Annotated in this window: 46 protein-coding genes; 30 read left to right on the forward strand and 16 right to left on the reverse strand. The window is 70.9% G+C overall.

The features are described 5' to 3' along the window. Window positions 1-135 precede the first annotated feature (135 nt). From ACIRQ7_RS35275 to ACIRQ7_RS35310, 8 genes are all read left to right on the forward strand, one after another. A complete protein-coding gene (locus ACIRQ7_RS35275; RefSeq protein ID WP_404266664.1) occupies window positions 136-804 on the forward strand; it encodes an HAD family hydrolase in 669 nt (222 codons plus the stop codon). 76 nt (window positions 805-880) lie between these two features. Beyond that, the gene (locus ACIRQ7_RS35280; protein ID WP_404266607.1) at window positions 881-2143 is read left to right on the forward strand and encodes an MFS transporter; all 1263 of its coding nucleotides are present in this window, start codon (window positions 881-883) and stop codon (window positions 2141-2143) included. After that, window positions 2094-3269 carry an acetoin utilization protein AcuC gene (locus tag ACIRQ7_RS35285; RefSeq protein WP_404266608.1) on the forward strand — a complete coding sequence of 392 codons (1176 nt, stop codon included), beginning with the start codon at window positions 2094-2096 and terminating at the stop codon, window positions 3267-3269. The genes ACIRQ7_RS35280 and ACIRQ7_RS35285 overlap by 50 nt, the downstream gene beginning before the upstream one ends. 157 nt (window positions 3270-3426) lie before the next feature. After that, entirely contained in the window at window positions 3427-4242 is an 816-nt protein-coding gene (locus ACIRQ7_RS35290) for a phosphatase (protein ID WP_404266609.1), read from the forward strand. A gap of 128 nt (window positions 4243-4370) precedes the next feature. Further along, window positions 4371-4580 carry a helix-turn-helix domain-containing protein gene (locus ACIRQ7_RS35295; RefSeq protein WP_014144137.1) on the forward strand — a complete coding sequence of 70 codons (210 nt, stop codon included), beginning with the start codon at window positions 4371-4373 and terminating at the stop codon, window positions 4578-4580. 119 nt (window positions 4581-4699) lie between these two features. Further along, on the forward strand, window positions 4700-4798 hold the full coding sequence (locus ACIRQ7_RS35300; RefSeq protein WP_003948845.1) for a 30S ribosomal protein bS22: 99 nt from the start codon (window positions 4700-4702) through the stop codon (window positions 4796-4798). A gap of 202 nt (window positions 4799-5000) precedes the next feature. Next, window positions 5001-6050: an NAD-dependent epimerase/dehydratase family protein gene (locus ACIRQ7_RS35305; protein WP_404266665.1), complete on the forward strand. Its 1050-nt coding sequence runs from the start codon at window positions 5001-5003 to the stop codon at window positions 6048-6050. A gap of 14 nt (window positions 6051-6064) precedes the next feature. Further along, window positions 6065-7063 carry a lysophospholipid acyltransferase family protein gene (locus tag ACIRQ7_RS35310; protein ID WP_404266610.1) on the forward strand — a complete coding sequence of 333 codons (999 nt, stop codon included), beginning with the start codon at window positions 6065-6067 and terminating at the stop codon, window positions 7061-7063. 81 nt (window positions 7064-7144) lie between these two features. Here ACIRQ7_RS35310 and ACIRQ7_RS35315 read toward each other — a convergent pair whose 3' ends face one another. The 4 genes from ACIRQ7_RS35315 to ACIRQ7_RS35330 form a co-directional block, all read right to left on the reverse strand. After that, complete coding sequence (locus ACIRQ7_RS35315) at window positions 7145-8341, reverse strand: DUF5667 domain-containing protein (RefSeq protein WP_404266611.1); 1197 nt, start codon at window positions 8339-8341, stop codon at window positions 7145-7147. A 280-nt stretch (window positions 8342-8621) separates the two neighbouring features. Next, window positions 8622-9404, reverse strand: a complete 783-nt coding sequence (locus tag ACIRQ7_RS35320) for an ECF subfamily RNA polymerase sigma factor, BldN family (RefSeq protein WP_401474088.1) — start codon at window positions 9402-9404, stop codon at window positions 8622-8624. Between the two features lie 340 nt (window positions 9405-9744). Further along, entirely contained in the window at window positions 9745-10623 is an 879-nt protein-coding gene (locus ACIRQ7_RS35325; RefSeq protein ID WP_404266666.1) for an HAD family hydrolase, read from the reverse strand. 257 nt (window positions 10624-10880) lie between these two features. Beyond that, window positions 10881-11159, reverse strand: a complete 279-nt coding sequence (locus ACIRQ7_RS35330; RefSeq protein WP_404266612.1) for a glutaredoxin family protein — start codon at window positions 11157-11159, stop codon at window positions 10881-10883. 335 nt (window positions 11160-11494) lie between these two features. On the opposite strand from ACIRQ7_RS35330, the gene ACIRQ7_RS35335 reads away from it, so the two are divergent. The 6 genes from ACIRQ7_RS35335 to ACIRQ7_RS35360 all read left to right on the forward strand — a co-directional run bounded on the left by ACIRQ7_RS35335 (window position 11495) and on the right by ACIRQ7_RS35360 (window position 17775). Then, window positions 11495-12265, forward strand: coding sequence for a redox-sensing transcriptional repressor Rex (locus tag ACIRQ7_RS35335; RefSeq protein WP_401474097.1), 771 nt, complete (start codon window positions 11495-11497; stop codon window positions 12263-12265). Continuing rightward, the gene (locus tag ACIRQ7_RS35340) at window positions 12262-13632 is read left to right on the forward strand and encodes a glutamyl-tRNA reductase (RefSeq protein WP_404266613.1); all 1371 of its coding nucleotides are present in this window, start codon (window positions 12262-12264) and stop codon (window positions 13630-13632) included. Before ACIRQ7_RS35335 ends, ACIRQ7_RS35340 begins: the two co-directional genes overlap by 4 nt. Then, a complete protein-coding gene (gene hemC, locus ACIRQ7_RS35345; RefSeq protein WP_404266614.1) occupies window positions 13629-14651 on the forward strand; it encodes a hydroxymethylbilane synthase in 1023 nt (340 codons plus the stop codon). Before ACIRQ7_RS35340 ends, hemC begins: the two co-directional genes overlap by 4 nt. Then, window positions 14648-16306, forward strand: a complete 1659-nt coding sequence (locus tag ACIRQ7_RS35350; RefSeq protein ID WP_403677332.1) for a uroporphyrinogen-III synthase — start codon at window positions 14648-14650, stop codon at window positions 16304-16306. Before hemC ends, ACIRQ7_RS35350 begins: the two co-directional genes overlap by 4 nt. Window positions 16307-16457: 151 nt before the next feature. After that, window positions 16458-17447, forward strand: a complete 990-nt coding sequence (hemB, locus tag ACIRQ7_RS35355; protein WP_404266615.1) for a porphobilinogen synthase — start codon at window positions 16458-16460, stop codon at window positions 17445-17447. A 151-nt stretch (window positions 17448-17598) separates the two neighbouring features. Then, complete coding sequence (locus ACIRQ7_RS35360; RefSeq protein WP_404266616.1) at window positions 17599-17775, forward strand: CsbD family protein; 177 nt, start codon at window positions 17599-17601, stop codon at window positions 17773-17775. A gap of 119 nt (window positions 17776-17894) precedes the next feature. On the opposite strand, the gene argS is transcribed toward ACIRQ7_RS35360, so the two are convergent. Then, the gene (gene argS, locus ACIRQ7_RS35365) at window positions 17895-19661 is read right to left on the reverse strand and encodes an arginine--tRNA ligase (RefSeq protein ID WP_401474115.1); all 1767 of its coding nucleotides are present in this window, start codon (window positions 19659-19661) and stop codon (window positions 17895-17897) included. Window positions 19662-19886: 225 nt separating this feature from the next. On the opposite strand from argS, the gene lysS reads away from it, so the two are divergent. Beyond that, window positions 19887-21656: a lysine--tRNA ligase gene (lysS, locus tag ACIRQ7_RS35370; protein ID WP_401474118.1), complete on the forward strand. Its 1770-nt coding sequence runs from the start codon at window positions 19887-19889 to the stop codon at window positions 21654-21656. A gap of 129 nt (window positions 21657-21785) precedes the next feature. Further along, window positions 21786-21998 carry a hypothetical protein gene (locus ACIRQ7_RS35375; RefSeq protein ID WP_404266617.1) on the forward strand — a complete coding sequence of 71 codons (213 nt, stop codon included), beginning with the start codon at window positions 21786-21788 and terminating at the stop codon, window positions 21996-21998. A 109-nt stretch (window positions 21999-22107) separates the two neighbouring features. Here ACIRQ7_RS35375 and ACIRQ7_RS35380 read toward each other — a convergent pair whose 3' ends face one another. The 3 genes from ACIRQ7_RS35380 to ACIRQ7_RS35390 form a co-directional block, all read right to left on the reverse strand. Then, complete coding sequence (locus ACIRQ7_RS35380) at window positions 22108-23481, reverse strand: DUF2637 domain-containing protein (protein ID WP_404266618.1); 1374 nt, start codon at window positions 23479-23481, stop codon at window positions 22108-22110. Between the two features lie 210 nt (window positions 23482-23691). Next, complete coding sequence (locus tag ACIRQ7_RS35385) at window positions 23692-24405, reverse strand: DUF3558 family protein (protein ID WP_401474126.1); 714 nt, start codon at window positions 24403-24405, stop codon at window positions 23692-23694. Window positions 24406-24605: 200 nt separating this feature from the next. After that, window positions 24606-25535, reverse strand: coding sequence for a hypothetical protein (locus ACIRQ7_RS35390; RefSeq protein WP_404266619.1), 930 nt, complete (start codon window positions 25533-25535; stop codon window positions 24606-24608). 161 nt (window positions 25536-25696) lie between these two features. On the opposite strand from ACIRQ7_RS35390, the gene ACIRQ7_RS35395 reads away from it, so the two are divergent. Continuing rightward, window positions 25697-26890 carry an RtcB family protein gene (locus tag ACIRQ7_RS35395; protein ID WP_404266620.1) on the forward strand — a complete coding sequence of 398 codons (1194 nt, stop codon included), beginning with the start codon at window positions 25697-25699 and terminating at the stop codon, window positions 26888-26890. A gap of 443 nt (window positions 26891-27333) precedes the next feature. Here ACIRQ7_RS35395 and ACIRQ7_RS35400 read toward each other — a convergent pair whose 3' ends face one another. Both ACIRQ7_RS35400 and ACIRQ7_RS35405 read right to left on the reverse strand, forming a co-directional pair. After that, complete coding sequence (locus ACIRQ7_RS35400) at window positions 27334-28086, reverse strand: SDR family NAD(P)-dependent oxidoreductase (protein ID WP_404266621.1); 753 nt, start codon at window positions 28084-28086, stop codon at window positions 27334-27336. An 84-nt stretch (window positions 28087-28170) separates the two neighbouring features. Beyond that, entirely contained in the window at window positions 28171-28506 is a 336-nt protein-coding gene (locus tag ACIRQ7_RS35405; RefSeq protein ID WP_401474138.1) for a YnfA family protein, read from the reverse strand. A gap of 420 nt (window positions 28507-28926) precedes the next feature. Here ACIRQ7_RS35405 and ACIRQ7_RS35410 point away from each other — a divergent pair, with 420 nt between their 5' ends. After that, on the forward strand, window positions 28927-29673 hold the full coding sequence (locus tag ACIRQ7_RS35410) for an AAA family ATPase (RefSeq protein WP_404266622.1): 747 nt from the start codon (window positions 28927-28929) through the stop codon (window positions 29671-29673). On the opposite strand, the gene ACIRQ7_RS35415 is transcribed toward ACIRQ7_RS35410, so the two are convergent. Then, a complete protein-coding gene (locus ACIRQ7_RS35415; RefSeq protein ID WP_404266623.1) occupies window positions 29663-31321 on the reverse strand; it encodes an FAD-dependent monooxygenase in 1659 nt (552 codons plus the stop codon). The two genes, ACIRQ7_RS35410 and ACIRQ7_RS35415, sit on opposite strands and share 11 nt — an antisense overlap. Window positions 31322-31420: 99 nt before the next feature. Between ACIRQ7_RS35415 and ACIRQ7_RS35420 the strand changes: the two genes are divergently transcribed. Both ACIRQ7_RS35420 and ACIRQ7_RS35425 read left to right on the forward strand, forming a co-directional pair. Then, complete coding sequence (locus ACIRQ7_RS35420) at window positions 31421-32056, forward strand: TetR family transcriptional regulator (protein WP_404266624.1); 636 nt, start codon at window positions 31421-31423, stop codon at window positions 32054-32056. A 131-nt stretch (window positions 32057-32187) separates the two neighbouring features. After that, window positions 32188-32802, forward strand: coding sequence for a TIGR03086 family metal-binding protein (locus tag ACIRQ7_RS35425; RefSeq protein ID WP_404266625.1), 615 nt, complete (start codon window positions 32188-32190; stop codon window positions 32800-32802). A gap of 45 nt (window positions 32803-32847) precedes the next feature. On the opposite strand, the gene ACIRQ7_RS35430 is transcribed toward ACIRQ7_RS35425, so the two are convergent. Continuing rightward, window positions 32848-33399, reverse strand: coding sequence for a hypothetical protein (locus tag ACIRQ7_RS35430; protein WP_401474153.1), 552 nt, complete (start codon window positions 33397-33399; stop codon window positions 32848-32850). A gap of 327 nt (window positions 33400-33726) precedes the next feature. On the opposite strand from ACIRQ7_RS35430, the gene hemL reads away from it, so the two are divergent. The 8 genes from hemL (at window position 33727) to ACIRQ7_RS35470 (ending at window position 42109) form a co-directional block, all read left to right on the forward strand. Then, entirely contained in the window at window positions 33727-35034 is a 1308-nt protein-coding gene (gene hemL / locus ACIRQ7_RS35435) for a glutamate-1-semialdehyde 2,1-aminomutase (RefSeq protein ID WP_404266626.1), read from the forward strand. 83 nt (window positions 35035-35117) lie between these two features. Continuing rightward, on the forward strand, window positions 35118-35798 hold the full coding sequence (locus ACIRQ7_RS35440; RefSeq protein WP_401474159.1) for a histidine phosphatase family protein: 681 nt from the start codon (window positions 35118-35120) through the stop codon (window positions 35796-35798). A 146-nt stretch (window positions 35799-35944) separates the two neighbouring features. Continuing rightward, entirely contained in the window at window positions 35945-37168 is a 1224-nt protein-coding gene (locus ACIRQ7_RS35445; protein ID WP_403677360.1) for a hypothetical protein, read from the forward strand. A gap of 87 nt (window positions 37169-37255) precedes the next feature. After that, window positions 37256-37870: a TlpA family protein disulfide reductase gene (locus ACIRQ7_RS35450; protein ID WP_404266627.1), complete on the forward strand. Its 615-nt coding sequence runs from the start codon at window positions 37256-37258 to the stop codon at window positions 37868-37870. A 4-nt stretch (window positions 37871-37874) separates the two neighbouring features. Beyond that, a complete protein-coding gene (locus ACIRQ7_RS35455) occupies window positions 37875-38639 on the forward strand; it encodes a cytochrome c biogenesis CcdA family protein (protein WP_401474168.1) in 765 nt (254 codons plus the stop codon). Window positions 38640-38642: 3 nt separating this feature from the next. Further along, on the forward strand, window positions 38643-40418 hold the full coding sequence (locus ACIRQ7_RS35460; RefSeq protein ID WP_404266628.1) for a cytochrome c biogenesis protein ResB: 1776 nt from the start codon (window positions 38643-38645) through the stop codon (window positions 40416-40418). Next, a complete protein-coding gene (gene ccsB, locus ACIRQ7_RS35465; RefSeq protein ID WP_404266629.1) occupies window positions 40415-41500 on the forward strand; it encodes a c-type cytochrome biogenesis protein CcsB in 1086 nt (361 codons plus the stop codon). The genes ACIRQ7_RS35460 and ccsB overlap by 4 nt, the downstream gene beginning before the upstream one ends. Before the next feature lie 90 nt (window positions 41501-41590). Further along, the gene (locus ACIRQ7_RS35470; RefSeq protein WP_404266630.1) at window positions 41591-42109 is read left to right on the forward strand and encodes a hypothetical protein; all 519 of its coding nucleotides are present in this window, start codon (window positions 41591-41593) and stop codon (window positions 42107-42109) included. Between the two features lie 34 nt (window positions 42110-42143). On the opposite strand, the gene ACIRQ7_RS35475 is transcribed toward ACIRQ7_RS35470, so the two are convergent. The 4 genes from ACIRQ7_RS35475 to ACIRQ7_RS35490 form a co-directional block, all read right to left on the reverse strand. Then, window positions 42144-43571, reverse strand: a complete 1428-nt coding sequence (locus ACIRQ7_RS35475) for an alkaline phosphatase family protein (RefSeq protein ID WP_404266631.1) — start codon at window positions 43569-43571, stop codon at window positions 42144-42146. Window positions 43572-43784: 213 nt separating this feature from the next. Then, the gene (locus ACIRQ7_RS35480) at window positions 43785-44423 is read right to left on the reverse strand and encodes a DUF4291 domain-containing protein (protein ID WP_404266632.1); all 639 of its coding nucleotides are present in this window, start codon (window positions 44421-44423) and stop codon (window positions 43785-43787) included. Window positions 44424-44489: 66 nt separating this feature from the next. Beyond that, complete coding sequence (locus ACIRQ7_RS35485) at window positions 44490-45053, reverse strand: nucleoside deaminase (RefSeq protein ID WP_404266633.1); 564 nt, start codon at window positions 45051-45053, stop codon at window positions 44490-44492. Between the two features lie 112 nt (window positions 45054-45165). Then, complete coding sequence (locus tag ACIRQ7_RS35490) at window positions 45166-45585, reverse strand: PLD nuclease N-terminal domain-containing protein (RefSeq protein ID WP_404266634.1); 420 nt, start codon at window positions 45583-45585, stop codon at window positions 45166-45168. An 88-nt stretch (window positions 45586-45673) separates the two neighbouring features. Between ACIRQ7_RS35490 and ACIRQ7_RS35495 the strand changes: the two genes are divergently transcribed. Continuing rightward, window positions 45674-47131 (forward strand): menaquinone biosynthesis decarboxylase, encoded by a 1458-nt coding sequence (locus ACIRQ7_RS35495; RefSeq protein ID WP_404266635.1) that lies wholly within the window; start codon window positions 45674-45676, stop codon window positions 47129-47131. Continuing rightward, a complete protein-coding gene (gene mqnP / locus ACIRQ7_RS35500) occupies window positions 47128-48030 on the forward strand; it encodes a menaquinone biosynthesis prenyltransferase MqnP (protein ID WP_404266636.1) in 903 nt (300 codons plus the stop codon). The genes ACIRQ7_RS35495 and mqnP overlap by 4 nt, the downstream gene beginning before the upstream one ends. Window positions 48031-48176: the final 146 nt, after the last annotated feature.

The following is a 48176-nucleotide window of genomic DNA, read 5'->3' on the forward strand; positions in this document are numbered from 1 at the left end:
CTGTGGGAGAGTAGGACGCCGCCGAACAATTATTGTGAGATTGCCCCGTTGGGAGCCTTAGGGTTCCCGACGGGGCTTTTTCGCGTTCCCCGACAATTTCGGAACGCCGAGGTGCGGGTCGGTACGCTCGACGGCATGCGCTACGACCTGGTGATTTTCGATAACGACGGCGTGCTGGTGGACAGTGAACCGATCTCCAATCGGATTCTTGCCGACTACCTCACCGAGCTCGGTCACCCCACCACGTACGAGGAATCGCTGCGGGACTACATGGGCGGCGCGGTGCACCGTATTCACGAAGTGGTGCGGGAACGGTCGGGTGAGCGGCTGCCGGCCGGGTTCGACGAGACTTTTCACGCCCGGGTGTTCGAGGCGTTCCGCCGTCAGCTGGAGCCGGTCCCGGGTGTGGCCGAGGTGCTGGAGGAACTGGGCGCGGACGGTGTGCCGTACTGCGTGGCGTCGTCCGGGAGCCATGAGCGGATCCGGGTGGCGCTCAAGAAGACCGGGCTGTTCGGGAAGTTCGGGGAGGGGCGGCTGGGCTGCGGCTCGGGGGAGCGGATCTTTTCTGCCGAGGATGTCGGGCGGGGGAAGCCGGAGCCGGATCTCTTTCTGCATGCGGCGAAGGAGATGGGGATCGCGCCGGAGCGGTGTGCGGTCGTCGAGGACAGTCCGCTGGGGGTGCGGGCCGCGCTGGCGGCCGGGATGGACGTCCACGGGTTCACGGCGATGACGCCGGCGGCGAAGCTCGCGGGGGCCACCGCGGTGTTCGGCGATATGACGGAGCTGCCGGGGCTGTTGCGGTAGCGGCTCGGCGCCCGGTCAGGATTGGCTGTGTGATCCATCTACCCAGCGGTAGCCGGGAGTTCTAGGCTGTGCGGCCATGACGGCCCCTCTGGTACCAGGAGCGCAGCTGCGGCACGGCCGGGTCTCGCTTGCGCTGAGCTTCTTCGTGCAGGGCGCGGTCTTCGCCCTTCTCGTGACCCGAATACCGGCGATCCAGGACCGCTACGGGATCTCGGACGGGCTGCTGCCCGCGTTCTTGGCGGCGGTGCCGGTGCTTGCCGGGCTCGGGAGCGTACTGACCGAGCATCTGGTGAAGCGTGTGCGGCCCAGCCGGGTGTTGCGGTGGGTGCAGCCCGTGGTGTGTCTGGCGCTGCTGGCGGTCGGGTCGGGGAACGGGCTGGCGCAGGCGGCGGTGGCGCTGGGGCTGTTCGGGCTGGCGGTGGGCGCGCTGGACGCCTCGATGAACATGCTCGGGGTGAGTCTGCAGCGCGCGTACGGGCGGAGCATCATGCTCGGGTTTCATGCCGCGTACAGCCTGGGCGGCATTGTGGGGGCCTCGCTGGCGTGGGTGGGGGCGCACTGGCAGCTGTCGCTGGAGGTGCTGTACGGGCCGGTGGTGGCCGTGTTGGTGCCGTTGGCGGTGGTGGCCGGGCGGTGGTTCGTGGACCGGGAGCCGGCGAGTGACGGCGCCGCGCTCAGCGGGGACGCGCCGGGGAAGGCTGCCTCGCCGGTGGCGATGCGGCTGCTGTTGCCGCTGTGCCTGGTGATGGCGTTTGCGTACATCGGTGATTCGACGGTCTCCAACTGGAGCGCGAAGTATTTGCAGGACGTACTGGGGAGCTCGGAGCAGCTCGCGACGGTGCCGTACAACGTCTACATGGTCACGACGTTGCTGGGGCGTGCGGTCGGTGACCTGGGGGTGCGGCGGTTCGGGGCGGTGGCCGTGGTGCGGACGGGGGCGGTGGTGGCCGCCGGTGGGTTCGCGGTGGTGGCGGCGGCTCCCGGGCCGTGGGCAGGGATGGCGGGTTTCACGCTGCTGGGGCTCGGGCTGTGTGTGATCGTGCCGCAGACGTTCGCGGCGGCCGGGCGGTACGCGTTCGAGAAGCACGGTGCGGGGGCTTCGGACACGGCGGTCGCGCGGCTGAATATTTTCAATTATGTGGGCTTCCTGGTCGGCTCTCCGCTGGTGGGCGCGCTGGGCGACGCCTGGAGCTACCGGGGCGCGATGCTGGTGCCGATGGTTCTGGTGCTGGTGACACTGGTGTACGCCCGCTCGTTCGGGCCATCGGACGCCCGATACGGTGACGTGCATGAGCGGCCGCGCACAGCTGATGTGGAACGAGGCAGTAACGGGCTATGACTTCGGCCCGGGACACCCGATGGATCCGGTCCGCCTCGCGCTGACCATGCGCCTGGTGGAGGCGTACGAGCTCGACCGGGGGCCGCTGGAGGTGATCGCGGCCAAGCCTGCCGGGGATTCCACGCTGCGGCTGGTGCACCGCGAGGACTACGTCCGGGCGGTCCGCAGCGCATCGGCCGACCCCGCCTCCGCGGACACCGCGTACGGGCTGGGCACGGAGGACGATCCGGCGTTCGCGGGCATGCACGAGGCGTCGGCGCTGATCGCCGGGCAGTCGGTCGGGGCCGCCGAGGCCGTCTGGCGCGGTGACGCGCTGCACGCGGTGAACTTCGCCGGCGGGCTGCACCACGCGATGCCGGGCGGCGCGTCCGGTTTCTGTATCTACAACGACGCGGCGCTGGCGATCGCCCGGCTGCTGGAGCTGGGCGCCGAGCGGGTCGCGTACGTGGATGTGGATGTGCACCACGGGGACGGCGTGCAGGCGGCGTTCTGGGAGGACCCGCGGGTCCTGACGATCTCGCTGCACGAGCATCCGCGCACCCTCTTCCCGCAGACCGGCTGGCCGGAGGAGACCGGCGGCGACGGCGCGGAGGGCAGCGCGGTGAATGTGGCGCTGCCGGCCGGTACGGGCGATGAGGGGTGGCTGCGGGCCTTTCACGCGGTCGTGCCGGAGCTGCTGGGCGCGTTCCGGCCGCAGGTGATCGTGACGCAGCACGGCGCGGACACCCACTTCGAGGACCCGCTCGCGCATCTGGCGGTGAGCCTCGACGCGCAGCGGGCGGTGGCCGAGGCCTGCCACGACCTGGCGCACGAGCACGCGGAGGGGCGGTGGGTCGCGCTGGGTGGCGGCGGTTATGCGGTGGTGGACGTGGTGCCGCGCAGCTGGACGCATCTGACGGCGATCGCGGCCGGCCGGCCGATCGACCCGACCTCGATGGTGCCGGAGTCGTGGAAGCACGAAGTGTTCCGCAGGACCCGGCAGTTGGCGCCGCTGCGGATGACGGACGGGCGTACGCCGCACTGGCGGGATTTCGTCCACGACGGCTACGACCCGGCGGACCGCCTGGATCAGGCGCTGCTGGCCACCCGGCGCGCGGTGTTCCCGGCGCACGGACTGCTGCCTTAGGGCCGCTCGCCCGGATCGTGTCGGGCGCCGCCGCGGGCAGGGCTTCCTACCGTGTCGGGCGTTCTTGTACGGCCGTACGGCCCGCCGCGCCCCTCGGATGTGTGACTACCCGCCGGTTAGGGCATCCGTTTCCCGACCAACGGCCAGCATGAGGCGCGTGTTGGCCACCGGGGCGCTACGGGCGCACCTGATCGAGGCGCGGCTCGCAGGGACCATCGCGACCCTGCGGGAGAAGAGCCTTGGCCGCTACCGGCTGTTCTCGGCGCGCGATCCCCGGGTGTTGCTGGGGCTGGATCCCGAACGGGAGTGGCCCGTAGGGGAAGTGCTGCGGCTGATGGGGCGGAAGTGCGGGGTTTCGGTCGACCCCAGGCACACTTCCGGCCCCGATGTGATCGATCCGGATCGTACGATCGCGGCGCTGGACGGGTTCGCCGACCGGGTCGGTGAGGCTGCCGCGCGGCGGCTGCCCGTGCTGCTCGGCACCGGGCATCCGCACCGGCTGCTGGATTTCTACGCCGCCCTTGCAGACGCTCTCTCGTCGGCAGGCTGCACCGTCCTCACCCCGGCGTATGGCTGGCGTGTCGACATAGCGACCAGGTTCGGGGTACGTACGTACGCCCTCGACTACGTACGGGGAGTCGCACTGATGCGGGAAACGGGCGTGCGGGGCGCGCCTGGTGAGGGGGGCGTGCACACCCATTCGCCACTTCCGGTGCGGACCGCGCTGGCGGCCGCCGCGGATGCCGGGGGGCCGCTTCCGGGGCTGGTCATCGGCGACCACGGATGGGTCTGCGGGGCAGGTCAGCTGGGCATCGAGGCGATCGGCCTGGCGGACACGGACGACCCCGCGTTGTTCGTCGGGGAGGCGGAGGGCAGGGTGTCCGCGGTGGTGCCGCTCGACGACGCGGTGCGGTCGGACCACTACAGGCCGCTGACGCGCTATGTGCTCAATCGGGCGTGTCTGTCACAGTAGGCGGCTGTTCGCTGCTCCTCTTCCCCACTCGCATCACCCGCCCCTAAATTGGGGAGTGAGCGCATAGCGACGAAGAGTCACCGGAGGGGAAGCCGGTGCCCGTCTTATGCGGAAGGTGCAGGTGTGGCATGGCGGCAGACCAGAGGCCTCTGAACGAGGTCGTGTTTCTGACGGTGGCGGAAGTGGCCACTGTGATGCGAGTGTCGAAGATGACCGTGTACCGCCTGGTGCACAGCGGTCATCTGCCCGCGATCCGTGTGGGGAGGTCCTTCCGGGTTCCGGAGCAGGCGGTTCACGACTACCTCCGCGAGTCCTATGTGGGGGTGGAATCAGCCTGAAGGTCCCCCTCCGACCCTCGGATTACGCCGTACGCCCGGCGGCGGGTAGGCTGGCCCGATGTAGGTAGTGTGGGCTCGGACGCCCCGCACCGAGTGATTCGAAGTTAGCGAGGGTAGTCGTGGGCTCTGTTATCAAGAAGCGGCGCAAGCGGATGGCCAAGAAGAAGCACCGCAAGCTGCTCAAGCGCACCCGTGTTCAGCGTCGTAACAAGAAGTAAGCGACGCTGATCGCGATTTCGCAGCCCCCCATCACCTTTGTGTGGTGGGGGGCTGCGGTGCGTTGTGGGCCGTATGGGCGGCGGTCGGGCGGGAAATGTGGCCGCGAGCATCCTGCGGTCATCACAGTGCAACAACGACCCGATAGCGTGGCCGCACCACTCGGCTCAGGCGGTGGCCGAGGGTGCGAAGGAAGGGCTGATCTTGGGCAAGGTCGTGCTCGTCACGGGAGTCGCACGGCAGCTGGGCGGCAGATTCGTCCGCCGCATCCAGCGGGACCCCGACGTCGACCGGGTGATCGGTGTCGACGCGGTGCCACCGGAGCACCATCTGGGCGGTGCCGAATTCCTCAAGGCCGATATCCGGCATCCGGCGATCGCCAGGGTCCTGGCCGAGAAGGGCGTCGACACCGTCGTCCACATGGACATCAACGGCACGCCCCTGGGCAGCCGCGGCGGCCGCGCCTCGGTGAAGGAAACCAACGTCATCGGGACCATGCAGCTCCTCGGCGCCTGCCAGAAGGCTCCGCACGTGCAGCGCCTGGTCATCAAGTCGAGTACGAGCGTCTACGGTTCCGCGCCGCGTGACCCGGCGGTCTTCACCGAGACCACCTCGCCGAAGTCGCTGCCCAGCGGCGGCTTCGCCAAGGACGCCGTGGAGGTCGAGGGGTATGTGCGGGGCTTCGCCCGGCGCCGGCCGGACGTGGCGGTGTGCGTACTGCGCTTCGCCAACATCCTCGGGCCGTGCGCGGACTCCCCGCTCGCCGAGTACTTCTCGCTGCCCGTCATGCCGACCGTCCTCGGCTACGATCCGCGGCTGCAGTTCGTGCACGAGGACGACGCGATCGACGTGCTGCGGATCGCCGCCTCCGAGCCGCGTCGCGGCACGCTCAACAGCGGTACGTTCAACATCGCGGGGGACGGCGTCCTGCTGCTCTCGCAGACGTCCCGGCGGCTGGGGCGGCCGACGCTGCCGCTGCTCCTGCCGACGGTGACCTGGGCCGGATCGGTGCTGCGGTCCATCGGCATCACGGACTTCTCGCCGGAACAGATCCGGATGCTCACGCACGGCCGGGTCGTCCAGACGACCCAGATGCGCGAGACACTGGGGTTCCAGCCGCAGTACACGACGGCGGAGACCTTCGCGGAATTCGCCCGCAGCCGCGGACCCGGGCTGTTGCCGCCCGAGTCCCTCGCCCGCACCGTCGACCGGCTCGCCGGCGTGCTGCCCGCACGCGGCGGCCCGACCCAGTGAGGAGTTCACCCACGATGGCGGACGCCAAGGTCATTCCCTTCGGCGAGGAGCCCCGGGCGCGCCGGAAGGCCCGCCGGGCCGGGCGTACGGGGCAGAGCCCGGCGCTGGCACCCGTACCGGAAGCGCGCACCGGGCCCGACGAACCCGCTGCCACCGAGCGGCCGGTGGCCGGGCGGTCCCTCGACGCGCGGATCGCGGGCGGTCTGAGCTTCCTGCGCCGGCGGATCACCGGCGACTACGAGGTCGACGACTTCGGGTACGACGAGGAGCTGACCGACCAGGTTCTGATGTCGCTGCTGCGCCCGATCGCCGAGAAGTACTTCCGGGTCGAGGTCAAGGGCATCGAGAACATCCCGGCCGACGGTGGCGCGCTGATCGTCGCCAACCACTCCGGGACGCTGCCGCTGGACGGCCTGATGCTCCAGGTCGCGGTGCACGACAACCACCCGGCCGAGCGCCATCTGCGGCTGCTGGCCGCCGATTTGGTGTTCGTGCTGCCGGTGATAAACGAGCTGGCGCGCAAGGCCGGGCACACCCTCGCCTGCGCGGAGGACGCGCAGCGGCTGCTGGAGCTCGGTGAGGTCGTCGGGGTGATGCCGGAGGGCTTCAAGGGCATCGGCAAGCCCTTCGCCGACCGCTACAAGCTGCAGCGCTTCGGCCGGGGCGGCTTCGTCTCGACGGCGCTGCGGGCCGGCGCGCCGATCGTGCCCTGCTCCATCGTGGGCGCGGAGGAGATCTACCCGATGCTCGGGAACGCCAAGACGCTGGCGCGGGTGCTGGGGCTGCCGTATTTCCCGATCACGCCGACGTTCCCGTGGCTGGGGCCGCTGGGCGGTGTGCCGCTGCCGACGAAGTGGACGATTCAGTTCGGGGAGCCGATCCCGACGGACGGCTATCCGCCGGAGGCGGCCGACGATCCGATGCTGATGTTCAACCTGACCGATCAGGTCCGGGAAACGATTCAGCACACCCTCTACAAGCTGCTCGTGCAACGGCGCTCGGTGTTCTTCTGAGGGAAGGACCAGAAGAACACCGAGCGTCGGCTCGGGGATTGCGCTGTTGCGGGTGCTGCGCTGTGAGGACCTTCCGGCCGACTACTTCGGCAGGTCCTCGCCGTCGATGCCCAGGCCGGGAAGCAGTCCGGGGATCAGCGGCGGGATGGTGACGTCCGGGTCGCCGGATGTGCCCTTGTGGGAGCCGGGGGCGCTCGGGTGCCCCCCCTTGGCCGGCGGGTCCAGCAGACCGCCCGTATTGCCGCCGAGCAGGCCGTCGTCCTGGGACGGGGAGGCCGACGGGCGGGGTGCGTGCGAGCCGCTGCCGTGCTTGCCGGCGGCCGATTTGCTGCCGGAGGGTGCCGGGTGGCCGCTGTGTGCGGATCCGGTGCCCGAGGTGGTGGGCGCCTCGGGGTGGTGCTTCTTGCTCTCCGGGCCGTGTGGCAGCAGGGAGCGGAGCGGACCGACCTCGTCGTCTATGGCGGCGAAGACCGAACTGACCTGGTCGCGGACGTCCATCAGCTGTACCGGGAGCCGGTCACGCAATTTCGACCAGCTGTCGCGATGCGACTTGGTGAAGGAATTCAGCATCTGGATCGGGCCGAGCGAGCCGTCGCGTTGATACGCGGCGTGCAGCAGGCGGTGTCCTTCGCCCGCGTCGTGCTCGACCCCGGAGAGCGCCCTGCGGACCTCGCCCAGTGATTCGTGGTCGAGGTCGGCGACCCGGCCGCGCTCCATCAGGCGACGGGCCTCCATCATGCGGGTGGAGGCCTGGTCGAGATAGAGCTGTCCGCGGGCGGAGTCGTCGTCGGTCATCCCGAGCTTGAGGTCCTCCATCCCGCGCTTGAGGCCGTAGAGATGGTCGCCGGGGAGGGCATCGGAGCTGGCTGCTGCGACGCCGCTGAAGGCTCCGGCGGCGACCCCGACCGTCAGACCGCCCGCGGCCAGCCCCTTGCTGAGGCGGGAACGCGGGCGCAGCCGGCCGAGCGATTTCGCTGCACGGTGTGCGCCTGGTGTGCGTTGCTCGGGCACCCGGACACCGTCGGATGAAGCGCCTTCGGCGAAGGCGGTCTCCATCGCGGCGATGAGCTGGGCGCGTTGGACTGTTTTGACCTCGGTGGCCATCTCGGGCCTCGGGAGTTCCCCGAGGCCGTCGGCGACCGCCAACAATCGTGCTTCTCCCGGCGCTTGCGCCGGATTGTCGACCTGGTCCTCGGCCGCCGCGCCCTCGAGGACCTGCTCCTCCAGGGCCTGGGCGAAGGCGTTGGCCCGCCGGTGCACCGAGACATTCGCGATCACGGGCGGCACCTCCTCTCGTCATCCCGCTCGACTCCCCGGACTGGCTTTGACTATCCAGACGGGCCGGACGGTTGCACGCCGTGGTACGCGGCCACTCGATCGAGTGAGAGGCAGCGGGCATGGCGTGACCGCATGGAGCCTGCATCCCGCACAACGAGCGGCGCGGCACTCGGGTTACGCACTCACGATGATCTGACCGACCGGATGTGAACGGTCACCAGGAGTGAGCAACGGAACGCGTGAAGAGGGAGGTTGGCGGGGGTGGGTGATGGGTCGGGGGTCAGCGGGCGTCTTCCGGGAGGAGCCGCGCAAGGGTGCGGACCGCCCGGTATTGGAGGGTCTTGATCGCGCCCTCGTTCTTGCCCATGACACGGGCGGTCTCGGCGACCGAGAGGCCCTGCAGGAAGCGCAGTGTCACGCATTCCTGCTGCTGGGGGTTGAGCTTGCGGACCGCCTCCAACAGGGCGGCGTTGGAGAGGGATTCGAGGACGGAGTCCTCGGGGCTGCGCTCGACCTCGTTGGCGTCGAGCATCTCGCCGGTGGTGACTTCCAGGCGGAAGCGCGAGGACTTGAAGTGGTCGGCGACGAGGTTGCGGGCGATGGTCACCAGCCAGGCGCCGAAGTCACGGCCCTGCCAGGTGAAGGTGCCGATACGGCGAAGGGCGCGCAGGAACGTCTCACTCGTGAGGTCCTCGGCCGTGGCACGGCCGCCCACGCGGTAGTAGATGTAGCGGTAGACGGTGTCGGCGTACTGGTCGTAGAGGCGGCCGAAGGCTTCGGCCTCGCCGGCCTGGGCGCGTTCGACGAGATCCATCATGCGACGGCTGTCGCTGTCGACGGGACGGCGGGCGGTGGTCGTGCCGGTGCCGGAACGCCGGGTTCTGCCGGCGGCCTTGCCGACCGCGGCACCCCCGTCGGCCAAGGCGTAGCAGGGGCCGGCGGGAACGGCTGAGGCGAATGCGGGGACGGCGTACGCGGTGGGGACAAAACTGCGCAGGTGGTCGACGAGTGTCGTACGCAGCGTAGCCAGGCCCGAGGCGTCAACCCCGACGTGTGGGTACACGGGACTCCCAGAGGCAGAGCTTCCATCACGTGCAGTGCGGGACCGTTCACTCGTCGTAGGGACGTGTGGGTTCCGGATTGCGTCTGAGGAGAATAACGCTTCGTACAGGCAGCGCTACACCCAGTTGCTCAAATCATCGATTACTTACGTTCCGTGCCGGGTTGGTGACAGATCAAGTATCGAATATTGAGCAACTATTGATCGGAAGGGAACGAAATCTGCCTGGTTGGAGGGCGTGTTGTGGTTGCGCGCCAGGAGCGGGACTGCGGGGGTGGCGCCGGGGGTAGGCAGAAGGGATGCGCCGCTGCCCGGCCCGGCGATCAGTCCTGGTCAGGGGCGGTCAGCGACGGCGACGCTGGAGCGCGACGGCGGCCGCCGCGCCGCCCGCGAGGGCACCCACACCGGCCGCGGCGGGGATGCCGATTTTGGCCGCCTTGCGGCCCGTTCGGTAATCCCGCAGCCGCCACCCCTGCTCCCGGGCGTGCTTGTGCAGCCGGCTGTCGGGGTTGATGGCGTACGGATGCCCGACGAGCGAGAGCATCGGGATGTCGTTGGCGGAGTCGCTGTAGGCGGCGCAGTGCGAGAGGTCGAGGCCCTCGGCGGCGGCGAGCGCGCGGACGGCTTCGGCCTTGGCCGGGCCGTGCAGCGGTTCGCCGACCAGCTTGCCGGTGTAGACCCCGCCCACGGACTCGGCGACGGTGCCCAGCGCGCCGGTCAGGCCGAGGCGGCGGGCGATGATCGTCGCGGTCTCCACGGGGGCCGCGGTGACCAGCCAGACCTTCTGGCCCGCGTCGAGGTGGGCCTGGGCGAGCGCGCGGGTGCCCGGCCAGACACGCTCGGCCATGTACTCGTCGTAGATCTCCTCGCCGATGGACATCAGCTCGGCGACGCGGTGGCCCTGGACGATGGACAGCGCGCTGTTGCGGACGTCCGCCATGTGCTCGGGGTTCTCCGAGCCGGCCAGCCGGAAGTAGATCTGCTGCCAGGCGAAGCGGGCCAGCTCGCGCTTGTGGAAGAAGTGCCGCTTGTAGAGGCCGCGGCCGAAGTGGAAGAGGGCCGCGCCCTGCATGACGGTGTTGTCCAGGTCGAAGAAGGCGGCGGCGGCCTCGTCCCCGGCGACCGGGAACTCCGGCTCCTCGGGGGTCTCCTCGACCTCCTCGGGCGGTGCTTCCTGCGACGACTTGCGGGCCGCTTCGGCGGCGGCCTCGCCCGCCAGCACGCTGCGGGCCGTGGCGGGCCTCCTGCGGCGGGTGAGCCATCCCGTCGGGAAGCCGGAGAGGAAGGTGCCGACGGGTGCGCTGCCGGGGCCTTGGCCGGGCTTTCCGGGGCGGTGGTCGGGAGACGGGAGGGACATGCGGCCAGCCTAGCCAGTTTGTTCGGTGGGCCCGGTTACGGCCGCGTGTCAGAGAGGCCTGGAGTGGCCGACCGTTGCGTGACGGCCCCGGGTGGGCGCGCCGGCGGGGTCCGGTGGCGGCTTCAGGCGCCGAGGGCCGTCCGCAGGCGCTTGGGGTCCACGCGCCAGAAGTCGTGCTGGGCACCGTCGACCAGGATGACCGGAATCTGCTCCCAGTATTTGTGGTGCAGCTCGGCGTCCTCGGTGATGTCCTTCTTCTCCCAGGAGGCGCCGGTCTCGGCGCACACCGTCTCGATCACGGTCTGGGCGTCGTCGCACAGGTGGCAGCCCGGCTTCCCGACGAGCGTGACCATGCGCTCGGCGGGGCTCTTGCGGGGGCTGCGGCTGAACAAGGGGGCCATGGGTGTCATTGTGCCCGGTCCGCGGCGGTTCTGAGGTGGGGCTGTGGTCGATTACCATCGGTGGGCGATTTGTAGGTTTCCGGGGGCATAGCGGTGAGGAGTGAGGGCGCGTGCTCCCGTCGGCGCACCCGCGTGATCAGGGCGGAGCGGGTGAACGGTGTGGTGTGGGAGTTGGTTCCACGGGCACCTGGAAAGGGCGCGTGAGCCCGGTCACTTTGGCCGGACAAAGCGGACACCATCTTTGTGCACGCGTTCACAAAGACATAGCCTGCTGTCGACGGGGCGGTCGGGGGACGTACGGCCGCCCGCAGCCCCGCTCTACCCGCAGGAGCACCGTGGCAACTGGCCGAACTCACCGACCGGCGACCCGAAGCCGAGGCATTCCCGAGGCCACCGTCGCCCGGCTTCCGCTGTATCTGCGTGCGCTGACCGCGCTCTCCGAGCGATCGGTCCCCACGGTCTCCTCCGAGGAGCTCGCGGCCGCGGCGGGGGTCAATTCCGCCAAGCTGCGCAAGGACTTCTCCTACCTCGGCTCCTACGGGACCCGCGGTGTGGGCTATGACGTGGAGTACCTCGTCTACCAGATCTCGCGTGAGCTCGGCCTGACCCAGGACTGGCCCGTGGTCATCGTCGGTATCGGTAACCTCGGCGCCGCACTCGCCAACTACGGCGGGTTCGCCTCCCGCGGCTTCCGGGTCGCCGCACTGATCGACGCCGACCCCGCCATGGCGGGCAAGCCCGTCGCCGGCATCGCGGTGCAGCACACCGACGAGCTGGAGCACATCATCGACAGCAACGGCGTCTCGATCGGCGTCATCGCGACGCCGGCGGGCGCGGCCCAGCAGGTCTGCGACCGCCTGGTCGCCGCCGGTGTCACGTCGATCCTCAACTTCGCGCCGACCGTGCTGACCGTCCCCGACGGGGTGGACGTGCGGAAGGTCGACCTGTCCATAGAGCTGCAGATCCTCGCCTTCCACGAGCAGCGCAAGGCGGGCGAGGACGCCGCCCACGACGACGGCCCGCCGGCCCCGCCGGCACGTTCGGCCGGCGCCGCGACCCACCGCAAGGGACCCGACGGGGACGTGCCCGCCGTGATGCCGGCATGAGTCTCCTGGTCGTTGGTCTGAGCCACCGCAGCGCACCGGTCAGCGTGCTGGAGCGGGCCGCGCTCGCCCCCGAGGCGCGCGGCAAGCTGCTGCAGGACGTGGTGTCGGCGGAGCCGGCATCCGAGGCCGCGGTGCTCTCCACCTGCAATCGCATCGAGCTCTACGCCGACGTGGACAAGTTCCACGCCGGTGTCGCCGACCTGTCCACCCTCCTGGCCCGCCACAGCGGCGCCGGCCTGGAGGAGCTGACCCCTTATCTCTACGTCCACTACGAGGACCGTGCCGTCCACCACCTCTTCTCGGTGGCCTGCGGACTGGACTCGATGGTCGTCGGCGAGGGCCAGATCCTCGGGCAGATCAAGGACGCGCTGGCCGTCGCGCAGGAGCAGCACACCGCGGGCCGGCTGCTGAACGACCTGTTCCAGCAGGCTCTGCGGGTCGGCAAGCGTGCGCACAGCGAGACCGGAATCGACAAGGCCGGCCAGTCGCTGGTCACCTTCGGCCTGGAGCAGCTCGCGGGCGGCCCGGACGTGGGCACCTGGGCCCGGGGCAAGCGGGCGCTGGTGATCGGCGCCGGTTCGATGTCGTCGCTGGCCGCCACCACCCTCGTACGCGCCGGGATCGGTGACCTCGCGGTCGCCAACCGCACGGTCGAGCGCGCCGAGCGGCTCACGCAGATCCTCACCGAGCCGGGCGGCCCCGGCGCCGCGAACGGGCTGACCGCCCGCGCCGTGCCGATGACCGCCGTCGAGGACGAGCTGGCGCGGGCCGACGTCGTCGTCTCCTGTACCGGCGCGACCGGGCTGGTGCTGGCCGGTCTCGTGGTGGCTGCCGCGCTCGCCGAGCGGGAGGCGCCGCTGGCGCTGCTCGACCTGGCGATGCCGCGGGACATAGACGCCGCGATCCACCGGATCGAGGGCGCGCATCTCGTCGACATCGAGTCGCTTGCCGACGCGTCAGCGGACGCGCCGATGGCGGCCGACGTGGACAAGGTGCGCGGCATCGTCTCGGAAGAGGTCGCCGCCTTCGGTGCCGCCCAGCGGGCCGCGCACATCACCCCCACCGTGGTCGCCCTGCGCACCATGGCCGCGGACGTCGTCGCCGGTGAGATCGCCCGGCTCGACGGTCGCCTTCCCGACCTGGACGACAAGCAGCGCGCCGAGATCACCCAGACGGTGCGCCGCGTCGTCGACAAACTCCTGCACGCGCCCACCGTGCGGGTCAAGCAGCTGGCGAGCGAACCCGGCGGCGCCGGGTACGCGGACGCGCTGCGAGAACTCTTCGACCTCGACCCCCAGACGGTCGCCGCCGTCAGCCGGGCCGACATTCGGGGCGACAGGCACGATGCAGCACGGGAGCGGGCATGACTGACAGCACTATGAAGGGCCGGACCCTGAGGTTGGGCACGCGGCGAAGCAAGCTCGCCCTGGCCCAGTCCGGGCAGGTCGCCGAGGCGGTGCGCGAGCTGACGGGTCGCCCCGTCGAGCTGGTGGAGATCACCACGTACGGCGACACCTCCCGCGAGCACCTCGCGCAGATCGGCGGGACCGGCGTCTTCGTCTCCGCGCTGCGCGACGCACTGCTCGCCGGAGAGATCGACTTCGCCGTCCACTCGCTCAAGGACCTGCCGACCGCGCAGCCGGAGAACCTCACGCTGGCCGCCGTGCCGGTACGTGAGGACCCCCGGGACGCCTTGATCGCGCGCGACGGCCTCACCTTTGAACAGCTGCCCGACGGCGCGCGGGTGGGGACGGGTTCCCCCCGGCGCATGGCGCAGCTGAACGCCTGGGCCAGGTCGCTGGGCCGGCGTGTGGAGACCGTACCGATCCGCGGGAACATCGACACCCGCATCGGTTACGTCGAGAAGGGCGAGCTGGACGGGGTCGTACTGGCCGCCGCCGGGCTCACCCGCATCGGCCGGATCGACGAGGCGACGCAGCTGCTGTCGCCCGACGTGGTTTTGCCTGCCCCCGGCCAGGGGGCGCTGGCGATCGAGTGTGCTGCGGTCAACGCAGAGCTCGCCGCCCAGCTCGCCGGACTCGACGACCCGGGCACCCGGGCCGCCGTGACCGCCGAGCGTTCCCTGCTCGCCGCCCTGGAGGCCGGCTGCTCCGCACCTGTGGGTGCGCTGGCCGACCTTTCCCCAAGCTCTCGACTTCGTTCGAGCAGGGGAGACTCCAAGGCTGATGAGCAGGTTGTCACCGAAATGCACCTGCGTGGTGTCGTCGGCACGACCGACGGCCACGCGCTGGTGCAGCTGTCCACCACCGGGCACGTACCCGCCTCTCTTGACGACGTGTCGACCCCGCTGAACATGGGTCGTGAACTCGCCGCCGAGATGCTCGCCAAGGGTGCGGCCGGTCTTATGGGGGAGCGAGCACTTTGAACCCCACCGCCCCAAATCACTCCGCCTCAGGCCAGGTCACCTTCCTCGGTGCCGGGCCGGGAGACCCGGGTCTGCTGACGCTGCGTGCCGTGGAGGCGCTGGCCCACGCGGACGTGTTGATCGCTGACCCGCAAGTGCTGGACGTCGTGCGCGTCCATGCGCGGGCACAGGTGGACACACCCCTGCAGGCATCAGCTGACGAGGCGTCAAACCCCGTCATGCCCGCGGAAGTTTCGGCTCTCCGTGACACCGCCAATCTTGTCATGGCGGCCGCCCGTGCGGGCAAGCGGGTCGTCCGTGCAGTGACGGGTGACCCGGGCCTCGACGGGTACGTCGCCGAGGAGATGCTGGCCTGCGCCGCCGAAGGCATCGTCTTCGAGGTCGTGCCCGGCGTCGCCGCCGCCGTCGGTGTCCCGGCCTACGCCGGGGTACCGCTGCGCGACGCGCAGGGCACCGACGTACGGTTCGTCGACGCGCGCAGTGCCGATGACCGTTGCTGGGCCGAGCTCGGCGCCAGCGACGCGACCGCCGTGGTGTCGACCACCCTCGACTCGGTGGCCGCGGCCGCCGGCGAGCTGGTGTCCGCGGGACGCAAGCCCGACACCCCGCTGACCGTCACGGTCGCCGGCACCACCACCCGCCAGCGGACCTGGACCGCCACCCTCGGGTCGGTCGCCCAGGTGCTCAAGGCCGCCAAGGTGCTGCCGTCGCCGGATGGCGGCCAGCCGGTCATAGCCGTGGTCGGTGAGCGCAGCGCCGCAGCACAGCGCGACCAGCTGTCGTGGTTCGAGTCCAAGCCGCTCTTCGGCTGGCGGGTACTCGTGCCGCGGACGAAGGAGCAGGCCGCGTCGCTCTCCGACCAGCTCGTCTCGTACGGCGCGGTGCCGCACGAGGTCCCGACGATCGCCGTCGAACCGCCGCGCACCCCGCAGCAGATGGAACGCGCGGTCAAGGGCCTGGTCACCGGCCGCTACGAATGGATCGCCTTCACCTCGGTCAATGCCGTCAAGGCGGTCCGGGAGAAGTTCGAGGAGTACGGCCTGGACGCCCGTGCGTTCGCCGGGATCAAGGTCGCGGCGGTCGGCGAGCAGACCGCCAAGGCGCTGATCGCCTTCGGTGTGAAGCCCGACCTGGTGCCGTCCGGCGAGCAGTCGGCCGCCGGTCTGCTGGAGGACTGGCCGCCGTACGACGCGGTCTTCGACCCGATCGACCGGGTGTTCCTGCCGCGCGCCGACATCGCCACCGAGACTCTGGTGGCCGGGCTGATCGAGCTGGGCTGGGAGGTCGACGACGTCACCGCCTACCGGACGGTGCGCGCCTCGCCGCCGCCGGCCGAGACGCGGGAGGCCATCAAGGGCGGCGGCTTCGACGCCGTGCTGTTCACGTCCTCGTCGACCGTCCGGAACCTCGTCGGTATCGCCGGCAAGCCGCACAACGTGACCGTGATCGCCTGTATCGGCCCGGCGACCGCCAAGACCGCCGAGGAGCACGGGCTGCGGGTGGACGTCATGTCGCCCGAGCCGTCGGTGCACAAGCTGGCCGAGGCGCTCGCGGACTTCGGGGCGGCGCGGCGCGATGCCGCGACGGAGGCCGGGGACCCGGTCACCCGGCCGAGCGAGCGGCGGCCCGGATCGCGCAGGAGGGCTCGCAGCTGAGTCGCTGACACCGGCACGCACGTGCCCCGCACCCGCTTCGCCGGGTGCGGGGCACGGCTGTTTTCGCGCCCCTGCCCCGGGCGCCGGGTTCCGGCCGGGGCCGACGCTGCGTCGGCAAAGGCAGGTCCGGGGCGGGCGTAGCGTGGATGGTATGACCAAGTACGGAAACTTCCCCGGCGCGCGGCCGCGGCGGCTTCGCACCACCCCGGCCATGCGGCGGATGGTGGCCGAACACCGGCTGCACCCGGCCGACTTGATCCTCCCGGCGTTCGTCCGGGAGGGCATCACGGCGCCGGTGCCGATCTCCGCGATGCCGGGGGTCGTGCAGCACACCCGTGACTCCCTGCGGAAGGCGGCCGTCGAGGCGGTGGAGGCCGGCGTCTCCGGGATCATGCTCTTCGGCGTCCCCGAGGACGCGAAGAAGGACGCCCTGGGCTCGGCCGGTACGGACCCGGACGGGATCCTCCAGGTCGCCATCCGGGACGTGAAGGACGAGGTCGGCGACGACCTCATCATCATGTCGGACCTGTGCCTGGACGAGTTCACCGACCACGGCCACTGCGGCGTCCTGGACGCCGAGGGCCGGGTCGACAACGACGCGACGCTGGAGCGCTACGCCGAGATGGCGCAGGTGCAGGCCGACGCGGGCGTCCATGTCGTGGGGCCCAGCGGCATGATGGACGGGCAGGTCGGTGTCACCCGTGACGCGCTCGACCAGACCGGCCACGAGGACGTCTCGATCCTCGCCTACACCGCGAAGTACTCGTCGGCGTTCTACGGCCCCTTCCGGGAGGCCGTCGGCTCGTCGCTCCAGGGCGACCGCAAGACGTACCAGCAGGACCCGGCCAACCTCCGCGAGTCGCTGCGCGAGCTGGCGCTCGACCTCGACGAGGGTGCCGACATGGTCATGGTCAAGCCGGCCATGCCCTACCTCGATGTGCTGGCGAAGATCGCGGACGCGGTGGACGTACCCGTCGCCGCGTACCAGATCTCCGGTGAGTACGCGATGATCGAGGCGGCGGCCGAGAAGGGCTGGATCGACCGGGACAAGGCGATCTGGGAGTCCCTGACGGGCATCAAGCGGGCCGGCGCGAACATGATCCTCACGTACTGGGCGACCGAGGTCGCGCGCGCCCTCTGAGGCTTTTGCCCCGCCCCGCCCCGCCCGCGCATGCGCTCCCGTTCCCGGACTCCGGGGGCGGGAGTTCTTGCGTACGGTGTTTTGCCCGGCGGGTGCCGGGCACGCGACCTGTCGTCAAGGAAAACCCCGACCGCATGAGGAGAGGGCAACCATGACCGCCAAGCGCACGATGCAGGCCAAGGGCGCACAGGCACGAGGCAGCCTCAAGGTGGCCGCGGGCCGTGCGACGGGCAACCGTCGGATGCAGGCAGAGGGGCATGCGGAGAAAACCGCCGGCCGCTCGCTGGACGCCGCGCAGAAGACCGAGCACGCGATGCGCGGGCATTGACGCACAGCGTCCCTGCCCGGCTCCGGCCGGCAGGAGCGGTGCCGCGACATGAGGGTGGCCCCGGCGATGCGTTCGCCGGGGCCACCCTCATGTCGTCACGCGGACCGCGTCCGCCGCCGTCAGAGCCGCTCGGGCGTACGGATGCCCAGCAGCGCCATGCCCTGGTGGAGGGTGCGGGCCGTCAGGTCCGAGAGGAAGAGACGGTTCTCGGCGACGTCCTGGGGGACCTCGGCCTTGAGCACCGGGCACTGGTCGTAGAACGTCGTGAACAGCGACGACAGTTGGTAGAGGTACGCGGTCAGCTTGTGCGGGGCGTACTCGGCGGCGACCTCGGCGAGGACCTCCGCGAGCTGGTCGAGGTGCAGACCGAGCGCCCGCTCGGCCGGGGCCAGCGCCAGCTCCGGGTGGGCCAGGGACGCCAGGCCGCCGGACTTGCGCTTGATCGAGCAGGACCGGGCGTGGGCGTACTGGATGTAGACGCTGGTGTCGCCGTTGAGCGAGACCATCTGGTCCAGGTCGAACTTGTAGTCGCGGGCGGCGGACGTGGAGAGGTCGGCGTACTTCACCGCGCCGATGCCCACCTGCGCGGCACGCTCGGTGATCTCGGCCTCGGTGAGGTCCTGCGCCTTCTCGCGGACGACCGCCGCGGCCCGCTCCGTCGCCTCGTCCAGGAGGTCCATCAGCCGCACCGTCTCGCCCTCACGGGTCTTGAACGGCTTGCCGTCCTTGCCGAGGACGGTGCCGAAGGCGAGCTGGACGGCCTCGGTCTTGTCATTGAGCCAGCCGGCCCGGCGGGCGGTCTCGAAGACCATCTTGAAGTGCAGCGACTGGCGGGCGTCGACGACGTAGAGGAGGGTGTCGGCGCCGAGGTTCTGGACGCGGTCACGGATCGCGGAGAGGTCCGTCGCGGCGTAGCCGTAGCCGCCGTTGGACTTCTTGACGATCAGCGGGACGGGGTTGCCGTCCGGGCCCTTGACGTCGTCGAAGAAGACGCAGAGCGCACCGTCGGAGCGGACCGCGACGCCGGTCTCCTCCAGGATGCGGCAGGTCTCCTCCAGCATGGAGTTGTAGCCGGACTCGCCGACGATGTCGGGGTCGCGGATGTCCATGTCGAGCTTGTTGAAGACGGAGTAGAAGTAGATCTTCGACTCGTCGACGAAGCGGCGCCACAGGGCGAGGGTCTGCTCGTCGCCGGCCTGGAGGTCGACGACCCGGCGGCGGGCCCGGTCCTTGAACTCCTCGTCGGAGTCGAAGATCGCGCGCGATGCCTTGTAGAGGCGGTTGAGGTTGGACATGGCCTCCTCACCGGAGACCTCGCCGCCCTTGTGGTCCAGCTCGTGCGGGTGCTCGATCAGGAACTGGATGAGCATGCCGAACTGGGTGCCCCAGTCGCCGATGTGGTGCCGGCGGACGACCTTCTCGCCGGTGAACTCCAGGATCTCCGTCATCGCCGCGCCGATCACGGCCGACCGCAGATGGCCGACGTGCATCTCCTTGGCGACGTTCGGCTGGGCGTAGTCGATGACCGTGGTGCCGGCTTCCGGTGCGTACGGGACGCCCAGGCGGTCGTCGGCGGCCCGCTCGGCGAGGGTCGTGATGATCGCCTCGTCCGCGACGGTGATGTTGAGGAAGCCGGGGCCGGAGACCTCGATCTCCTTGATCAGCGCGCCCTCGCCCGTCGGGATGCCCGCGACGACCTGGCTCGCCAGCTCGCGCGGATTGCCCTTCAGCTTCTTCGCGAGGGCGAGCATCCCGTTGGCCTGGAAATCGGCCCGGTCGCTTCGTCGCAGCAGCGGGTCCGCGGCGCCGGCCTCCGGCAGGGCTGCCGAGAGGGCGTCCGCGACGCGCTGGTTGACCGTAGCTGCGAGGGAGTGGACCGAGGCCATGGAGAGTGCGCTCTCTTCTAGACGGGAGTGCCGGGGAAAGGGTTTGCCAACGAGTATCCCACGGCGATACCACTGAATTTCCGTCTGGGACAATGGCACCGTCAGGCTCGTGTGCGCCGCGCGGCGCAGGACGGGCCGCTCGGGGAAGCAGCCAGGTCCCCCGGGCCGGCAAGCTCCATCAGGCATCGCAAGATTCATCAGGAACAGGTAGAGGAAGGGCCGATCGTGGCTCAGCAGAGCACCGAGACCGACTGGGTCTCCAGGTTCGCGGACGAGGTCATTGCCGAGGCGGAGCGCCGTGCCCCCGGCAAAGTGACATCAGGCGCTGCCGCGCCGGTGATCGTCTGCGCCTCCGGCCTGAGCCCGTCCGGCCCCATCCACCTCGGCAATCTCCGCGAGGTCATGACGCCGCACCTCGTCGCCGACGAGATCCGCCGCCGGGGATACGCCTGCGACCACCTCATCAGCTGGGACGACTACGACCGGTTCCGCAAGGTCCCGGCCGGTATCGACCCGTCCTGGGCCGAGCACATCGGCAAGCCGCTGACGTCGGTGCCCGCCCCTCCCGGCAGCGCGTACGACAGCTGGGCCGCGCACTACAAGGCCGCGATGGAGGCCGCGCTCCAGGAGCTGGGCGTCGAGTACCGCGGCATCAGCCAGACCGAGCAGTACACCTCCGGCGTCTACCGCGAGCAGGTGCTGCACGCGATGAAGCACCGCGCCGACATCGACGCCGTCCTGGACCGCTACCGCACCAAGGACAAGGCGACCGGCGCCCCGAAGAAGCAGGGCCAGAAGCAGCAGAAGCCGGATGCCGCCCTGGACGCAGCCGAGCTGGAGGCCGCCGAGGGCTCCGGCGCGGCCAGTGAGGACGACGGCAGCGCGGGCGACGCCGGCTACTTCCCGTACAAGCCGTACTGCACGGTCTGCGAGAAGGACCTGACCACGGTCACCTCGTACGACGACGAGAGCACCGAGCTGGCCTACCACTGCACCGCGTGCGGCCACTCCGAGACCGTCGTGCTGCGCGAGTTCGACCACGGCAAGCTGGTCTGGAAGGTCGACTGGCCGATGCGCTGGGCCTACGAAGGCGTGGTCTTCGAGCCGTCCGGTGTCGACCACTCCTCGCCGGGCTCGTCCTTCGTCGTCGGCGGCCAGATCGTCCGCGAGGTCTTCGACGGAGCCCAGCCCATCGGCCCCATGTACGCCTTCGTCGGCATCAGCGGCATGGCCAAGATGTCCTCCTCCAAGGGCGGCGTGCCCACCCCCGGCGACGCCCTGAAGATCATGGAGGCCCCGCTGCTGCGCTGGCTCTACGCCCGCCGCCGCCCCAACCAGTCCTTCAAGATCGCCTTTGACCAGGAGATCCAGCGGCTCTACGACGAGTGGGACGCGCTGGAGCGGAAGATCGCCGACGGCAGCGCCCAGCCCGCCGACGTCGCGGCCTACCGCCGCGCCACCGGCACCGCCGCCGGCGAGCTGCCCACGACGCCGCGCCCGCTCCCGTACCGCACCCTGGCCTCGGTCATGGACATCACCGCGGGACACGACGAGCAGACGCTGCGCATCCTGACCGAGCTGGACCCGGAGAACCCGGTCACCTCGCTCGATGAGACCCGGCCGCGGCTCGACAAGGCCGAGTACTGGATCACCACCCAGGTCCCGGCGGAGCAGCGCACCATCGTCCGCGACGAGGCGGACAAGGAGCTCCTCGGCACGCTCGACGACCAGGCCCGCACCTCGCTGGCGCTGCTGCTCGACGGCCTCGACGAGCACTGGTCGCTGGACGGCCTGACCACGCTCGTCTACGGCGTCCCGAAGATCCAGGCCGGGCTGGCGCCGGACGCCAAGCCGACGCCCGAGCTGAAGGTCGCCCAGCGTGCCTTCTTCGCCCTGCTCTACAACCTCCTGGTCGGCCGGGACACCGGCCCGCGGCTGCCCACCCTGCTGCTGGCGGTCGGCGCGGACCGGGTGCGCAAGCTTCTCGGCGGCTGAGGGCGGCAGCGGGGAGAAGCAAGCGCCGGCGGGTCGTAGGGCCGGTCGGCGCGGCTGCGACTTTCGAAGGAGTACGGGTTCGGCCCCGGGGAGGAGGATCCCCGGGGCCGAACCCGTCACGCTGAAGCCATGAGAGGAATCATCGGCTTCATCGCCATGCTTCAGGGGGCTCTGGGCTTCATCGGCCAGGTGTTCTTCGACAGCGGCTGGGGATTGCTGCACCACTGGTTCGATCTGCCGTCGCCCGCCTACCTCGGCGTCTTCGCGGCCGGCGCGGCGCTGGCCGTGTGGGGGGACGTGGACAAGAAGCGGAAGCGGGTGGGGCCCGGGGCGGCGGGGTAGGGCCGCGGGCCGCACCGAGGCCGGGGGCGTGCGGGGGCGCGGGGGCGTGCCGCCCGGCCCATGGGATGTGCCGGCCCCTGCGAGGGGCCTGGCCCTGCGAGGTGCCGGGTCAGGAGATGTGCTCGGTCTCCAGCTCCATGCGGAAGCGCACCCGGAAGTCGCGGACGAGTCCGCGCAGAGAGCTCTCGCTCAGCGGGCCGCCGTCCCGGCCGGTGACCCCGTAGGAGTTCAGCAGGTAGCGGCCGAACTGCCGGGAGTCGGGGAAGTCGTTCTTCTCCGCCACGTAGGTCCGGAACGCCGCGAAGTACGCCTCGTCGCGCGGGATGTCGGAGGGGAGCGCGGAGGACGCGGGCAACTGCTCGGGCTCCGGGGGGAGTTCGGGCTCGGGGGCGGGTTCCGGAGTGGGGTGGGGGGCTGGTTGCGGGGCCGGCGCGGGGGCGGGCTCCGGCGGGTGGGCGCGCTGTTCGGGGAGCGGCGGCGGGTCGCCCGCGCTGCCCAGCGGGCGGCTGCGGCCCGGACCGACGGGGACGGTCAGCAGGGCTGCTTCGGGGGCCTGTCCGGGCATCCGCTCGGGTTCCGGCGGGGCCTCCGGCGCGCTTGCCGGCGCCGTTTCCTGCCAGGGGCCGGTCGGGCCGGTCGGGCCTGCCGGGCCTGCCGGGGCTGAGGGGGCCGTCGGGGACGGGTCCGGGGCCGCCCGCTCGGCCCTCTCCGGGGCCGGTGGTCCGGTCGTGGCCTGCGGCTCCAGGGCCTGCCGTGGTTCGGGGCCCGCCGGGGCGAGCGCGGTCGGCGCGATCCCGGCGGCGGCGAGGCCGGCCGGTGCGGTCCTCGCCAGCGGCACGCCGTAGCGCGCCAGCCGCAACGGCATCAGCGACTCGACGGGCGCCCGGCGGCGCCAGGCGCGCCCGTAACGCGCCCGCAGCCGCGCCTGGTAGACCAGCCGGTCCTGCTCCAGCTGGATGACCTGGTCGTACGAGCGCAGCTCCCACAGCTTCATCCGGCGCCACAGCCGGAAGGTGGAGGGGAAAGCGAGCAGCCAGCGGGTGAGCCGGACGCCCTCCATGTGCTTGTCGGCGGTGATGTCCGCGATCCGGCCGATGGCATGCCGGGCGGCCTCGACGGCCACGACGAACAGCAGCGGGATCACCGCGTGCATACCGACGCCGAGCGGGTCGGGCCAGGCCGTCGCCCCGTTGAAGGCGATGGTGGCGGCCGTCAGCAGCCACGCGGTCTGCCGCAGCAGCGCGAACGGGATACGGATCCAGGTCAGCAGCAGATCCAGCGCGAGCAGCACCACGATGCCCGCGTCGATGCCGATCGGGAACACGGCCGAGAAGCTGCCGAAGCCCTTCTTCTCGGCCAGCTCGCGCACTGACGCGTACGAGCCGGAAAAGCCGATGGCCGCGATCAATGCCGCCCCGGCGATGACCACACCGATCAGGATGCGGTGCGTTCGAGTCAACTGCGCCGTCTGCGTCGCGGACACCCGCGGACCCTCCCCGGTCTCGGCGAAATGGCGCGCTCAGCGTGGCACACGCGTCAAGCCGGGCCCGGAGAGGGCCGGGATAAGCGACCGCCTCGGTGCCCGTCCGCCCCGAGCGCGGGCGGGCACCAGGACCGATCTCGGGGCGATTCGCCCACCGGCGCCGGTCGGCGCCGGTCGGCCGGCCGGTTCGGCCGGCCGGTTCCGATCAGCTCAGCCGTTCGCCTTGGTGGCGCCGGCGACGGCCTCCTTGACGGCGGTCTTGGCGTCCTTCAGCAGGTCGTCCGACTTGGGGGTGTCGCCACCGGCCAGGCCCGCGCCGTTGTAGTTGAGCGTCACGACGATATTGGCCGTGCGGGCCACCACCGTCGTGTTCTTGAAGTTGTTGCCGTCCTTCTTCAGGTCGTACGTCACGGCGGTCGCCGCGTCGCCGATGCCGCTGGTCGCAGCCGCTTCGACCTTCTTGGCGTTCTTGGTGTCCTTCGCGTCGGAGATCTGCTTCTCGTAGAAGTCCGTGGCGCGCTTCTCACCGGTGGCCTTGAGGGCCTGGTCGGAGTCGTAGCGCTGGAAGCTCACGTCGAGCCAGCGGAACTGGGTGCCGTCGACGCCGTTGTCGTCCGAGCTGTTCCAGGAGCAGGTGCCGTGTGCGGCATTGTCGGTGGAGCTGCCCTGCTCGCCCGACGCGTCCTTCGCCTTGGGGAGGAGCTCCTTGACGGTCTTCTTGGAGAACGCCTCACACGGGTTCGGCAGCTTCTTGAACTTCGCGGCCGCGACGGTCGGCGAGGGGCTGGCCTTGGCGCCGGCCGAGCCGCCGGAGGGGGCGTCGTCGGCGCTCTTGGAGTCCGAGCCCGAGCAGCCGGCGACGAGCATCACCGGTACTGCTGCGCAGGCGAGAAGGCTGGCGAGTCGCTTGGCTGAACGGTCCATGGTTCCTTCGCTGTTCGTCGTCGTGAAGTCGATGTGGGCCGTCGTACGGGACGGCGCTCCGCCTCGTGTGGGGTGGCAGGGCTAGAGGCACGGTACGCGGCGCGGCGGAGGTGGTGGCCGATTCGCGCCCTTTGGCCGCCGGGCATTTACCCCCGATTGGGGCATGTAGCCGCAACCGGGCATTACGTTCAAACTCGGACTTATTCGCTGAGGCTCTCGGACAGCTCGTCGGCCAGCGAACGGGCCTTGTCCTGCAGTTCCTGGCTTTCCGGCACCATCGTCTTGTCCGCGGACCACTGGTCGTAGGTGATCGTCACGATGACGTTCGACGTGCGGAAAACCACAGTGACGTCGCGGTGCACGCCCGAGTCCGCGGTGGCCAGCTTGTCGTTCAGGAACGCCGCGTCGCCCAGGCCGTCCAGCAGCCGCGGAGCGGTGGGGCTCTGCGGGTCCACCTCCGCGCTCGGCGGGGCCGAGGGGCTGCCCGACCCGGCGCCACCGGCCGTCGGGGCGTCCTTGCCGGGCGCCTTGCCGCCGGCGCCCGCCGTGGTGCCCGAGGCCTTGGCGTCCGGGGCCTCGGCGCCGGCCGGCTTGCCGGCCGAGGTCTTGCCGTCCGACGACGTGCCCTTGGGGGTCGACGGGGGCGGCGAGGAGGGGGCGGCGGAGCCGTCGGACGGGATGTCGGCGGCCAGCTCCTTGTTGCCGTAGATCTCCTGCGCCTTGTCGTCATCGCTGACGGCCGCGTCGTAGGAGACCACGCGCTGGATGTCGAGCGTGAGGTGGCGGGTGCCCGAGCCGGTCTCGCGCTTCCAGCGGCAGCCGACGCGGCGGTCGGTGTCGTACGTGATGTCGGCCTGGCCGGCGTAGGTCTTCTCGGCCTCGGTGGCCGAGGGCTTCTCGCCGTCGCCGGGCAGCATGCCGCGCACCGTGCCGCGGGTGGGGAGTCCGCAGGCTTCCGGGAGCGTCTGGTAGCGGCCGGGCTGGGCGGCCGTGCTCGCCGAGGCGGCGTCCCCGCCCTTGGCGTCGCCGGCTCCGCCGGTGCTGGAGCCGCCGGTGCAGCCCGCGAGGCCGGCGGCGAGCGCCGCTGTGGCCACCAGTGCGGCGCCGGGTACGAACGGCTTGCGTTGCATCGTCCGCGGCTCCTTCCCTGCGAAATGTGGTTGCCGCCGGGTGGCGGCCGATGGACACAATGTCTACCGCACGTCTTGCCGCGAACGCCGGTTCGCTGTCCGAAAGTCACCAGCTTGTCCGGCTTTTGCGTTTTATGTCTTTTCGGGGGAATGAGGAAGTTATGTCGTACACCGAAGTGCCCGGTGCCCAGGTACCGATCCGGATGTGGACCGATCCGGCCACCGTCGAGGGCGTCGCGATGCAGCAGCTGCGCAATGTCTCGACGCTGCCGTGGATCAAGGGCCTGGCCGTGATGCCGGACGTCCACTACGGCAAGGGGGCCACTGTCGGCTCGGTGATCGCGATGCACGGAGCGGTCTGCCCGGCGGCCGTCGGTGTCGACATCGGCTGCGGGATGAGCGCGGTGAAGACCTCGCTCACTGCGAACGACCTCCCCGGCGACCTCTCCCGCCTCCGGTCCAAGATCGAGCAGGCGATCCCCGTCGGCCGCGGAATGCATGACGACCCGGTCGAGCCGAACCGGATCCACGGCTACCCGACGGCCGGCTGGGACGACTTCTGGTCGCGCTTCGACGGCGTCGCGGACGCGGTCAAGTTCCGTCAGGAGCGGGCCACCAAGCAGATGGGTTCGCTGGGCGGCGGAAACCACTTCATCGAGTTCTGCCTGGACGAGGACGGCTCGGTCTGGCTGATGCTGCACTCCGGCTCCCGCAACATCGGCAAGGAGCTGGCCGAGTTCCATATGGGGCAGGCCCAGAAACTGCCGCACAACCAGGGCCTCGTCGACCGCGACCTCGCCGTCTTCATCGCGGACACCCCGCAGATGGCGGCCTACCGCAACGACCTGTTCTGGGCGCAGGAGTACGCCAAGCACAACCGGGCCGTCATGATGGCGCTCTTCCAGGACGTCGTCCGCAAGGAGTTCAAGAAGGCCCGGCCGACGTTCGATCCGGTGATCTCCTGCCACCACAACTACGTGGCGGAGGAGCGGTACGACGGGATGGACCTGCTGGTGACGCGTAAGGGCGCGATCCGGGCGGGGAGCGGCGAGTTCGGCATCATCCCGGGCTCGATGGGGACCGGCTCGTACATCGTCAAGGGCCTCGGCAACGCCGCTTCCTTCAACTCCGCCTCGCACGGCGCCGGCCGGAAGATGAGCCGTAACGCCGCGAAGAAGCGCTTCTCCACGCGGGACCTGGAGGAGCAGACGCAGGGGGTGGAGTGCCGCAAGGACTCCGGGGTGGTCGACGAGATCCCCGGCGCCTACAAGCCGATCGAGAAGGTCATCGATCAGCAGCGGGACCTGGTGCAGGTCGTCGCCAAGCTCAAGCAGGTCGTCTGCGTGAAGGGCTGAGGCTCAGCGTCGCACGTCAGGGGCGGGCCCGGATCTCCTGGACGTAGCCCGGAATCTCAGGGACGAGCCCGGAATCTCAGAAACGAGCCCGGCATCTCGTGGACGAAACCGGAACGTCACCAGCAGGCCCCGGACCACAGCGGTCGGGGGCCTGTTCGTCGCCGGCGACCCGTAGGGCCGCGGCTGGTGCCTCGGTGCTCACCTGGCGGACGAGGGGGGACGGGGCAGCGACAATCCTCAGACCGTGTCCGCGAAGTCCCGTCGTCCGGAGGGAGGGCGGGGCTCGCGGGGTTAGCTGGGTTGGCTGAGCTCGCTGGGCCCGCGGGGTTCGCCGGGCCCGGCCGGCCCGGTCGGCACGCCCGCGGCCGGCCCGCGGTCCTCGTCGCGAGCGGTGCGCCCAGGTCCGTGTTCGGCGGGGCGCGCCGCGGCGGCCCGTGCCGGGATCAAGTGGTGCGGTGGATCTTGGAGTTGGAGGCCTGGGCGCGCGGGCGGACCACCAGGAGGTCGATGTTCACGTGCGAGGGCCGGGTGACCGCCCAGGCGATGGTGTCGGCGACATCGTCGGCGCTGAGGGGGTCGGCGACGCCCTCGTAGACCTTGGCGGCCTTGGCCTCGTCGCCGCGGAAGCGGGTGGTCGCGAACTCGTCGGTCTTCACCATGCCGGGGGCGACTTCGATGACTCGTACGGGCTGCCCGCACAGCTCCAGGCGGAGGGTCTCCGCGAGGACATGCGCGCCGTGCTTGGCGGCGACGTACCCGCCGCCGCCCTCGTAGGTGCCGTGCCCCGCGGTGGAGGAGAGCACGACGACGGTGCCGTCGCCGGACGCGGTGAGCGCGGGCAGCAGAGCCTGCGTGGCATGCAGCATGCCGAGCACGTTGACCTCGTACATCGCGCGCCAGTCCGCGGGGTCGCCGGTGGCGACGGGCTCGGCGCCGAGGGCACCGCCGGCGTTGTTCACGAGTACGTCGCAGCGGTCGAGGGAGGCGGCGAAGGTATCGACGGCGGCGCGGTCGGTGACGTCGAGTGCGTAGGCCTCGGCGTGCGGGAGTTCGGCGGCGAGCTCCTCGATGCGGTCCTTGCGGCGGGCGGTGAGTATCACGCGGTAGCCGGCGGCCGAGAGGTGCCGTGCGGTGGCGGCGCCGATGCCGCTGCTCGCTCCGGTGACGACGGCGGTACGGGCGGCGTCGGCGGTCATGTCGCTCTCCTCGGGACGGTACGGCTGGGCGGATCCGGCGGGCCGGGGTGGCGGGCCGCCGTTTGCCAGGATATGCAGGCGGGGTCAGCGGCCTCTCGGGGCGTACATGATCACTGCCATGCCGGCCAGGCAGATCAGCGCGCCGATGACGTCCCAGCGGTCGGGGCGGTATCCGTCGGCGACCATCCCCCAGGCCAGCGATCCGGCGACGAAGACCCCGCCGTACGCGGCGAGGATGCGGCCGAACTCGGCGTCCGGCTGGAGCGTGGCCACGAAGCCGTAGATACCGAGGGCGAGCACGCCGGCGCCGATCCACACCCAGCCCTTGTGCTCGCGGACGCCCTGCCAGACCAGCCAGGCGCCGCCGATCTCGAAGAGCGCGGCGAGGACGAAGAGAGCTCCGGAGCGGGCGATCAGCATGCGGGCCAGCGTAGGAGACGGCGCGGGCGGCGCCGCCCGGGTTACGCCTGCTCCGGCGGGGGTGGCGGGTCCGGCGCGGCAGGTGGTGGCCGGTCCGGCGGACGGGGGTCCGGTCCGGCGGTGGGGCGGCTGGTCCGCCGGTGGGTGACTGGTCACCGGTGGGTGGCGGGGTGTCGGCAGGGGCGGTGGCCGGTCCGGCGAAGGGGCGGCCGGTCGGGCGGAAAGGCGGCTGGTCGGGCGGAAGGGCGGCTGGTCCACCGGTGGGCGGCCGTCCACCGGTGGGCGGCGCCGGTCCGTCGGCAGGGGCGTGGGCCGTCCGTCGGAAGGGCGGCCGGTCCGTCGGGGCGACGGCCGCTTCACCGGGAGGGGGCCGGTCCGTCGGGGCGGGCCGGTGTCAGTGCGGTGTGAGAGCTTCGGGGGATGCTGATCGAACGCGCCTATGTGGACCTTCCGGGGGGAGCGGGCGGGGCCGGGGACCGGGGCGAGTGGCCCTGGACGGTGCCGTGTGTGCGGCAGCTGGTCGAGGAGGGGCTGGAGTTCCGGGCGCCGGTCACCTTTCTGGTGGGGGAGAACGGTTCGGGGAAGTCGACGCTGGCCGAGGCGCTGGCGGAGGGGTTCGGGGTGGATTCCTACGGCGGCTCGGCGGGCTACAAGTACGCGAGCTCACGCGAGGCGTCGGTGCTCGGCGGGGTGCTGCGGTTCGATCCGACGCGGAACGGACGCCGGATGCTGCGCGGACCGCGTACCCGGAGGAGGGGCTTCTTCCTCCGGGCCGAGACGGCGCTGGACGCACTGAGCCGGGAGCGGCAGGCGCAGCGCCTGTCACAGGCTCCGGACGACATGAGCCACGGCGAGGGCTTCCTGATGGCTTTCCGGGAGCGCTTCTCGCAGCCGGGGCTCTATGTGATGGACGAGCCGGAGGCGGCGCTGTCCTTTTCCTCCTGTCTTGAACTGGTCGGATTGATGGATGAGTTGGGGCGGGGTGGCGCGCAGGTCATCTGTGCGACGCACTCCCCGCTGCTGACGGCGCTGCCCGGCGCGGAGATCGTCGAGGTGGGCGAGCACGGTCTGCGGCGGGCGGACTGGGCGGAGCTGGGTCTCGTCGACCACTGGCGGCGCTATCTCACCGACCCGCAGGCCTATCTGCGGCATGTGCTCATGAGGTGAGGCCGGCGGGCGCCCGTGGTGGGGCGGGGTGTGCGGGTGCTGTCGCGGAGCCGGTCCAGTGGGTGAGCGCGGTGCGGAGGGCGGCGGCGCGCTCGGCCGGAGCGGTGCTGTCCGAGGCCCACGCGATATAGCCGTCGGGGCGGACGAGGAGCGCGGTGCGGCGTCCGCCGGCCCAGGAGGCCCGCAGCACCCGTCCGTCGGTGGCTTCACCGGCCCCGGAGGGCACGGATGACGCGATCGGCTCGTCGGCAGGGGTGATCAGGACGAACGTGCCGTGGCGCAGGAGTGCGTAGAGACGGCTGCCGTCGGCGAGGCGGACGTCGGGGGCGCGCCGCCCGGCGAGGGGGTGGGCGCCACGCCCGGCGGGATAGCTGATGCCGATGCCGGAGATGTTGCGGAGGGCCTGGCGGGACAGCGGCCGCAGGTGGTTGACGGCCTGGGCGGCCACCGCGCGGGTGGCGCGGCCCCGGAAGGACGGCAGCAGACCGAGCCGGAGCAGGGCGCCGCTGGTGCGCAGCACCTGCTTGCCCACGGGGTGCCGCTCGGTGTGATAGCTGTCCAGAAGGCTGTCGGGGGAGCGGCCGCGCAGCACGGCGGTCAGCTTCCAGCTGAGGTTGGCGGCGTCCTGCAGGCCGGTGTTCATCCCCAGGCCACCGGCCGGGGAGTGGACATGGGCGGCGTCGCCGGCGAGGAAGACGCGGCCGACGCGGTACTCGGGGCTCTGCCGTTCGTCGCTGTGGAAGCGGGAGATCCAGCGGGCGTCGTGCATGCCGTAGTCGCTGCCGAGGGCGAGGCGGGTGAACTCGCGGACCTCGTCCAGCTCGGGGGGTGTGTCATCGGACGGCTGGTGGCGGAGGTTCCAGCCCCCGACGCGGTACCAGCCGTCGCCGAAGGAGCCGATCAGGGCGAGCGCGTCATGTGCGGAGTTGAGGGTGAAGGGGGCCTCGGGCTCCTCGGTCAGCCGGACATCGGCGAGGACCAGGCGGGCGACGGTCTTGCCCGGGAAGGGCAGGCCGACGGCTTCGCGGACGGTGCTGCGGACGCCGTCCGTCCCGACGAGATAGGCGGCGCGGGCGCTGCGAATCCCCGCGGCGTCGCGGACGCGGACCGTCACGCCGTCGGCGTCCTGCTCCAGGCCGAGCACCTCGGAGTCGTGCCGAAAGGTCACGCCGGCCGCACGGGCGCGCCGGTCCAGCAGCCGCTCCACCTCGAACTGCGGGGTGGCCAGCACGAAGGGGAAGCGGGTCGGGAGCTGGGTCGGGTCGAGGGCGGCGGCGCCCAACAGGCTGACGCGGTGGATCGGGTGGCCGCCGGCGACGAGCTCGTCGGCGAGGCCGCGGGCGTCCAGCTGCTCCAGGGTGCGGGCATGCACGACCAGGGCACGGGTGAGATTGCTGGTCGTGTCGGAGCGGCGCTCCAGGACCGTGACGCGCAGGCCGGCCTCGGCGAGGTCGCCGGCCAGCAGCAGGCCGGCCGGTCCCGCACCGACGACGATGACGTCCGCTTCGGCGCCGATGCCCTCGGACGGGGCGGCGGGCGCGGCGCCTGCGGCCGGGCCGCTCGCCGGTCGGCCGGCGGTGTCGTGTGGCGCCGTGTCGGGTGGGGTCGTGCGGTGGGTGGTGCCGGGCTTGCGGTTCGGTGCCTCCATGGCCGCCTCCTGTGCCAACGCGTGTTGGTCAACGCTTGTTGGCAACCATAAATTCGCCGCGACTGGCTTGTCAACACATGTTGGCCTACAGTTGTTGACATGGCCGAACATGCTTCCTCCGACGTCGCCGGACCCCCCGCCGCCGACGCCACGGATTCCGTGGAGATCTCCGGCATCGCGCGCCCCCGCCGCTCCGACTCCACCCGCGCCGCGATCCTCGCCGCCGCCAAGGACCGGTTCGCCGCCGAGGGCTACGAGCGCGCCACCATCCGCGCCATCGCGCGGGAAGCCGGCATCGACCCGTCGATGGTGATGCGCTATTTCGGCAACAAGGAGGGTCTCTTCGCTGCCGCCTCCGTGATCGATGTGGAGGCCCCCGACCTCAGCGGAGTGCCGCACGGCGACCTGGGTGCCCGGCTCGTACGCCACTTCCTGGACCGCTGGGAGCGCGACGAGACACTGACCGGCATGCTGCGCGTCGGCGCCACCAACGAGGCGGGCGCGGAGCGGATGCGCGCGGTGTTCCACGGCCAGATCGGGCCGGTCGTGGCCGCCGTCTGCCCGATGCCCGACGAAGCGGCGGCCCGCGCCGCGCTGGTCTCCTCGCAGATCCTCGGCATGGCGCTGTGCCGCTATGTGCTGCACATCCCGCCGGCCGTCGGCATGAGCCGGGACGAGATCGTCGCCTGGCTGGCCCCGACGATCCAGCGCTATCTGACGGCCGAGCGGCCCTGATCATCGACGCGCCCGGCCGGACCGCGAGCCGGACCGCCGGACGGCCCGGCCCCGGTCCGGCTCGGCGTGCCGCCGCGGAGCCGCGCTCGTAGCCTCGTAGGCAGGACGGGCATGCGGACCTGGAGGGTGCCATGACGGATGCGGCAGGCGGGCCGGGTGCCGCGGCCCCGGGCGCGGCCTCGATCAGCGCGTTGATGGAGGAGGCGACCTCGGCGGCGCTCCCGGTGCTGCGCGGGGTGCGGGACGAGCAGCTCGGGCAGCGGACTCCCTGCACCGATTACGACCTGCGGGCGCTGCTCAACCATCTCTTCCAGGTGGTGGTCGCCTTCCAGGAACCGGACGGCACCAAACAGGTGGACCCGGACCACACCCCCGACCGGCTCGGTGAGTACGGGGGGCAGTGGCCCGACCGGTTCGCCGAGGAGGCGGCGCGGCTGGCCGGGGCGTGGGCGGCGCCGGGCGTGGAGGACGCCCGCACGGGCGCCATGGGCCTGCCGGGCCGGACCGTCGGCGGTATGGCGCTGCTCGATCTGACGCTGCACGCCTGGGACGCGGCGCGGGCCAGCGGCCAGGACTACGCGCCGCCCGAGCGGTGTGTCACCGAGCTGCGGGCGCTGGTCGCCGAACTGGCGCCGACCGCCCGCAAGATGAGCGTGCTGGGCGGGCCGGTCGACGTACCGGTCGGCGCCCCGCCGTTCGACAAGCTGCTGGCGGAGTCCGGCCGCGACCCCCGATGGCCCGCCTGAGCCGTCCCCGCCTGAGCCGTCCCCGCCTGCCGTCCGCCCGAAGGCTCAGGGCCAGACCAGGCAGTACGCCTGATGTCCCGCTTCGTGCAGACGGTGGCTGAAGTCCTGCCATTCGTGCAGGAGCTGGTAGACGCCGAAGGCGTCGCGGGGGCCGCCGCGGTCGGGGACGGTGGACCAGATGAAGGCGGCGGCACCAACCGATTCCTCACCGACGCCGCGCAGCGGGTCGACCACGGTCATGGGGAGCTTCACGACGGCGTAATCGGGGTGCAGGACGACCAGTTCGAGGGGCGGGACCTTATGGAGGGGTATTCCCTCGATGCCGGTGAGCACCATGGCGGCCATCGTCTCGGGCTTGATCTTCGTGAACATGCCGCCCATGCCGAGCTCGTCGCCGCCCAGCTCCTCGGGGCGCATCGAGATGGGGACCCTGGCCGCTGTCGCGCCGTTCGGCGCGCCGAAGTATTTGTACGTCACCCCCATGCGGCCGCCCCTGATTTCCCCGCCCTTGGTGCCCTCGCGCCGGTGACGGCCGCGCTGGGCGCGTTCGGGGCCCCGGTCATCGGTCCCCTCGCCCACTTCGCCACCGCGATGCATATCTCCACCCGACCACTCGCAGCCACAGCCGCGCAACCCGATCATCGTCTCAGAGATCTCCCCCGTCACCGGCGCGTGAAACGCCCGGCCGCGCGCCCCTGTGCGCCTCTGAGACCATTGCTTGCGTGACTTACTCGTACGACGGCCCAGTTTCGCAGACGCGCGGGCGCTGAGGCGTGGTCGAGCGCGAGAGGAATCAAAAAGGGACCGAGATGGAACCGAGCGGAGCCCCAAAGGTGTCCGCGCGGAGCTTCCCGCACCGTTGTCAGCACGGGCCGCGTCCGCGCGCCGCCGCCCTTCCCTTCGTTTACGCAGGTCAGGATCACCGTGTCATTTCCGTATGAAGCCCCTGTTTCGCAGTCGCTGTTCGACCGCGCGTCCGTGGTGACGCCCGGCGGCGTCAACTCTCCGGTGCGGGCATTCCGCGCTGTGGGTGGTACGCCCCGGTTCATGGTGTCCGGTACGGGTCCGTACCTCACCGACGCCGACGGCCGCGAGTATGTCGACCTCGTGTGTTCGTGGGGGCCGATGATCCTCGGCCACTCGCACCCGGAGGTCATCGCCGCGGTGCAGGCGGCGGTCGCCCGCGGCACCTCCTTCGGTACGCCCGGCGAGGGGGAGGTCGAGCTGGCCGAGCAGATCGTGGCGCGCATCGAGCCCGTCGAGCAGGTGCGGCTGGTGTCGTCCGGCACCGAGGCGACGATGTCGGCGATCCGTCTGGCGCGCGGGTTCACCGGCCGCGCCAAGGTGATCAAGTTCGCCGGCTGCTACCACGGGCATGTGGACGCGCTGCTGGCCGCGGCCGGTTCGGGCGTGGCGACCTTCGGTCTGCCCGACACCCCGGGCGTGACCGGTGCGCAGGCGGGCGACACGATCGTGCTGCCGTACAACGACATCGAGGCGGTGCGTGCGGCGTTCGCCGCGCACCCGGGCCAGATCGCGTGTGTGATCACGGAGGCGTCGCCCGGCAACATGGGCGTGGTGCCGCCGCTGCCCGGCTTCAACCAGGGGCTGAAGGACGTCTGCGGCGAGAACGGCGCGCTGTACATCTCCGATGAGGTCATGACGGGCTTCCGGGTCAGCAAGGCCGGCTGGTACGGCATCGACGGGGTGCGTCCCGACCTGATGACCTTCGGCAAGGTCATGGGCGGCGGCTTCCCGGCGGCGGCGTTCGGCGGCCGCGCCGACGTGATGGCGCATCTCGCACCGGCCGGCCCCGTCTACCAGGCGGGCACCCTGTCCGGGAACCCGGTCGCGACCGCCGCGGGTGTCGCGCAGCTGCGGCTGCTGGACGACGCGGCGTACGCGAAGGTCGACGCGGTGTCGGCGGAGCTGCGGGGCCTGGTCACCGCGGCGCTGGCGAAGGAGGGCGTGGCGCACCGGCTGCAGGTCGCGGGCAATATGTTCTCGGTCTTCTTCACGGACGCCGAGGTGACGGACTACGACGCGGCCAAGGCGCAGGAGTCGTTCCGTTTCACCCCGTTCTTCCACGCGATGCTGGAGCGGGGCGTCTACCTCCCGCCGTCCGCCTTCGAGTCGTGGTTCGTGTCGACCGCGCACGACGACGCGGCCGTCGAGCGGATCGCCGCCGCCCTGCCGGCCGCCGCGCGGGCCGCGGCCGAGGCGACCGCCTGACCTACGACGGGCCGGCGGTACCGTCCCGCGGGCGACCGTCCCGCGGGGCTACCGGCCTCCAGACGACTGAATGAATGGGTGACATGAGCAGCGAAGACATCACCGTCGTGCACCTGCTGCGGCACGGCGAGGTGCACAACCCGGAGGGCGTGCTCTACGGCCGCCGTCCCGGCTACCACCTCTCCGAACTCGGCCGGAAGATGGCGGACCGGGTCGCCGAGCACCTCGCGGAGCGGGACATCACGCATGTCGTGGCCTCGCCGCTGGAGCGTGCGCAGGAGACGGCGATGCCGATCTCCGGTGCGCACGGTCTGGAGACGGCCACCGACGAGCGGCTGATCGAGGCGGCCAACGTCTTCGAGGGGAAGACCTTCGGGGTCGGCGACGGCGCGCTGAAGAAGCCGGCGAACTGGAAGTACCTGACGAACCCGTTCCGGCCGTCCTGGGGCGAGCCGTACCTTGAGCAGGTCGTCCGGATGATGGCGGCGCTGGGTGCGGCGCGGGACGCGGCGCGCGGGCACGAGGCGGTGGCGGTCAGCCATCAGCTGCCGATCTGGATCGTGCGCAGCTTCGCGGAGCGGCGGCGGCTGTGGCACGACCCGCGCAAGCGGCAGTGCACGCTCGCCTCGCTGACGTCGTTCACGTTCCACGGCGACAAGATCATTTCGGTGGGCTACAGCGAGCCCGCCCGGGACCTCGTCCCCGCCCATCTGCTGGCGGGCGCCAAACCCGTCCCGGGAAAGGGCAAAGCTTTCGGGGCCTGATGGCGCGTCAATTGGCGGTATGTCAATGGCAGGCAAAATAAAAGATGTGAGCGAATAACTCGGAACCTCCGTGTCCGTGGCGCCCTCTTCTCGATTGTCCGTTTATATGGATATTGAGTTCGGCGAGCACGGATGGGGACGACGGTATGCGGGCGATCAGTCGGCGGAACCTGCTGGGTATGGGAGTTGGGGCAGCCGCGGCGTCGGTCGTCGCAGGCTGTTCCGCTTCGGGTTCGGACAGTGAGGCGGACAAGCAGCGGGTGAAGAACTCGGTGCAGGCCAGGTCGAAGCCCATCGGTGACGGGTCGACCGCGAATTCCGGGGCCCAGCCGAACCAGCCGGACAAGCCCGAACGGCTGGAGCCGGGACAGACCCCGCCGCAGTTCGTCATCTTCTCGTGGGACGGCGCGGGAGAGGTCGGCAACGGCCTCTTCCCGCGATTCCTCAAGCTCGCCGAGGACCACGGCGCGGCCATGACCTTCTTCCTCTCGGGGCTCTATCTGCTGCCCGAATCGAAGAAGCACCTCTATCGCCCGCCGAACAACCGGGTCGGCGCCTCCGACATCGGCTATCTCACCGACGGGCACATCAAGGAGACGCTGAAGAACGTGCGGGCGGCGTGGCTGGACGGCCACGAGATCGGCACCCACTTCAACGGCCACTTCTGCTCCGGCGCCGGTACCGTCAAGCTCTGGACGCCCGAGCAGTGGCAGTCCGAGATCGACCAGGCGATGGATTTCGTCACCAAGTGGCGTACGTATACCGGCTTCACGGACATAGAGCCGCTGCCCTTCGACTACCGCAAGGAATTGGTCGGCGGACGGACACCCTGTCTGCTCGGTCAGGAGAATCTGCTGCCGACGGCCAAGAACCTCGGCTGGCGCTATGACGCGAGTTCGCCCGGCGGTCTCCAGATGTGGCCCAAGAAGAAGATGGGTATCTGGGACTATCCGTTGCAGCAGATTCCCTTCCCGGGGCACTCGTTCGAAGTCCTGTCGATGGACTACAACATCCTCGCCAACCAGTCGAAGAACTCCACGAAGGCGCCGCCGGCCAACTACCCGGGCTGGCGGCAGCAGGCCACCGACGCGTATATCTCGGGATTCCAGCGGGCCTACGAGACCAACCGCGCGCCGTTCTTCATCGGCAACCACTTCGAGCAGTGGAACGGCGGTATCTATATGGATGCCGTCGAGGAAGCGCTCAAGCACATTGCCAATGAGCAGAACAAGGATGTCCGGCTGGTGTCCTTCCGGCAGTTCACCGACTGGCTCGACGCGCAGGACCCGCAGGTCCTCGCCAAGCTCCAGGGAATCGGTGTCGGGCAGAAGCCGGCCGGCGGCTGGAAGTCCTACCTCGCCGCCGCCTGACGGCGGCCGCACGGGCCGGGGCCTGCGGGCCCGGTCCGTCGAGGGGGGCGTGGAAGATCCGGAAATGGCCCATGCGAAACTTTTCACATGAGTGCCTGCCGCGCCCCACGCCGCCTCACGAGCCGCAGCCGCATCACCTTGCTCGCCGCAGGGGCCGCGGTCGCGTCCCTGACGCTGAGCGCCTGCGGTGACGGCACCTCGGGCGGCTCCTCGCAGACCCGGTTCGTCCAGGGCAAGAACGGCGTCGCCACGGTCGAGAAGGCCGAGCGGCAGCAGGCCCCGAACCTCTCCGGCGAGACGACCAAGGGCAAGCAGCTGGACGTCGCCGACTACAAGGGCAAGGTCGTCGTCCTCAACGTCTGGGGATCGTGGTGCGCGCCCTGCAGCGCCGAGGCCCCGAATTTCACCAAGGTCGCGAACGACACCAAGGACAAGGGCGTCCAGTTCGTCGGGATCAACACCCGCGACTCCGAGAAGTCGCAGGCCAACAGCTTCGAGGAACAGCACAAGGTGCCGTACCCGAGCCTTTTCGACCCGACGGGCAAGCTGATGCTGCGCTTCCCCAAGGGCAGCATCAACCCGCAGTCCATCCCCTCCACGATCGCCATCGACCGGCACGGCAAGGTCGCCGCCCGCTCGATCGGGGCGCTCACCGAGGACGGGCTGCGCAAGATGATCACCCCGCTGATCGCCGAGAAGTGATCACATGATCCAGCTCGCCGCCGAGGCCGCCGGGAACGAGACCGTCCTGAACGGCGCCCTCCTGGTCGCCGTGCCGATCGCCCTCTTCGGCGGTCTGGTCTCCTTCTTCTCGCCCTGCGTCCTGCCGCTCGTGCCCGGCTACATGTCGTATGTCACCGGCGTCACCGGCACGGACCTCGCCGAGGCCAAGCGCGGCCGGATGCTCGCCGGCGCCTCGCTGTTCGTCCTCGGCTTCACCGCCGTCTTCGTCTCCGGCGGGGCCCTCTTCGGGTTCTTCGGGTCCACCCTGCAGAGCTACAAGGACGTCATCTCGCGCATCCTCGGTGTGCTGATGATCCTGCTCGGGCTGGCGTTCGCCGGGGTGCTCAAGCGCTTCGGCCAGCGCGAGCTGCGCTTCCACAAGAAGCCCGCCATGGGGCTGATGGGCGCGCCGGTGCTCGGCGTGCTCTTCGGTGTCGGCTGGGCGCCGTGCCTGGGCCCGACCCTCACCGCCGTCCAGACCCTGTCCTTCTCGCAGGCGAGCGCGGGCCGCGGCGCGCTGCTGACCGTCGCCTACTGCCTGGGCCTGGGGCTGCCGTTCATCTTTGTCGCGATCGCCTTCCGCCGGGCACTCGGCGCGTTCGGCTGGGTCAAGCGGCACTACGTGTGGGTGATGCGGGCGGGCGGCGGCATGATGGTCGCGCTCGGCATCCTCCTCGTCACCGGCGTCTGGGACAGCCTGATGTCCGAGCTCCAGAGCTGGACGCAAAGCTTCACCGTTGGGATCTGATTGATGTCCACGAAGACCGACACCCCCCGCGACCCGGACTCCGGCCCGGACAACGGCGCGCAGGGCGCCGCGGACGGGGGCACCGATCTCGGCGCGGCCGGATCCCAGCTCTCCACCGCGCCCAGGGAAGACATCAGCTTTCCGTCGCTCGGCCCGGTCGGCTGGGCGCGCTGGTTCTGGCGGCAGCTCACCTCCATGCGGGTGGCGCTGCTGCTGCTCTTCCTGCTGTCGATCGGCGCCATCCCCGGTTCGCTGATCCCGCAGACCAGCATCGACCCGGTCAAGGTCGACGAGTTCAAGGGCGACCACCCCACGCTCGCCGGGCTCTACGACAAGCTGGGGATGTTCCACGTCTACAGCTCGGTGTGGTTCTCGGCGATCTACCTGCTGCTGTTCATCTCGCTCATCGGCTGCATCGTGCCGCGCACCTGGCAGTTCGTCGGGCAGCTCCGCGGCCGGCCGCCGGGCGCCCCGAGCCGGCTGACCCGGCTGCCCGCGTACACCACCTGGCGCACCGGGGCGGACCCCGACGAGGTGCTCGGGGCGGCCCGGCAGCTGATGAGGAAGCGGCGCTTCCGGACGCACCGGAGCGGCACCGCGGTCGCGGCCGAGAAGGGCTATCTGCGCGAGACCGGCAACCTCGTCTTCCACATCGCGCTGATCGTGATGCTGGTGGCGTTCGCCGTCGGCAGCCTGTGGAAGTCCGAGGGCGGCAAGCTGATCGCCGACGGCGACGGCTTCTCCAACAGCCTCACGCAGTACGACGACTTCAAATCCGGCCCGTTCTTCGACACCGACACGATGGAGCCCTTCGGCTTCTCGATGAAGAAGTTCGACGTCACCTACGAACGGTCGGGTCCGCAGAAGGGCACCCCGCGGACCTTCCGCGCCAATATCAGCTACTTCAACGGCGCGGAGGGCAAGGAGCACTCCACCGCCATCGAGGTGAACAAGCCGCTCGACATCGCGGACTCGAAGGTCTATCTGCTCTCGCACGGCTACGCGCCGGAGGTCACCGTCAAGGACGGCCGCGGCAAGGTGGTCTACAACGGAGCGGTGCCGTTCCTGCCGCAGGACCCGAAGAACTTCACCTCCAGTGGTGTGGTGAAGGTGCCGGGCGCGCAGACCAAGGCCGGCAAGCGCAATCAGCTCGGGTTCCAGGGCTTCTTCGTGCCGACGTTCGGCGGCCGGGGATCGGGCTCGATGTTCTCCCAGTTCCCCGCGCTGGACAATCCGCGGCTGACGCTGACCGCGTACCACGGTGATCTGGGCATCGACTCCGGTCTGCCGCAGAACGTCTACAAGCTGGAGCAGAAGAACCTCAAGCAGTACAAGAAGAGCGACGGCCGCGCGGTCGCCCAGATGATGAAGCCCGGCGAGACGATGACGCTGCCCGGTGGTGACGGCAGCATCCGGTTCGACGGCGTCAAGAACTGGGCCAGCTTCAAGATCACCCACCAGCCCGGCAACGGCCTCGCGCTGACCGGCGCGGTCGCCGCCCTGCTGGGCCTGGCCGGTTCGCTGTTCATCCAGCGGCGGCGGGTGTGGATCCGCGCGGAGAAGGGCGCCGACGGCGTCACCGTCGTCGAGATGGCCGGCCTCGGCCGCAGCGAGTCGCCGCGGCTCCCGGAGGAACTCTCCGATCTCGCCGTGGCCCTGGCGCCGCACGCTCCGATCGCCGCGGACCCCGGCCCGGCCGCGGACACCGAACCCGAAGACTCCGCGGAGCCCACCGACTCCGCCGATCCTGCTGATCCCTCCGAAGGAGCGCGCGCGTGAATCTCGCTGCCGCAGCCAACGAGACAATGGCCCACAACAGCAATGTGCTGGTCTATTCGGCGATGGCCGTCTACACCCTCGCCTTTCTCGCGCACATGGCCGAGTGGGTGTTCGGCAGCCGCAGCAAGGTCGGGCGCACCGCGGCGGCCCTGACGGCTGCCGTGCAGGCACCGGCCGCGGCGCCCGCCCCGGTGGTGCAGAAGGGCGGCACCGCCGTATTGGAGCGGCCGAAGGTCATCATCAAGCGGGCGGCCGGCAGCCGCGATGTGCCGGACGGGCCGGGCGCGGCCGGCGGCACCGAGAAGGGCGACCTCTACGGCCGGATCGCCATCTCGCTGACCGTCCTGGCGTGGGCGCTCCACGTGCTGGGCGTGATCACCCGCGCCCTGTCGGTGGAGCGTGCCCCCTGGGGCAACATGTACGAGTTCTCCACGACGTTCGCCGCGGTCGCCGTCAGTGCGTACCTGATCCTGCTCCTGCTGAAGAAGAACGTCCGCTGGATCGGCCTGCCGCTGATCACCACGGTCCTGCTCGACCTCGGGCTCGCGGTCACGGTGCTCTACACCGCCAGCGACCAGCTGGTGCCGGCCCTGCACTCGTACTGGCTGTGGATCCACGTCAGCTGCGCGATCATCTCCGGCGCGGTGCTCTACCTCGGCGCCGTCGCCACGCTGCTCTTCCTCTTCCGCGACCGCTACGAGGGCAAGCTCGCCAACCCGTCGGTCAAGCAGCCCGGCGGCTTCGCCACCTCGGTGCTGGAGCGGCTGCCGTCCGCCGCCTCGCTCGACAAGTTCGCGTACCGCATCAACGCCACGGTCTTCCCGCTCTGGACCTTCACCATCATCGCGGGCTCCATCTGGGCCGAGGCCGCCTGGGGCCGCTACTGGGGCTGGGACCCCAAGGAGGTCTGGTCCTTCATCACCTGGGTCGCCTACGCCTGCTACCTGCACGCCCGCGCCACCGCCGGCTGGAAGGGCCGCAAGGCCGCCTGGCTGGGCCTGGTCGCGTTCCTCTGCTACCTCTTCAACTACTACGGCGTGAACATCTTCGTCACCGGCCTGCACTCCTACGCCGGAGTCTGACCGGACGACCGGACGGCCGGACGCCCCGGCAGCACTCCGGTGCCCCAGTCCGATCTGCGCAACCCCGTGCCGTACGGGATCGTGGCCCTCATGGAGAGCCCGATCCCGTACGGCACCGTCCATTCCACGGCGGACACCCGCACCCTCGGCTTCACCCTGCGCTTTCCCCAGCCTGTGGAGGACGTGTGGGCCGCGGTCGCCAGCGCCACCGGGCTGTCCGGCTGGCTGGCCGTCGCCGACCCCTTCGAACGGCACCAGGGCGGCGCGATCACCCTGCACCGGCAGCACTCCGACGGCTACGGAGCCGCCACCGTCGCCCCCGGCCGGGTCACCTGCTGGGGGCCGGGCCGGCTGGCCGAGTACACCGTCGATGTGCACGGCCGGATCCGCTTCGACCTCGGCCGTGATCCGGACCGTACCGGCGGCACCCTGCTGCGCTTCACCAATGAGCTGGTCTGCCCCGACAGCGCGGTGCTGAGCCACCTGGCCGACTGGCACCAGCACTTCGAGTTCCTCGCCGAGGCGCTGGCGGGCCGGCCCGCCGACTGGCCCTCCTGGAGCCTGGACCGCTGGCGCGCGCTGTACGGGGCGTACGAGCACACACGCTGAGGCGCCGTCGGGTCCGGTCCCGGCCCCGCGCCCGTCAGCGCCGTTTGCGGCGGCCCGGCTCCTGGTACGGGGGCAGCTGTCCCGCGCCCGGCAGCGTCGGCTTGGGCAGATGCGCCACCTCCCACTGTGCCTGCGCCAGCTGCTCGGCGGTGCCGCCGGGCAGCCGCGGCGGGCGGGGGAAGGGGTGCCGGAAGCCGAAGGCCGAGGTGAGGTCGCCGAAGGTGGAGCGCCGCCAGTCGCTGATGTTCGGCTCCTCGACGCCCGTCCAGCGCTCCAGGAACTGCAGCACCGAGGTGTGGTCGAAGGCGTCGCCCGCGGCCCAGCCGCCCACCGTCCACGGCGAGATGATCATGCACGGGACGCGGAACCCGCCGCCGATCGGCAGCCCCCCGACGAACTCGTCCGCTGTGCCGGCGGGCGGGACGGGCGGCGGCACATGGTCGAACTGGCCGTCGTTCTCGTCGTAATTGAGGATGAAGGCGGTCTTGGCCCACACCTTGGGGTTGGCGGCGATCGCCTCGATCTTGCGGGCCACGTAGTCGGCGCCGGCGGCCGGCAGATAGTCCGGGTGCTCGGACTGGTAGCTGGTGGGGATCAGCCAGGAGACGGCGGGCAGCCGGTCGGCCCGTGCGTCGTCCTCGAAGGTGCCGGCCGGCCGGGCCCGCACCCCGCGCTCGTAGAGCGGCTCGCCGGGCACGGCGTTCCGGAAGGGCTGGAACTGCTCCAGCAGATTGCAGCCGTAGTCGTCCTCCTCCTGGTAGACCTGCCAGCTGATGCCGGCCGCCTGGAGGCGTTCGGCGTACGTCGTCCAGCGGTAGGGCTGCGGCGCGGTGTTGTTGAGGACCGGGCCGCCGAGGGTGCCGCCCGGGTCGATGGTGCCGGTCATCCAGTAGAGCCGGTTGGGCCAGGTCGGGCCGAAGACCGAGCAGAAGTAGTTGTCGCAGAGCGTGAAGGTCTCGGCGAGGGCGAACTGGAAGGGAATGTCCTGACGGGTGTGATAGCCCATGACGTACGGGCCGTTGACGCCGTCGGCCTTGCGGTGCGCGGGCAGCCAGCGGTCCATCTTCCCGCCGTTCCACGCGTCGTGCTGGACGGACCAGGCGTGGCTGGTGGAGGGGATGGCCTGGGCGCTGGAGGTGTGCGTATCGAGATGGAACGGCAGCAGATAGCCGTCCGGGTTCTCCGCGTCGGGCTGGTGGAAGACGGACCGGCCGTCGGGCAGGGTGAGCGCGTCCGGGTCGGCGAAGCCGCGGACGCCGCGCAGCGTGCCGAAATAGTGGTCGAAGGAGCGGTTCTCCTGCATGAGCAGGACGACGTGCTCGATGTCGTCCAGCGAGCCGTGCCGGGCCGGTCCGGCGGCGACGGCCTTGCGGACGCTGGGTGGCAGCAGCGACAGCGCGGCGGCGCCGCCGACCGCGCCGGCCGCCGAGCCGAGGAGTCTGCGTCGGGTCATATCGGGCATATGTGCCACTCTCCCTGAGTCGCCTGAGCCCTCCGTGGGCCGACCCGACTGTGGCGCCGCCCCGGTTTCCCCGGCAGGGGGAGATAGCTGAACGATGCATCAATTGGCCGTGAACGGACGAGAGTTGGCCCACTTCCGCTACGCCCCGTACGCCGCCCTACGGACCTCTCAGCAGCCCTCGTACCACCCGTACTACGCGTATCCGGCCGCGCGTCAGGACACGCGGCCGAGGCCCGGAGTTCCCTCGGGTGCCGGGTACGGCCGCTCCTGGGGCAGCAGCGCGGCGGCCGCCGCTGTCTCACCGGACCGCATCAGCGCATGGATCTCGTGGGCCAGCGGGGTCACCTCCGTGATGCCCACCGTCCACTCATCGGCGTACTGCCGCGAAGCCTCCCCCGACAGCCCCAGCTGGAGCGACCGGTAGGGCAGCGCGGCCAGCCGCAGATCGCGCTCCGGGTCCCACTGCACCCGGACGGGCGCATTCCGCAACTGCTGCTTCCAGGCCCCCCGGTCCGCATGCGCGGCGGAGTCGTAGTGCGACAGGCAGGCGCTCTCCAGCGCCCGGTCGAAGCCGGCCCGCTCGATCTCGATGGCGAGCACCGTCTCCTGATCGGCCTTGGCGCCCCACCCGCAGCAGTACATCATCCACAGGAACGACGGCTTGATCCATGTCATCCGCTCCCGCTTCCACGCGGCCGGAAACCGGCCGTCGCGTGCGGCGGGGACCCCCAGTGCGGGCGCGTACGCCTGATAGACGGTCACGGTGGCCTCGGTGTACCGCGCGCGGACGCGGCGGAGGGGTTCGGCGGGGGCGGGCGTGGTGGCCGGGATCGGGGCCGGGGTCGGGTGCATGGGGGCATGCTCGCCGCCGGGAGCGCCGTACGGCCACCGGATTACGAGGGCCGCCGTCCGCCCGGCTCACTCGTTGCCGATGTCCTCGTTCCACAGTGCCGGGTGGGCGCCGATGAAGTCGCGCATCATCTCCGCGCAGCCGAGGTCGTCCAGCAGCACGATCCGTACGCCGTGCCGAGCGAGCCAGTCGTGCCCGCCGTGGAAGGTGCGGGCCTCGCCGATCACCACCCGCGAGATCCCGAACTGGCGCACCAGGCCGCTGCAGTACCAGCAGGGGGAGAGGGTGGTGACCATCGTCGTGCCGCGGTAGCTGTGCTGCCGGCCCGCCGCGCGGAAGGCGTCGGTCTCGGCGTGCAGGGACGGGTCGTTGTCCTGCACCCGGCGGTTGCGGCCGCAGCCGAGCAGCGCGCCGTCCGGGCCGTAGAGCGCGGCGCCGATCGGAATGCCGCCCTCGGCCAGGCCCTCCCGCGCCTCGGCGACCGCCGTCGCCAGCATCGCGCGGGCCTGCTCCTGGAGGTGGTCGCGGTGGCCGGCCGGGTCGTGGTGGACGCCCTCGGCGGTGCCGTGCAGGCGGAGTTCGTCGCGGTCCTGCGCCCAGTCCTGCGGGTCCTGATCCGGTGCCTGGTCCATATCGGCCACTCTTCCCGCTCGGGCGCCGCCCGGCAACGCACACACGGGCGAGCCGCGGGTGACGGCGGGGAAGCGGCGGGACGGCGGAGAAGGCCGGGAGCGCCGGCCGGGGTCAGCTCTTGGCGGGCGGCGGCGTGTCGTCGGGGCCGTCCGGAGTGGGGTCGTCCTTGCGGCGCAGCTCGTCCTCGCGGCGCCGCAGATCGGCCTCCCAGTCCTTGAGCAGCGCCTCGTCCTTCTTGCTCTCGTCCTTGAGGGACTTGAGGAAGTCGGGGTTGTCGTCCGGCGCGACCCACTTGGCGCGGCGGTTGCGGTGCCATTCGGAGGGGGTGGAGCCATCCGCCGGGGCGCCCCGGACCTTGCCCGCGACCAGCCAGGCGACCGGTCCCACCAGCACCTCACCGAAGAGCAGGATGATGATGACCCAGATCACCTTGGGCAGGCCGCGGATCTGGTTCTCGGGGGTGTTGAGGCAGTCGATGAAGGCGTAGATCCACAGTGCCAGCACCAGGAGGAACGGCAGATACCTGAGCATTGCGGAAGGAGCCCCCTGTACGCGACGGCGGGCCCGCGGCGGGGCCCGGTGACCCGTCCAGGGTAGTGCGTACCGGATACTGGAACGCATGGCTTATGACGATCTTCGCTCGTTCCTGCGCGCGCTCGACCGGGAGGGCGATCTCCGGCGCATCAAGGCCGAGGTCGACCCGTATCTCGAAGTCGGCGAGATCGTGGACCGGGTGCAGAAGGCCGGGGGCCCGGCGCTGCTCTTCGAGAACGTCAAGGGTTCGGCGATGCCGCTGGCCATGAACGTCTACGGCACCGACCGCCGGCTGCTGAAGGCGCTCGGGCTCAGGGCGTACAGCGATATCAGCGACAAGATCGGCGGGCTGCTCAAGCCCGAGCTGCCGCAGGGCTTCGTCGGGATGCGGGAGGCGTTCGGCAAGCTCGCCGGGATGACGCACGTCCCGCCGCGGAAGGTGAAGGGCGAGGACGCGGCCGTCCAGGAGGTCGTGCTCAAGGGTGACGAGGTGGACCTCGACGCGCTCCCGGCGCTGTTCACCTGGCCCGAGGACGGCGGCTCGTTCTTCAACCTCGGCCTGACGCACACCAAGCACCCCGAGACCGGCATCCGCAATCTCGGCCTCTACCGCCTCCAGCGCCACGACAAGCGCACCATCGGCATGCACTGGCAGATCCACAAGGACAGCCGCAACCACTACCAGGTCGCCGCCAAGCGCGGTGAACGGCTGCCGGTCGCCATCGCCTTCGGCTGCCCGCCGGCCGTGACGTACGCTTCCACCGCACCGCTGCCCGGCGACATCGACGAGTACCTCTTCGCGGGCTTCCTCCAGGGCAAGCGGATCGAGATGGTCGACTGCAAGACCGTGCCGCTCCAGGTCCCGGCCCACGCCGAGGTCGTCATCGAGGGCTGGCTGGAGCCCGGCGAGATGCTGCCGGAGGGCCCGTTCGGTGACCACACGGGCTTCTACACGCCGCAGGAGCCCTTCCCTGCGCTGACCATCGACTGCGTCACGATGCGCAAGCGCCCGCTGCTCCAGTCGATCGTCGTCGGCCGGCCGCCGACGGAGGACGGGCCGCTGGGCCGTGCGACGGAGCGGTTCTTCCTCCCGCTCCTCAAGATCATCGTGCCGGACATCGTGGACTACCACCTCCCCGAGTCGGGCGGCTTCCACAACTGCGCGATCGTCTCGATCGACAAGAAGTACCCCAAGCACGCGCAGAAGGTCATGCACGCCATCTGGGGCGCCCACATGATGTCGCTGACCAAGCTCATCGTGGTCGTGGACGCGGACTGCGATGTGCACAACCTCCACGAAGTGTCCTGGCGGGCGCTGGGCAACACCGACTACGCCCGTGACCTGACCGTCGTCGAGGGGCCGGTCGACCACCTCGACCACGCCTCCTACCAGCAGTTCTGGGGCGGCAAGGCAGGCATCGACGCGACCAGGAAGTGGCCCGAGGAGGGCTATACGCGAGACGGGGGCTGGCCGGAGATGGTCGAGTCCGACCCGGAGACGGCGGCGAAGGTCGACCGCCGCTGGAAGGAGTACGGCCTGTGAGTGCCTCCGCCGCCGCGCTGCCGCAACCCGGCAGGACCAAGGCGTTTCTGCGTCTGGTGATGATCGAGCACTCGGTCTTCGCGCTGCCCTTCGCCTACATCGCCTCGCTGACCGCGATGTTCCAGTGGGACCGGAACATCCACTGGGCGCGGCTGCTGCTGGTCACCGTGGCGATGGTCGGGCTGCGCACGTTCGCGATGGCCGCCAACCGCATCATCGACCGCGAGATCGACGCCCGTAACCCGCGTACCGCCGGGCGCGAGTTGGTCACCGGCGCGGTGTCGGTGAGGTCGGCGTGGACCGGCGCGCTGATCGCCGTCGTCGTCTTCCTCGGCGCCGCCGCACTGCTCAACCCGCTGTGCCTGGCGCTGGCGCCGGTCGCGGTGATCCCGATGGTGGTCTATCCGTACGGGAAGCGCTTCACCCACTTCCCGCACGCGATTCTGGGCCTGGCCCAGGCGATGGGGCCGGTCGGCGCCTGGATCGCGATCAGCGGCAGCTGGTCCTGGGACGCGGTCATCCTCGGTCTCGCCGTCGGCGTCTGGATCGGCGGGTTCGACCTGATCTTCGGCTGCCAGGACGTGCAGGCCGACCGGGCGCACGGCGTGAAGTCCGTACCGGCCCGCTTCGGCATCCCGGCGGCCCTGCACGGTGCCCGCGCCTGTCATGCCGTCACCACGGCGCTGCTGGTCTGGTACGCGCTGGCCACCGGCGCCGGGGTGTTCTTCTGGGCCGGTCTGGTGATCGTCGTCGGCGCGTTCCTGTACGAGCACACGATCGTCCGGCCGCACGACCTGTCCCGCCTCAACCGGGCGTTCTTCTCGGTCAACGGCTTCATCGGCATCGCGCTGTTCGTCTGTGCCCTGCTGGATCTGCTGGTGCGGGGCCTGACGGTCTGACACGCGGACAAGGGGGCGGGGGGGGGCCCCCCCGGGGGGGGGCCCCCCCCCCCGGGGGGCCCCCCCCCCCCCCCCCCCCGACAACACCCCCCCCCCCCCCCCCCGGGGGTGGGGCCACAACCCCCCCCGGGGGCCGGGGAGTGTCG

This window comes from Streptomyces sp. NPDC101393, from assembly GCF_044767385.1.
GTDB lineage: Bacteria > Actinomycetota > Actinomycetes > Streptomycetales > Streptomycetaceae > Streptomyces.

Bases quoted from the DNA above. Each gene is read 5' to 3' on its own strand.
- ACIRQ7_RS35275 (WP_404266664.1), top strand. From the start codon at position 136: ATGCGCTACGACCTGGTGATTTTCGATAACGACGGCGTGCTGGTGGAC.
- ACIRQ7_RS35280 (WP_404266607.1), top strand. From the start codon at position 881: ATGACGGCCCCTCTGGTACCAGGAGCGCAGCTGCGGCACGGCCGGGTC.
- ACIRQ7_RS35285 (WP_404266608.1), top strand. From the start codon at position 2,094: ATGAGCGGCCGCGCACAGCTGATGTGGAACGAGGCAGTAACGGGCTAT.
- ACIRQ7_RS35295 (WP_014144137.1), top strand. From the start codon at position 4,371: ATGGCGGCAGACCAGAGGCCTCTGAACGAGGTCGTGTTTCTGACGGTG.
- ACIRQ7_RS35310 (WP_404266610.1), top strand. From the start codon at position 6,065: ATGGCGGACGCCAAGGTCATTCCCTTCGGCGAGGAGCCCCGGGCGCGC.
- ACIRQ7_RS35330 (WP_404266612.1), bottom strand. From the start codon at position 11,159: ATGGCCCCCTTGTTCAGCCGCAGCCCCCGCAAGAGCCCCGCCGAGCGC.
- ACIRQ7_RS35340 (WP_404266613.1), top strand. From the start codon at position 12,262: ATGAGTCTCCTGGTCGTTGGTCTGAGCCACCGCAGCGCACCGGTCAGC.
- hemC (WP_404266614.1), top strand. From the start codon at position 13,629: ATGACTGACAGCACTATGAAGGGCCGGACCCTGAGGTTGGGCACGCGG.
- hemB (WP_404266615.1), top strand. From the start codon at position 16,458: ATGACCAAGTACGGAAACTTCCCCGGCGCGCGGCCGCGGCGGCTTCGC.
- ACIRQ7_RS35360 (WP_404266616.1), top strand. From the start codon at position 17,599: ATGACCGCCAAGCGCACGATGCAGGCCAAGGGCGCACAGGCACGAGGC.
- argS (WP_401474115.1), bottom strand. From the start codon at position 19,661: ATGGCCTCGGTCCACTCCCTCGCAGCTACGGTCAACCAGCGCGTCGCG.
- ACIRQ7_RS35375 (WP_404266617.1), top strand. From the start codon at position 21,786: ATGAGAGGAATCATCGGCTTCATCGCCATGCTTCAGGGGGCTCTGGGC.
- ACIRQ7_RS35385 (WP_401474126.1), bottom strand. From the start codon at position 24,405: ATGGACCGTTCAGCCAAGCGACTCGCCAGCCTTCTCGCCTGCGCAGCA.
- ACIRQ7_RS35390 (WP_404266619.1), bottom strand. From the start codon at position 25,535: ATGCAACGCAAGCCGTTCGTACCCGGCGCCGCACTGGTGGCCACAGCG.
- ACIRQ7_RS35395 (WP_404266620.1), top strand. From the start codon at position 25,697: ATGTCGTACACCGAAGTGCCCGGTGCCCAGGTACCGATCCGGATGTGG.
- ACIRQ7_RS35400 (WP_404266621.1), bottom strand. From the start codon at position 28,086: ATGACCGCCGACGCCGCCCGTACCGCCGTCGTCACCGGAGCGAGCAGC.
- ACIRQ7_RS35405 (WP_401474138.1), bottom strand. From the start codon at position 28,506: ATGCTGATCGCCCGCTCCGGAGCTCTCTTCGTCCTCGCCGCGCTCTTC.
- ACIRQ7_RS35410 (WP_404266622.1), top strand. From the start codon at position 28,927: ATGCTGATCGAACGCGCCTATGTGGACCTTCCGGGGGGAGCGGGCGGG.
- ACIRQ7_RS35415 (WP_404266623.1), bottom strand. From the start codon at position 31,321: ATGGAGGCACCGAACCGCAAGCCCGGCACCACCCACCGCACGACCCCA.
- ACIRQ7_RS35420 (WP_404266624.1), top strand. From the start codon at position 31,421: ATGGCCGAACATGCTTCCTCCGACGTCGCCGGACCCCCCGCCGCCGAC.
- ACIRQ7_RS35425 (WP_404266625.1), top strand. From the start codon at position 32,188: ATGACGGATGCGGCAGGCGGGCCGGGTGCCGCGGCCCCGGGCGCGGCC.
- ACIRQ7_RS35430 (WP_401474153.1), bottom strand. From the start codon at position 33,399: ATGCATCGCGGTGGCGAAGTGGGCGAGGGGACCGATGACCGGGGCCCC.
- ACIRQ7_RS35440 (WP_401474159.1), top strand. From the start codon at position 35,118: ATGAGCAGCGAAGACATCACCGTCGTGCACCTGCTGCGGCACGGCGAG.
- ACIRQ7_RS35445 (WP_403677360.1), top strand. From the start codon at position 35,945: ATGCGGGCGATCAGTCGGCGGAACCTGCTGGGTATGGGAGTTGGGGCA.
- ACIRQ7_RS35450 (WP_404266627.1), top strand. From the start codon at position 37,256: ATGAGTGCCTGCCGCGCCCCACGCCGCCTCACGAGCCGCAGCCGCATC.
- ACIRQ7_RS35455 (WP_401474168.1), top strand. From the start codon at position 37,875: ATGATCCAGCTCGCCGCCGAGGCCGCCGGGAACGAGACCGTCCTGAAC.
- ACIRQ7_RS35460 (WP_404266628.1), top strand. From the start codon at position 38,643: ATGTCCACGAAGACCGACACCCCCCGCGACCCGGACTCCGGCCCGGAC.
- ACIRQ7_RS35470 (WP_404266630.1), top strand. From the start codon at position 41,591: ATGGAGAGCCCGATCCCGTACGGCACCGTCCATTCCACGGCGGACACC.
- ACIRQ7_RS35475 (WP_404266631.1), bottom strand. From the start codon at position 43,571: ATGCCCGATATGACCCGACGCAGACTCCTCGGCTCGGCGGCCGGCGCG.
- ACIRQ7_RS35480 (WP_404266632.1), bottom strand. From the start codon at position 44,423: ATGCACCCGACCCCGGCCCCGATCCCGGCCACCACGCCCGCCCCCGCC.
- ACIRQ7_RS35485 (WP_404266633.1), bottom strand. From the start codon at position 45,053: ATGGACCAGGCACCGGATCAGGACCCGCAGGACTGGGCGCAGGACCGC.
- ACIRQ7_RS35490 (WP_404266634.1), bottom strand. From the start codon at position 45,585: ATGCTCAGGTATCTGCCGTTCCTCCTGGTGCTGGCACTGTGGATCTAC.
- ACIRQ7_RS35495 (WP_404266635.1), top strand. From the start codon at position 45,674: ATGGCTTATGACGATCTTCGCTCGTTCCTGCGCGCGCTCGACCGGGAG.